52 protein-coding genes (2 of these 52 only partly in view) are annotated in these 57,671 nt (G+C 39.9%); 24 read left to right on the plus strand and 28 right to left on the minus strand.

Features of this window, described 5'->3' with window-relative positions; translation table 11 throughout:
* The 6 genes from QOL76_RS14505 to QOL76_RS14530 all read right to left on the minus strand — a co-directional run.
* Positions 1–671, minus strand: partial view of a CdaR family protein gene (locus QOL76_RS14505; RefSeq protein WP_283413690.1) — the 5' portion only. The gene continues 292 nt to the left of window position 1, outside the view; the window shows 671 of its 963 coding nt (coding positions 1–671); its start codon is at positions 669–671; its stop codon lies off the left edge, out of view.
* 8 nt (positions 672–679) lie between these two features.
* A complete protein-coding gene (gene yajC, locus QOL76_RS14510) occupies positions 680–997 on the minus strand; it encodes a preprotein translocase subunit YajC (protein ID WP_283413691.1) in 318 nt (105 codons plus the stop codon).
* A 2-nt stretch (positions 998–999) separates the two neighbouring features.
* Positions 1,000–1,542, minus strand: a complete 543-nt coding sequence (locus QOL76_RS14515) for a DUF1573 domain-containing protein (RefSeq protein WP_283413692.1) — start codon at positions 1,540–1,542, stop codon at positions 1,000–1,002.
* A 93-nt stretch (positions 1,543–1,635) separates the two neighbouring features.
* Positions 1,636–1,938 carry a YtxH domain-containing protein gene (locus tag QOL76_RS14520; RefSeq protein WP_283413693.1) on the minus strand — a complete coding sequence of 101 codons (303 nt, stop codon included), beginning with the start codon at positions 1,936–1,938 and terminating at the stop codon, positions 1,636–1,638.
* 7 nt (positions 1,939–1,945) lie between these two features.
* Entirely contained in the window at positions 1,946–3,130 is a 1,185-nt protein-coding gene (gene nusB / locus QOL76_RS14525) for a transcription antitermination factor NusB (protein WP_283413694.1), read from the minus strand.
* Positions 3,131–3,245: 115 nt separating this feature from the next.
* Positions 3,246–4,346, minus strand: coding sequence for a Glu/Leu/Phe/Val dehydrogenase dimerization domain-containing protein (locus QOL76_RS14530; RefSeq protein WP_283413695.1), 1,101 nt, complete (start codon positions 4,344–4,346; stop codon positions 3,246–3,248).
* Positions 4,347–4,491: 145 nt separating this feature from the next.
* On the opposite strand from QOL76_RS14530, the gene QOL76_RS14535 reads away from it, so the two are divergent.
* Both QOL76_RS14535 and QOL76_RS14540 read left to right on the plus strand, forming a co-directional pair.
* Positions 4,492–6,282 (plus strand): ABC transporter ATP-binding protein, encoded by a 1,791-nt coding sequence (locus QOL76_RS14535; protein WP_283413696.1) that lies wholly within the window; start codon positions 4,492–4,494, stop codon positions 6,280–6,282.
* A 91-nt stretch (positions 6,283–6,373) separates the two neighbouring features.
* Entirely contained in the window at positions 6,374–6,691 is a 318-nt protein-coding gene (locus QOL76_RS14540) for a hypothetical protein (RefSeq protein ID WP_283413697.1), read from the plus strand.
* A gap of 61 nt (positions 6,692–6,752) precedes the next feature.
* Here the strand turns inward: QOL76_RS14540 and QOL76_RS14545 are convergent, their stop codons facing one another.
* The 7 genes from QOL76_RS14545 to hemW all read right to left on the minus strand — a co-directional run bounded on the left by QOL76_RS14545 (position 6,753) and on the right by hemW (position 14,658).
* Positions 6,753–8,120: a peptidylprolyl isomerase gene (locus QOL76_RS14545; RefSeq protein WP_283413698.1), complete on the minus strand. Its 1,368-nt coding sequence runs from the start codon at positions 8,118–8,120 to the stop codon at positions 6,753–6,755.
* A 52-nt stretch (positions 8,121–8,172) separates the two neighbouring features.
* On the minus strand, positions 8,173–10,173 hold the full coding sequence (locus QOL76_RS14550; protein ID WP_283413699.1) for a peptidylprolyl isomerase: 2,001 nt from the start codon (positions 10,171–10,173) through the stop codon (positions 8,173–8,175).
* Positions 10,174–10,260: 87 nt separating this feature from the next.
* The gene (locus tag QOL76_RS14555) at positions 10,261–10,662 is read right to left on the minus strand and encodes an ATP-binding protein (protein ID WP_283413700.1); all 402 of its coding nucleotides are present in this window, start codon (positions 10,660–10,662) and stop codon (positions 10,261–10,263) included.
* 13 nt (positions 10,663–10,675) lie between these two features.
* The gene (locus QOL76_RS14560; RefSeq protein WP_283413701.1) at positions 10,676–11,008 is read right to left on the minus strand and encodes an STAS domain-containing protein; all 333 of its coding nucleotides are present in this window, start codon (positions 11,006–11,008) and stop codon (positions 10,676–10,678) included.
* A 3-nt stretch (positions 11,009–11,011) separates the two neighbouring features.
* Entirely contained in the window at positions 11,012–13,090 is a 2,079-nt protein-coding gene (locus QOL76_RS14565) for a SpoIIE family protein phosphatase (RefSeq protein ID WP_283413702.1), read from the minus strand.
* Between the two features lie 122 nt (positions 13,091–13,212).
* Complete coding sequence (locus tag QOL76_RS14570; protein WP_283413703.1) at positions 13,213–13,524, minus strand: DciA family protein; 312 nt, start codon at positions 13,522–13,524, stop codon at positions 13,213–13,215.
* A 12-nt stretch (positions 13,525–13,536) separates the two neighbouring features.
* Positions 13,537–14,658 carry a radical SAM family heme chaperone HemW gene (gene hemW / locus QOL76_RS14575; RefSeq protein ID WP_283413704.1) on the minus strand — a complete coding sequence of 374 codons (1,122 nt, stop codon included), beginning with the start codon at positions 14,656–14,658 and terminating at the stop codon, positions 13,537–13,539.
* Between the two features lie 61 nt (positions 14,659–14,719).
* Between hemW and QOL76_RS14580 the strand changes: the two genes are divergently transcribed.
* From QOL76_RS14580 to porN, 8 genes are all read left to right on the plus strand, one after another.
* The gene (locus QOL76_RS14580; protein ID WP_283413705.1) at positions 14,720–16,408 is read left to right on the plus strand and encodes a BamA/TamA family outer membrane protein; all 1,689 of its coding nucleotides are present in this window, start codon (positions 14,720–14,722) and stop codon (positions 16,406–16,408) included.
* Between the two features lie 2 nt (positions 16,409–16,410).
* Entirely contained in the window at positions 16,411–17,532 is a 1,122-nt protein-coding gene (locus tag QOL76_RS14585) for a DUF4271 domain-containing protein (protein WP_283413706.1), read from the plus strand.
* A 34-nt stretch (positions 17,533–17,566) separates the two neighbouring features.
* Complete coding sequence (locus tag QOL76_RS14590) at positions 17,567–18,340, plus strand: uroporphyrinogen-III synthase (RefSeq protein ID WP_283413707.1); 774 nt, start codon at positions 17,567–17,569, stop codon at positions 18,338–18,340.
* A gap of 76 nt (positions 18,341–18,416) precedes the next feature.
* Positions 18,417–19,397, plus strand: coding sequence for a PorP/SprF family type IX secretion system membrane protein (locus QOL76_RS14595; RefSeq protein ID WP_283413708.1), 981 nt, complete (start codon positions 18,417–18,419; stop codon positions 19,395–19,397).
* Positions 19,398–19,564: 167 nt separating this feature from the next.
* Positions 19,565–20,659, plus strand: a complete 1,095-nt coding sequence (gene porK, locus QOL76_RS14600) for a T9SS ring complex lipoprotein PorK/GldK (RefSeq protein WP_283413709.1) — start codon at positions 19,565–19,567, stop codon at positions 20,657–20,659.
* Between the two features lie 52 nt (positions 20,660–20,711).
* Positions 20,712–21,518: a type IX secretion system motor protein PorL/GldL gene (gene porL, locus QOL76_RS14605; protein WP_283413710.1), complete on the plus strand. Its 807-nt coding sequence runs from the start codon at positions 20,712–20,714 to the stop codon at positions 21,516–21,518.
* A 40-nt stretch (positions 21,519–21,558) separates the two neighbouring features.
* On the plus strand, positions 21,559–23,172 hold the full coding sequence (porM, locus tag QOL76_RS14610; RefSeq protein WP_283413711.1) for a type IX secretion system motor protein PorM/GldM: 1,614 nt from the start codon (positions 21,559–21,561) through the stop codon (positions 23,170–23,172).
* A gap of 32 nt (positions 23,173–23,204) precedes the next feature.
* A complete protein-coding gene (gene porN / locus QOL76_RS14615; protein ID WP_283413712.1) occupies positions 23,205–24,023 on the plus strand; it encodes a type IX secretion system ring subunit PorN/GldN in 819 nt (272 codons plus the stop codon).
* 18 nt (positions 24,024–24,041) lie between these two features.
* Here porN and uvrC read toward each other — a convergent pair whose 3' ends face one another.
* The 3 genes from uvrC to porW form a co-directional block, all read right to left on the minus strand.
* Positions 24,042–25,847 (minus strand): excinuclease ABC subunit UvrC, encoded by a 1,806-nt coding sequence (uvrC, locus tag QOL76_RS14620; protein WP_283413713.1) that lies wholly within the window; start codon positions 25,845–25,847, stop codon positions 24,042–24,044.
* A gap of 64 nt (positions 25,848–25,911) precedes the next feature.
* Entirely contained in the window at positions 25,912–28,218 is a 2,307-nt protein-coding gene (locus QOL76_RS14625) for a penicillin-binding protein 1A (RefSeq protein WP_283413714.1), read from the minus strand.
* 3 nt (positions 28,219–28,221) lie between these two features.
* Positions 28,222–30,843, minus strand: a complete 2,622-nt coding sequence (gene porW, locus QOL76_RS14630; RefSeq protein WP_283413715.1) for a type IX secretion system periplasmic lipoprotein PorW/SprE — start codon at positions 30,841–30,843, stop codon at positions 28,222–28,224.
* A gap of 146 nt (positions 30,844–30,989) precedes the next feature.
* Between porW and QOL76_RS14635 the strand changes: the two genes are divergently transcribed.
* The 9 genes from QOL76_RS14635 to QOL76_RS14675 all read left to right on the plus strand — a co-directional run bounded on the left by QOL76_RS14635 (position 30,990) and on the right by QOL76_RS14675 (position 38,484).
* A complete protein-coding gene (locus tag QOL76_RS14635) occupies positions 30,990–31,217 on the plus strand; it encodes an AtpZ/AtpI family protein (RefSeq protein ID WP_283413716.1) in 228 nt (75 codons plus the stop codon).
* A 46-nt stretch (positions 31,218–31,263) separates the two neighbouring features.
* Complete coding sequence (locus QOL76_RS14640; RefSeq protein ID WP_283413717.1) at positions 31,264–31,647, plus strand: hypothetical protein; 384 nt, start codon at positions 31,264–31,266, stop codon at positions 31,645–31,647.
* An 18-nt stretch (positions 31,648–31,665) separates the two neighbouring features.
* A complete protein-coding gene (gene atpB, locus QOL76_RS14645; protein ID WP_283413718.1) occupies positions 31,666–32,709 on the plus strand; it encodes a F0F1 ATP synthase subunit A in 1,044 nt (347 codons plus the stop codon).
* Between the two features lie 38 nt (positions 32,710–32,747).
* Entirely contained in the window at positions 32,748–33,008 is a 261-nt protein-coding gene (atpE, locus tag QOL76_RS14650) for an ATP synthase F0 subunit C (protein ID WP_091695803.1), read from the plus strand.
* 72 nt (positions 33,009–33,080) lie between these two features.
* On the plus strand, positions 33,081–33,575 hold the full coding sequence (locus QOL76_RS14655; RefSeq protein WP_283413719.1) for a F0F1 ATP synthase subunit B: 495 nt from the start codon (positions 33,081–33,083) through the stop codon (positions 33,573–33,575).
* A gap of 9 nt (positions 33,576–33,584) precedes the next feature.
* Entirely contained in the window at positions 33,585–34,145 is a 561-nt protein-coding gene (atpH, locus tag QOL76_RS14660; protein WP_283413720.1) for an ATP synthase F1 subunit delta, read from the plus strand.
* 23 nt (positions 34,146–34,168) lie between these two features.
* Complete coding sequence (gene atpA / locus QOL76_RS14665) at positions 34,169–35,746, plus strand: F0F1 ATP synthase subunit alpha (protein WP_283413721.1); 1,578 nt, start codon at positions 34,169–34,171, stop codon at positions 35,744–35,746.
* A 64-nt stretch (positions 35,747–35,810) separates the two neighbouring features.
* A complete protein-coding gene (atpG, locus tag QOL76_RS14670) occupies positions 35,811–36,683 on the plus strand; it encodes an ATP synthase F1 subunit gamma (protein ID WP_283413722.1) in 873 nt (290 codons plus the stop codon).
* Positions 36,684–36,915: 232 nt separating this feature from the next.
* Complete coding sequence (locus tag QOL76_RS14675) at positions 36,916–38,484, plus strand: sulfatase family protein (RefSeq protein ID WP_283413723.1); 1,569 nt, start codon at positions 36,916–36,918, stop codon at positions 38,482–38,484.
* A 25-nt stretch (positions 38,485–38,509) separates the two neighbouring features.
* Here the strand turns inward: QOL76_RS14675 and QOL76_RS14680 are convergent, their stop codons facing one another.
* Complete coding sequence (locus QOL76_RS14680; RefSeq protein ID WP_283413724.1) at positions 38,510–39,097, minus strand: hypothetical protein; 588 nt, start codon at positions 39,095–39,097, stop codon at positions 38,510–38,512.
* A gap of 502 nt (positions 39,098–39,599) precedes the next feature.
* On the opposite strand from QOL76_RS14680, the gene QOL76_RS14685 reads away from it, so the two are divergent.
* A complete protein-coding gene (locus tag QOL76_RS14685) occupies positions 39,600–40,070 on the plus strand; it encodes a hypothetical protein (protein WP_283413725.1) in 471 nt (156 codons plus the stop codon).
* Positions 40,071–40,771: 701 nt separating this feature from the next.
* Here QOL76_RS14685 and QOL76_RS14690 read toward each other — a convergent pair.
* Positions 40,772–42,091 (minus strand): YopA family protein, encoded by a 1,320-nt coding sequence (locus tag QOL76_RS14690; RefSeq protein ID WP_283413726.1) that lies wholly within the window; start codon positions 42,089–42,091, stop codon positions 40,772–40,774.
* 220 nt (positions 42,092–42,311) lie between these two features.
* Complete coding sequence (locus tag QOL76_RS14695; RefSeq protein ID WP_283413727.1) at positions 42,312–42,950, minus strand: GDSL-type esterase/lipase family protein; 639 nt, start codon at positions 42,948–42,950, stop codon at positions 42,312–42,314.
* Positions 42,951–43,067: 117 nt separating this feature from the next.
* Between QOL76_RS14695 and QOL76_RS14700 the strand changes: the two genes are divergently transcribed.
* The gene (locus QOL76_RS14700; protein ID WP_283413728.1) at positions 43,068–43,907 is read left to right on the plus strand and encodes a hypothetical protein; all 840 of its coding nucleotides are present in this window, start codon (positions 43,068–43,070) and stop codon (positions 43,905–43,907) included.
* Here the strand turns inward: QOL76_RS14700 and QOL76_RS14705 are convergent.
* On the minus strand, positions 43,904–45,262 hold the full coding sequence (locus tag QOL76_RS14705) for an acyl-CoA dehydrogenase family protein (RefSeq protein WP_283413729.1): 1,359 nt from the start codon (positions 45,260–45,262) through the stop codon (positions 43,904–43,906). The genes QOL76_RS14700 and QOL76_RS14705 overlap by 4 nt on opposite strands.
* A 40-nt stretch (positions 45,263–45,302) precedes the next feature.
* Here QOL76_RS14705 and QOL76_RS14710 point away from each other — a divergent pair, with 40 nt between their 5' ends.
* A complete protein-coding gene (locus QOL76_RS14710; RefSeq protein ID WP_283413730.1) occupies positions 45,303–45,899 on the plus strand; it encodes a class I SAM-dependent methyltransferase in 597 nt (198 codons plus the stop codon).
* Here QOL76_RS14710 and QOL76_RS14715 read toward each other — a convergent pair.
* The 7 genes from QOL76_RS14715 to QOL76_RS14745 form a co-directional block, all read right to left on the minus strand.
* A complete protein-coding gene (locus QOL76_RS14715) occupies positions 45,894–46,784 on the minus strand; it encodes an AraC family transcriptional regulator (protein WP_283413731.1) in 891 nt (296 codons plus the stop codon). The two genes, QOL76_RS14710 and QOL76_RS14715, sit on opposite strands and share 6 nt — an antisense overlap.
* Positions 46,785–46,846: 62 nt before the next feature.
* Positions 46,847–47,233, minus strand: coding sequence for a DUF983 domain-containing protein (locus tag QOL76_RS14720; RefSeq protein ID WP_283413732.1), 387 nt, complete (start codon positions 47,231–47,233; stop codon positions 46,847–46,849).
* 83 nt (positions 47,234–47,316) lie between these two features.
* A complete protein-coding gene (locus QOL76_RS14725; protein ID WP_283413733.1) occupies positions 47,317–48,672 on the minus strand; it encodes a neutral/alkaline non-lysosomal ceramidase N-terminal domain-containing protein in 1,356 nt (451 codons plus the stop codon).
* 177 nt (positions 48,673–48,849) lie between these two features.
* Entirely contained in the window at positions 48,850–50,013 is a 1,164-nt protein-coding gene (locus tag QOL76_RS14730; protein WP_283413734.1) for an AIR synthase related protein, read from the minus strand.
* Between the two features lie 291 nt (positions 50,014–50,304).
* The gene (gene hemH / locus QOL76_RS14735; protein ID WP_283413735.1) at positions 50,305–51,333 is read right to left on the minus strand and encodes a ferrochelatase; all 1,029 of its coding nucleotides are present in this window, start codon (positions 51,331–51,333) and stop codon (positions 50,305–50,307) included.
* 101 nt (positions 51,334–51,434) lie between these two features.
* Positions 51,435–52,670, minus strand: a complete 1,236-nt coding sequence (locus QOL76_RS14740; protein WP_283413736.1) for a cation:proton antiporter — start codon at positions 52,668–52,670, stop codon at positions 51,435–51,437.
* Between the two features lie 6 nt (positions 52,671–52,676).
* Positions 52,677–53,507, minus strand: coding sequence for a universal stress protein (locus QOL76_RS14745; protein WP_283413737.1), 831 nt, complete (start codon positions 53,505–53,507; stop codon positions 52,677–52,679).
* 210 nt (positions 53,508–53,717) lie between these two features.
* Here QOL76_RS14745 and QOL76_RS14750 point away from each other — a divergent pair, with 210 nt between their 5' ends.
* Both QOL76_RS14750 and QOL76_RS14755 read left to right on the plus strand, forming a co-directional pair.
* Positions 53,718–55,325 (plus strand): M14 family metallopeptidase, encoded by a 1,608-nt coding sequence (locus tag QOL76_RS14750; protein WP_283413738.1) that lies wholly within the window; start codon positions 53,718–53,720, stop codon positions 55,323–55,325.
* Positions 55,326–55,337: 12 nt separating this feature from the next.
* Positions 55,338–57,065 carry a M14 family metallopeptidase gene (locus QOL76_RS14755; RefSeq protein ID WP_283413739.1) on the plus strand — a complete coding sequence of 576 codons (1,728 nt, stop codon included), beginning with the start codon at positions 55,338–55,340 and terminating at the stop codon, positions 57,063–57,065.
* A gap of 605 nt (positions 57,066–57,670) precedes the next feature.
* Here QOL76_RS14755 and QOL76_RS14760 read toward each other — a convergent pair.
* On the minus strand, position 57,671 holds a 1-nt sliver of the coding sequence (locus tag QOL76_RS14760) for a T9SS type A sorting domain-containing protein (RefSeq protein ID WP_283413740.1). 566 nt of this gene lie beyond the right edge of the window; only 1 of the gene's 567 nt is visible here; the start codon falls outside the window, past its right edge — the gene reads right to left on this strand; only part of the stop codon is in view: it crosses the right edge, with 1 base visible at position 57,671.

Raw genomic sequence — 57,671 nt, forward strand, 5'->3', positions numbered from 1 at the left:
TGGATATTTTCGACTTCAAGCGTCACATGATTTCCAAGATTTTCAGGGATAGTAAGCGCTATTTCTTTATCAATTGACTTGTTAATACGGTTTTCCTCCAGATTAACTGGAAAACTTTTTAAACTGTCTAAAAGTGAGCTAGGCCCTTTGAGTGTAATGGTGCTTGGATTAAAAGTAACTGGTCCGATTGCTCTATAGTTTTTACTCATAGAAAAACCTGCCGAATCCAAGACAGGATTGAGTTTGACTGTTTTGATTTTATCAATTTTAAATGTCAATGAATCCTGAAGGACAGAATTAAGCTGAGTTGGAGAAAGGAACTCCCCTAGAGACCTTTTAAGGTCGGCGGTAAGTATGTAATTCTTTGAGGCTGGATTTGATAGCTCTACAGGATAAGAGTCGCTGTTAAAGTTGAAATATTTCCTTAGTAGGTCCCAGCCGTTTCCGGATATTTCTATTTCCAAAGTTTTAGGGAGACTGGCGACAGCTACATACTGATCTTTGTCGTAAACTAATTCAATGGGAAAATCGACAATAGTATTATAATCGTCCTTATTGAGGGCGTTTAAAATCCAAAAAGTGGTAGCTGCTGCGATGCAGAGGACTACCACTTTCAGATTAGAGAGTTTTTTTGGAGAAATCCTTTTTGAGGATTTTTTAGTTTCCGGCAAAATTCAATTTATTTTTTTGTTTCAGTCTTCTTTGAGAAATCTAGAGAAATAGCAGATTTTTCAACTTTGACCTTCATGCCTCTGTCAAGTTCAAGGATAACTGTGTCGCCTTCAACTGAGCTTACTTTTCCGTGAAGTCCGCCGATTGTTACTACTTCGTCGCCCTTTTTGATTTCTTCAATGAATTTTTTGCTTTCCTTTTGTTTTTTTTGCTGTGGTCTGATCATGAAGAAATACATAATCAGGATAATAGAACCGAAAAGGAAAACTTGTCCTAAAATTCCGCTACCACCTGCGGCAGCCTGGGCTAGTACTGTAGAAATCATAATTATCGTTTAACTGGGCCTACTGGAGTAGCTGCGCCTGCAATTTTTGGTGTAACTGTACCTTTCAATCTTAATCTGGTTACAGCCGGGTTAGTGTTTGCTTGAATACTTACTGTAGGAGCTTGTGCGCCTGATTTAGAAGTTGAGTTGAAAACTACCTTCACAAATCCTTCATCTCCTGGCTTAACAGGTGCCTTAGACCAATCTGGGCTAGTACATCCGCATGAAGCAGTGATGTTAGAAATAACCAATGGAGCTTGTCCATTATTTGTGAATTTAAAGATATGTTCTACGACTTGACCTTCATTAATAGCGCCAAAATCATACTCCTCTTCTGGAAATGCAAAAGCACCTAGAGTAGATGGATCAGCAACAGTCGCTGCTTGCGCATTCACTGGAGTAACTGTAGGGCTACTTGTTTCTAATTGAGCGATTTTTTGTTCAAGTGCAGCAATCTTTGCGTCTTGATCGCTTTTTGGGTTACATGAAGTTCCCAAAGCAAGCATGACGGAAAATACCGCCATATTCATTACGTTGATTTTCATCTGTTTATGTTTTTTTTAGTGGTCAAATGGAATCGTGCATTTCAGTTTTATTTCTTCAATCGAAATGACCCTGTACGCTCGATTTCATTCCGATTAGTTGTTTCCTTGATTGATTTGATCTATTAATTTATTCACATCGCTAAGAAGGTTCTCAGCTTTGTTTTTCGCTTCAGATATTACTCTTTTTCCTTCGGTTTTAGCTTCGTTAAGGTGCATTTCCTTACCGTCTACCAAATCGTCGATTAATTCTTCTAACTCCTTTTTATATTTTGAGAGTTTAAAAGAAAGTCGATCACGGGTATTTGTACCAGCATCCGGTGCAAAAAGTACTCCAACTGCTGCGCCTACGCCTGCGCCTATTAGGAATGCGATGAGTGAATTACTGCTCTTGCTCATAGTTAAGTTATTTATTGTCTAAAAGTCCTCTACCGCTCTTACGGATTTCTCCGCTTTCGGTTAGCTCTTTTGCCATCACATCTAGCAAACCATTAACAAATTGCTTGCTTTTAGGTGTACTATACGTTTTTGAAATATCGATATACTCGTTTATACTTACTTTGACGGGAATACTAGGGAAGTTTTTCATTTCCGCTATTGCCATCGAAATAATTACTTTATCAGTGAAAGCAAGTCTATCAATGTCCCAGTTTTTTGTTTTTTGAGCAATGAGGGCCTTACTGTTTACATCATTTTCAATGGTGAAGTTAAAGATATTTTGAAAAAACTCCTTATCCTCGTCCCAGTTCATCGCGATCTCAGGCATTTGGCTTTCATTTTCCTCATTGAGATTAGCCGCATTTTTCAAGACCTTGGAAGCTAAGCTTCTAACAACTGATTTGTCTTCTGTCCAGTTTAGATCTTTTTCAGAGAAGAAATTTAAGATCACTTCATTTTTGAATAGTACTTTCTTCAAAAGATCGTCAACTAACTCAAAATCTTGAGTAACTGTTGGGTTTTCCAATTGCAAGTAAGTCTGATAAAATTCAGACGGCTTTATATAGTCTCTAAACCATTCTCTGATTTCAAGTTCTATATCATCCAGGTTAACATTGTTTCTTGCCACCGCAGCCTTGTAAGAATCTGATTCTCGAAGAGAGGCAAGAACGGTATTGTTCGGAAAATTCAGTTCGTTTCCAAATCCAACTGGATTGTTTGAAGCAAATTTTTTCTTCTTTTCAATTTCTTTTTCTACGTGCTTAGCAAATGCCTGTAAAAGCTCAATTGCTAATAAATAAAGCTGTGGAATTCGTTCTGCAGAAACCACCATATTTTTCAACAAAAACTGGTGATCCTTTTCGTTTGCTTCATGATACTTTTTCAAAGCATCTAAAACAACCTGTTTGACTTTTCTATTTGCCTCGCTGGATTTTAGTAGATCTTTTGAAGTGAGATTCTCTTCAAACAGCTTAATTGCTTCCTCAGCTTCTTTGTTAAGTGCAGTTTTATCCTGGACTTCCATACTGTTCAGATCCGGCATGAACGAGGCTCGGATAAAATCTTTTGACAGGTTTAGGTTAGAACCTTTGCACTGCTCGTATGCATATAGGTTTTGGAAAGCCTTTACTCTGAGTATTCTTCTGTTTAGCATGTCTTCGAAATGAGTTGCAAATATAGGTAATTTGAGGTGCCTATCATCTAGGTATATGAGACAAAAAAACCACCGGAAGCCATTTCCGGTGGTTTTGATGTTGGAGTTTGTAATCTTAGAAAGAAAGCTTTACTCTACCGATAGCTTCAATTCTGGCTTTAGCTGTCTCGATAGCTGCTTGTTGAGCTGGAATGTTTTCCTTTTCTGATTTATTCAAAATGCCTAAACAGGTATCGAATATTTTTTCAGTTTGCTTATAAACTGTATCTCTATTGTATCCGCCGAAATACTCAGCGCCAACGTTGATGACACCGCCAGCGTTGATTAGAAAATCAGGTGCGTACACAATTCCTTTTTCCATTAGAATTTTGCCGTGCTTGGCTTCATCTTTCAGCTGATTATTCGCCCCTCCTGCTATTACAGCACATTTCAAGCGGTCAATGGTTTCATCGTTGACGGTGGCTCCTAACGCACATGGAGAATAAATATCCATTTCCAAATCATAGATTACATTTGGGTCAACTACTTGAGCACCTGTTTTTTTGGCGACAGCTTGGAGCTTGTCTTCGAAAATATCCGTTACTAACACGTTGGCTCCTTCTTTCACCAAATAGTCAATCAAATATTTGCCTACCTGCCCTACACCCTGAACGCCAATTCTTTTTCCAGCCAAGGATTCTGATCCAAAAGCTTTCTTAGCTGCTGCTTTCATACCCATGTAGACACCATAGGCCGTAACCGGAGAAGGATCTCCACCGCCTCCTTTGATCTCAGGAAGACCCGTGACATGACGAGTTTCCAGGCCGATGAACTCCATGTCTGAGGTGTTCATGTTTACGTCTTCTGCGGTAACGTACCTGCCACCTAAGCTCTGAACGAATCTTCCAAAGCGTCTTAGGTAAGCTTCATTTTTCAATTTTGGATCTCCCAAAATCACAGCTTTACCGCCGCCAAGATTCAACCCGGCAAGGGCATTTTTGAAAGTCATTCCTCTTGATAGACGAAGAACATCTGTAATTGCTTCTTCTTCAGAAGCATAAGGCCACATACGGGTTCCGCCTAGTGCAGGGCCCAAAGTGGTGTTGTGAATTCCTATCAATGCCTTTAGGCCGGTAGCTTCATCATGGCAGACCACAAGTTGTTCGTGATCCATCGTAGTGATTTGGCCAAAGATTGAACCTTCACGTACTGTTTCGGTAGCTTTAATCTCTAACATGTGAACTTAGCTTTTTAGAATGTGTTATATTTGGGTACTCCTTGCGAAATTGACCGATACAAAATTAAATACTTTTATTGGCCTTCAAAGGATTAATATACCCAGTCTTCCTAATCTATTTCTTTCATTTTAAAATTTTTATTTGGTGAAACCACTTTGGCGACTCAATAAGTATTTGTATAAATACAAGGGCTTGATCCTTTTGGGGATAGTTTTTACGGTGATTTCTAACATTTTCGTAATTATACCTGCTCAGTTAGTAAGACTTGCAATAGATTATGTTGTTGAAAGTTTTTCGATTTATCAGCCTTTAGAGCAGGGTGGTTTGGGTAATCAGGCCCAAGATATTTTTCTAAAATTCGTTTTTGTGTTTGGAGTACTGATCTTAGTAATGGCTTTACTGAGAGGTATCTTCCTGTTTTTCATCCGACAGACGCTTATCATCATGTCCCGAAAGGTGGAATATGATATGAAAAATGAAATCTATGATCACTACCAAAAACTCCCACTTAGTTTTTACAGAAAAAATAGCACGGGAGATTTGATGGCAAGAATCACAGAGGATGTGAGCCGCGTGCGTATGTACCTAGGACCAGCGATTATGTATGGTTTAAACCTGCTCATTCTTTTTCCCTTGGTGATATCCTATATGATCACTGTTAATCCTTTGTTGACACTTTATGCACTCTTGCCTCTTCCTGTACTTTCGCTGAGTATTTATTATGTGAATAACATGATCAATGAGCGTTCTGAGAAGATTCAGCGCAGTTTGAGTGGGTTAAGCACGTTTGTGCAAGAAGCATTTTCAGGGATTCGGGTGCTCAAAGCTTTTGTCAGAGAGAGTGATAGTGCTAATGACTTTGCGACTGCAAGCGAAGATTATAAGGTGAAGTCTATTCGGCTGACCCGGGTAAATGCGCTTTTCTTCCCGATCATCATGGCCCTTGTTGGTGTTTCAACAATTATCACTGTATATGTAGGTGGATTACAGGTGATCAGTGGAGAGATAGGGTATGGGGTCATTGCGGAATTTATTTTGTACGTGAATATGCTCACTTGGCCAGTGACTTCATTGGGCTGGGTGACTAGTATAGTCCAGCGAGCGGCTGCATCCCAAACTCGAATCAACGAGTTTCTTGATGAAAAGAATGATATTCTTAACACCAATGATATAGAGGCCAATATTACCGGAACGGTAGAAATGGACAATGTTTCTTTCATCTATCCTGATTCAGGTATCACTGCGCTGAAAAATGTAAGCTTTAAAATCCAAGAAGGTCAAACACTTGGGATTATCGGTACAACTGGATCAGGTAAATCTACGATCGCGAATCTGTTAATGCGGATGTACGATCCTAACTCAGGTGTGATCAAAGTGGATGGTAAGCCAATTGATTCGCTTTCTGTTTCAGATCTAAGAAGGCAAATAGGGTATGTGCCTCAGGACGTATTCTTGTTTTCGGATAGTATTGGGAATAACATTGCCTTTGGACTGAATGAGTCGGATCCGAAAATCATTGAACAAGCTGCTAAAGATGCTGATGTCTATCAGAACATTGTGGAATTTCCAAAGGGTTTTGAAACTATGCTTGGTGAGCGAGGAATTACCCTTTCAGGAGGGCAGAAGCAGCGAGTTTCTATTGCTCGAGCTATTGCGAAGGAACCTAAAATCCTCATTTTGGATGACTGCCTCTCTGCAGTGGATACCAAAACTGAGAATGTGATTTTGACAGCTCTAAAAAATATTATGCAAAATCGCACATCCATTATTATTTCCCACCGCGTATCATCAGCCAAACTAGCGGATCAAATTATAGTTTTGGACGATGGCAAAGTTATCGAAACGGGAAATCATAAGACACTGATGGAGCAGAAGGGAGTCTATGCTGAGCTATACGAAAAGCAGACTCAGTCAGGAGAATCTGTTGATAATTAGGGATTTCTATCTATATTATTACTCAGTAAAGGGACGTCTTGAAAAAAGTAATTACCTTCAAGGGTATCAGTTTACCTTAAAATTTTTAGTTATGACAGATAAGAAATCAACCACCCAAGAAATAGAAAAAGTACTTAAGGAGATTGGGGATAAAATTGAAGAACTAGTAAAAAAAGGAGCTGATGCTGGTTCTGATGCAAAGGAAGAAATAGATAAGAAAATTCAGGATTTAAAGGAGAATAAAACAACTCTTGAAGCTGAATTTAAGAAAGGTAAGGAGATTTTAGAACGGGAATTTAAAGAGCGTACTGTCGATTTTAAGCCTAAATTGGAAGAATCTAAGGGGTTTCTGAAAGAAGGCTTGAAGCAAATAGGTTTAGCATTTAAGACTCTCTTAGCCAAGAAGTAAAGTTAAATTCCCAATTCTATCTAATTAAAAAAGGCCCGAGATTAATCTCGGGCCTTTTTCGTCACTTCGCAGCGAGGGCATTACATCGGTCATAGGCTGGGTCAAGATCTATGAATATATCTTCCTTGGCGGTGATAAACCATTTGCTGAGCAAATCATCTTCTTTTTTGCGAAGTGCTGCTGCTTTTAGCTTTTCGTAGTCATCATTCATATTAGCTCTATGTGCAGGATATTTTGCTTTGTAATAGATAATACGAACCTTTTTGCCTTCTCTCGGATCATCAAACTGCATCGGTGGCGTAATGTCACCTACCTCCATGGAATCTATCATAAAATACAGACTAGGATCTTCGAGAGTTCTTAAAGAGAGGCGATTGGAACTATTGGATGGATCGGTGAAAAAGCCGCCATTATCTGATGTGCTTCTGTCATCAGAATAGTCTTTAGCAGCTTTTGCAAATTCCATTCTACCTGCTTCAATCTCCGTTTTAAGGCTATCTAGAAATCTCTCAGATTTTTCAATATCTGCCGTTGTGGCTTTCGGTGACATCAGAATGTGCCTTGTATTATAGGTATTGTCTTTCTTCTCCAATAACTGAATAATATGGAATCCATAGGCAGTTTCTACTGGGTCAGAAATTTCACCTTGCCTCAGTAATAATGCAGCTCCTTCGTATTCAGGGACCATTTGGCCTCTTGAGGAAAACCCTAAATTACCACCGTTGGCAGCTGAACCAGGATCTTCTGAGTAACGTCTCGCCAAATCAGCAAAATCCGCTCTACCCTCGGCAATATCTTTCTTGAACTGAACCATTCGGTCATAAAGGTCCTGCTTTGTTTGGGGATTTACTTCGGGTTTGACTACGATTTGTCCTACTGTAGCTTCTGAAGTAAATAGAGGTAATGAGTCTGTAGGTATGCTATTGAAAAACTGTCTAACGTCATTTGGAGAAACAGTCACACCTTCTGTGATCTGACTTCTCATCCGTTGTACAATTAATTGCTCTCTAATCACATCTTCAATTTCAGTTTTGAGTTGATCTGAAGTTTTTCCGTAAGCTTCTACCAGTGTATTTTCATCTCCGCCAAACTGCTGAAGCACCATGTTGAATCGCTGTTCGGTTTGAAGCATTACCTCAGCATCGGTAACGATTACAGAATCCACTTCTGCTTTGGCTACCATCAGTTTATTGATCATCAAAGACTCAAATACTTGACATCTGCTGGGGGCTTCTTGTCCGGGTTGATTTTGGGAAATAGCTTCCAAATACGCTTTTTGAACGTCTGATTCCAATAAAATATAATTGTCCACTTTAGCCACGATTTTATCAAGTACCTGACCTGTGGTAGGTGTTGTTTCTTGAGCAAATGATGCGGTAATCAGCAAGCTAGCTATTAAAGTGAAAGTTAGTCGGTTTAGCAATTTCATGGGATTTTTTCCGTCCTTACGTTCTAATATGACGGTTTTCTTTTGTAAAATATTATTGATTTAAAGCTATGAAAGTTTCTTCTTTCGCTTTGGGATTTATCTTGATCGGGTATTTTTTTCGTAATGATTCAACTAGACTTCTGTCTAAGTATTCTTGGTAATCTCGAATTACCACCCCTCGGGTTTCCTCGAATTTTTTCGGCCCTGCACTGGTTTTTTCTCCTAAAATAACAATGTGCAAATGTCCGTTGGTTTCTATTTCTTGATAGGTTAAATCAATATTTGCTTTGGATAAGACAGGATGTTCAGCGTATTCGATGGTGCCGGTTTCAGTTTGATATGCTAAAGAATTAGTGCCTTCATAACTTGCATCAAAAGTCGAGATTAGCTCCTCTGAAAGTGGTTTTCCCTGAAGTAATTGTCTAGCAGCATCCAACTGAGTCATATCAAGTACTTTCACGATGTAGGCGTTTACTCTTTCTTTCCACTGGTAATTTTGGATATTATTTCGATAATAGGCCTTTTGGGCAACAGAATCCATCAGGCCTTTCTGCCAGACTTCCTCATTCATCAGTGAGAATAACAAAATGCCATTTCTATATTCCTTCAAGAGCATGCGATATTCCTTATTGTTAGCTTCTAAGTCAGCTTCTTCAGCTTCATTTAGAATGGTTGCTGCAAATCTTTCGTACCAAGCATCGAAAACCCCATCGTTAGTGGGAATCTTGATTTCCTGCTCATTCATATAGTCCACAAGATCTTGTGTGATGTAACTTTTTCCCTGAAGAGAGAAAATTTGATTTTTAGCTAAATCCTTGTCTGCCACTACCTGAGCAAAATCATTCTTGGAAGTCGAGCTTAATTCAGTTCTTAATTTTGCGACATTTTCTTCGTTTTCATCAAAGTTGTAGCGGGATTTCTGAATCGCCATCACCTGTGACTGTATCATCGTAGAACGAGAATCTCTTAGTATTTTAGACCGAATACTTTCTTCCATTGATTCAAAAGTATCAAGCGGCTTTTTACCCTCCAATCTCAGAATATGGTACCCATATTTGGTACGAATAGGAGGAGATACTTCGCCTATTTCTGTCAGCGAAAATGCAGCCATTTCAAATTCCGGAATCATAGACCCAACGCTAAACCAGGGTAGAATACCTCCTTTTTGACTACTTGAAGGATCCTCAGAATAGTTTTTTACGATATCTTCCCAGATTGTATTTTCCTTTTGTATTTCGGTATAAATGTCAGCTACTTTTCTTTTAGCAAGGTCTTCGCCATTCGTATCATTATCATCGATCCTGACTAGGATGTGCGAAACTCTTACCTGTCCCGGATTCGGCTGACGGTCTTTCACATTTATTATATGGTAACCAAAATTGGTTAACACTGGGTCAGAAACTTGACCTGGCTGAAGAGAAAATGCTGCGTCTTCAAATGCCTGAACCATCTGAAGGGCGGTGAAATATCCTAGGTCTCCTTTGTTTACCTGAGCCGAAGGATCATCAGAATATTTCACTGCTAATTCGTTGATGCTGCCACCATTTTTTATTTCGTCTTCAATTTTCAAAGCCATCCGTAAGACAATTAAACTATCTTCTTTGGTTGCGTTTTGAGGGAATTGAAGTAGGATGTGACTCGCACGAATTATCTCCTGCATTCTTGAATAGGCTTTCCTTAATTCACCTTCTTCCAATGAGTTTCGAATGAGAAAGGGAGCTTTTAGGTTTTCTCTGAACGATTCAAATTCTCTATTGAATTCCTCTGTCTGATCGAGTCCCTGTGCTTCGGCCTCTCTTACTTTTAACTTGTAATTGATAAAAAGGTCAAGGTTCTCTTCGTATTCTTCTCTTGACATTCCTGGAGTACCGGGTTCAGACTTATTTCCTTTAGTTAATAAGTAAATCAACTCGTCTTTATCTACAGCTTTACCTCCTAAAGTCAATAAAGGGTCACCCTGATTTGGGGCCTGTATAAATGCCATCGCAGATACTGTGGGTCCAAATACTATAAGGAATGTGATTATATATGCCGAAATGGTTCGGTTTGTCATGTGGTGAATGCAAGATTTGGATTGCAATTTTACAAATTTATTAGGATTTAAAGTCAAAAGTCCCGAATACTAAGGTTTTAACAAGAATTAGGACTGAAACCATTTGATCAGCCGACAGGTATTGGTGCCTCTGGTAGAATCAAACTCAATTTCATCCATGATCTTCTTGACCAAAATTATGCCTAAACCTCCTTTTCGCTTATCACCTTTGACTTTATTTAGGTCGGGTACTTCATAATCGAGCATATTGAATGCTTTACCTTCATCGGTAATTTCAAAAATTAATTTCCCTGGATTTTGTTTGATGTCTAGTTGAATATAATCAAGTGCATTACACTTATGCGAATGAATTATCAGATTAGCACATACCTCTTCCACTGCCAAAATAAGCTGGAGCTGGTCGACATCAGACAGGCGTAACTCTCCCAAGGTCTTTTTTAAAAAGACTCGCAGTTCTGAGAGTGCTGCTGTTTGACAAGATATTTTCATCTGATGTTTCATATCAGCTTTCTAACGCAGTTTTTTTATTTGGGTAAATGTGCATCAACTGATCTAGTCCCAAAATTTTAAATACTTCATATACCCTTTCGGATAAAGAATAGATTTTCAGATCAATCTCTTTTTCCTGAAAATCTTCCAAATAGGACATAAATACGCCCAAGCCTGCAGAAGAAATATACTCTAGGCCCGCACCATCAACTAATATAGAACTACTTCCGTCTGCAACGACCTTAGTGATTGCTTCATCTAGTATTACTGAGTTGCTGGCATCTACCTCGCCAGTGAGTCGCAAAATAGTGTGACCGTTCTCTTCCTGAGTTTCTATTGTTAGCATCGTTTAGCTTGCTTTATTTTGTTTGGTAAATTTCACCACCATCATGGAATAATCATCGTCAATCAGTCTGTCTCCTCCTACAAAATCATGTAGTGAATCAATGATTTTCGTCTGGATTTCTTGTGGATTAAGCTCGTTGTAAACTTCCAATAAGGTTCTTACACGCTCGTAGCCAAATTGATTGGAATTGTTGTTTTTTGCCTCTACTATTCCGTCTGTGAATAAAACCAATACATCTCCAGGTTGATAAGTGAATGTCCTTTCCACTACGTGATTTTCATATTGCTTGTTTCTTAAAATTCCCAAACCTAGTCCATCAATCTCCAAATACTCTGATTTGTTTAATTTTTTCTTATGAATTAGCGTAGGTACATGACCTGCACGGGAGTGACAGATAGTTTGTTTTGCAGTATTGATAATAAATATGGAGGCGGTGATAAAGTGATTACGTTCCAGACATTTACTTAGTGCTGCATTGGCCTTGATCATAAATTCCGATGGACTGAGATTCAACTGTATGAGACTTTGAAAAATTCCTTTCATCTGTGACATGTGAAAAGCCGCAGAGGTTCCTTTTCCAGAAACGTCTCCAATGATCAATACAAACCGATTTTCATCTAATTTGTATGTGTCGTAATAGTCCCCGCCTACTTCATCGGCTGCATTTGAAAAAGCGCAGATGTCAAAATACTCGTTATGATCTAGTTGGGTAGGAAGTAAAGATTTTTGAACGCGCTGAGCAATTTTCAATTCTTCTTGGTAGCGTTCATTGAGGATGGCCTGATTGAGCAAACGATGATTTTCTACGGCAATACATGCTTGTCTTCCAAATGTGCTGATGATGTTCAACATTTCCTTATTGAAGCCGTCTCGAACTTCCTTGCACAACACTATTTTACCAATGACCGATTTGTTGATCACCAGAGGGACCAAAAGAATTGATTCATATTTTGAGTGAGCAATTCTAAGGTTAATAGGACTTAAATTATCCGGCCGTTTTTCAGATTCCCAATCTCGAATAGTCTTTTGAGGTTCGATCAGTGCTGATATTTCTTCTCTTGTCTTTCGATCTATGAATCTCTCCTGAAAAAAGCCTTCTGGGAATTCCTCACTTTTCATCGCTAACCACGCCGCATCTGCATAGGCGGCACTCATACAGGAGTCCATTAAAATATCCAGCACTTGCTCCTCATTTTCTTCTGGCTGTATGGATTGGCTTAGTCGCTGGAAATTTATAGCCTCAGTTAGTTTTTGCTCGAAAACGGAGGAAGTCGGAAGGTTAAATAACGTTACTAAAAAGCTGAGAACAGCATAAACCAGTATGAACCAAAACAGAGAAATTACGAATAGATTACCCATCAAGTTTGCTAGGTAATCGTATTCCATATCCACTGAAACAGTGTACCACAGCATATAGCTAATAGCTAAAATAATTATGGCAAGGAACAGTAGAGATTTCCATTTCTCCTTAAAAGTCAGATATGGAATCCATTTTAAATTAGTAGAAAGGATGACTGCCAAGATTCCAAGTAGAACCATGCCAAAATAAAAGCTGTACTCATAAGCTTCTCTATCAAAAAACACTAAAAACATTGCTACAAGCAAAGCGATTTCATACGCCTGCCATTGTTTTACAACTCGCTTAGTTTTTTGGTAAAGAATAAGGTGCTGCCATAATAGAGAAGTGGATATCAAAAAAACAGTCATGAGCCCAAACCGGACATGATAAAAGAAAGTTTTGAGAAATGGATCTCCAGCAAGCTTACTTTCACCAAGGGAGGTGTAAAAAAAACCAATGATTAAATAAACAGTAACTGCGAATATTCCGGTCGATGCACCGCGCCAGATGAGATTCAGAAAGTCGCTTTGGGTACTTTTATTGATCGAGTATTTATAAAAGCTGTAGACCGTGATGAAATATAGGATTTGTAGAATCCAAGTGAATTCGATGGCAATTCCAGAGTCCATCTCATTGAGTACCCCAACCAGCCTCACCAGATTCACAAATAGCAAACCCAGCCATACAAGGATGGCGAGCAGCAAGCTTAGCTTTCCGATATGGATTTGCGGTAGTTTGATCATGAATGCGCTGCCACAATAATACTCATTCGGATTGGAAAATAATGAACGTAGATAAGTTACTAAGAAGAGTCAGGTGTTAAAAAGTGTAAATTGAGGAGGCTTGGAACCTGAATCAGACAAGATTACATACAGACTAAGTCTTCGATCACACCAGTACCGTATTTCTCTTCGATAAGACTGAGTACTTTACTCTTATTCATCAGTAATTCTTTCTTGATTGGCCCTGAACTTAGTTTCACAAAGAGTTTTTTGTCTCTTATAAAAACCGATGTAGTCCGATCCGCGATGGTTTTTCCTACGATTTCAGGCCAATCATGGACCAAGGACTTTTCTTTGAATTTACCTTCTAACCGGTATGCTTTGAGTAGATCGTTGAAAGCTGACTCGAGTGGTGCAACTTCTTTTTTTCTGCTATAATATCCGTCTCTCCCCATAATTGTCATTTCTTAAACGAAAAGTGCTTCTGCTATACTGTCCGCAAGTAGTTTTCCGCTTTTGCTCAAAGATAGGTTTTTATCCTTCCAAATAAGCCAGCCTTCAGAATCCATCTTAGATAAAATAACTTTTTTAGACGTCAAGAGATCTATGCCGAAAACGTTGTTTATTTCTTCGAGATCTATTCCCCACAAGGTCCTTAGTCCTGTGAGGATGGATTCGTTTAATCTATCATCAGCAGAAAGATTATCTACTACGAATGGGATAGCTCCGCTTTCCATACTTTTCAGGTAAAGGGAATTATTTGAGGGATTTGCCCCTCTGTTTTGACCATCAAAAGAATGCGCGCTGGGGCCAACGCCTAAATAGGGAACGCCTTTCCAGTAATTGGTATTATGCAGGGCAAATTGGTCAGGCATACCAAAGTTAGATACCTCATATTGGATATATCCGGCTTTTTCAGTTTGTTCTTGTAAGATTTCGAATTGGTCGGCGACAAAATCCTCCTCAGCTGGCTTGAAGGTGCCTTTGTTTACCCAGTTGCCAAGTGCAGTTTTTGACTCCACTGTGAGTGCATAGCTAGAAATATGTCCGGGGTTTTGCTTAATTGCTTCTGATAAATCTCGCTTCCAAAGCTCATGGTCAGGTTGTGGAAAGCCATATATCAAGTCTAGGCTGAATTTCTCAAAACCAATTTTTCTAGCTTTTGCAATAGCGGATTTAGACTCCTTTGCAGTATGTGCACGATTATAGAATTTCAATACCTGCTCATCAAAACTCTGGATTCCCAGACTTAGTCGATCAATGCCGAGACTCTTCCAAGCGCGAAGATTGTTTTCGTTCAAATCATCAGGATTTGCCTCTAGGGTGACCTCTTTCCAATCAGAATTGAAAGTAAGAGCAATTTGATTTAGAATCTTATCAATTGAAGTTGGGGATAACAGTGAAGGAGTTCCTCCTCCAAAATAGACTGTTTCCAGAGTCTTGTCCGGAAGGTAATTAGCTCTTATTTCAATTTCTTGGCAGATCATATTAGCCATCTGCTCCATTCGGTCAAGATTTGTGCTGAAGTGGAAATCGCAATAATGGCATGCCTGCCTGCAAAAAGGAATGTGGATGTATATGCCGGCCAATGTGAATTCTATTATTTTGCGAATATAATCATTCCCAAAGATCCCTTTGAAAACCTTCCTTTTGGCGTCACTTCTTTTTTTTATTGCCGGAGGACAGCTATGCAAAGCTCAAGGTGCTTATTGGCTAAAATGGACAACTGATCCGCCCCTACAATCTGCTGATTGGACTACATTTATTAACAAGATAGAAGCGGAAAGGTATCTCGATTCCCTTGAGCACTCCCTTCAACATCTTGGATATCTTTCTCTTTTCTCGCAAGAAGAGGATGTTTCAAGCGATTCTTTGAGCGTAACTATAATCCTTGGAGAAAACTACACTTGGCAGGAGATTTCTTTGGGAAATGTTCCTGAAGAATTTTCTAATAATATTGATCCAATTACAGCGGAATACAATTCTGCCTCAAGGTGGATGCATGAGGTAGTTTCGATGGCAGAGAACAAGGGGTTTCCTTTTGCGCAAGTCAAACTTGACAGTATTCAGCGGCATGGAAACTTGCTTTCAGCTGTTTTCAACTATGACTCAGGTCCTTTGATTCTATGGGATAGTGTGAAAGTAGCCGGCGATACCAAGACCCAGGAAAGGTATTTGCAAAATGTCACGGGAATCCAGCCTGGGACGCCTTTTTCTCAAAAACAACTCAATGAAGCAAATCAAGTGCTCTCCCGATCACCCTATTTTGTGCAGACGCAATTTCCGCAGGTCGATTTTCAAGTACAAAAAGCACAACCAACTTTTACTTTGAGGGACAGAAATACGAATGTTCTGGATGGAATAATAGGGTTGCTTCCCAATCAGAATGAACCAGGTAAGATGCTGATCACTGGACAATTGGATTTGGAATTATACCATCTTGGGGGGAAAGGAAGAGATCTGGCTCTTCATTGGAAGCGACTGAATATTGCGACCCAATCGCTGGAAATATCCGCAAAAGAGTCTTTTGTTTTTAATTCTCCTTTGGACGTAAGCTTAGGTTTCAGCTTGCTAAAGCAAGATTCTACCTTTTTGAATAGGTATTTAAGTTTAGATTTTGGGTACCATATGAGTCAAACTAGTTATCTAAGGTTTTTTACTAAGAGGCAATCCAGCGATTTGCTAGACACAGAAGCCTTTGATGAGGTGACCGAATTACCTGAGGTAGCAGACTATCGCTGGAACCAATATGGGATTGGCTGGGCTTTGGATAGGAGAGATTCACCATTTTTTACAAGAAGAGGCTTTCTGATTACCAGTGAATTTGCCTTGGGCAATAAGAGGATTTTAGAAAACACAGGGTTTCCACCTGAGGTATATGATAATCTTGATTTGAATAGTCCACAGTACCTGGGTAAGCTGGAGGTGGAAAAGCATATTTACCTAAGGCCAACATGGGGGATGTGGTTGAAAGGCAGTGGGGCTTTTACACAAAATGAAAACCTTCTGCTTAATGACCTTTTCCGTTTGGGAGGTTTGAAAAGTATACGTGGATTTAATGAGAACTACTTTTTTGCTAAATCATACGGGTACATAAATATGGAGCAGAGACTTTTTTTTGGGGAAAACTCATTTCTCATGGTTTTTGCTGACTTTGGGATTGTGGAAAACCCGTACTTTGCAACTTCCATTGATAAACCGATTTCATTTGGTGCTGGGATCAATCTTGATACAGGATCAGGTATCTTTCGATTTATCTATGGAGTTGGAAAATCGAATCTTCAACCCTTACAATTCTCCTATTCTAGGATACATTTTGGCTACCTAGCCAGATTTTGAGTATGAAAAAATTGATCAGCAAGTCAATAGTATTAATTACCCTTCTTTTGGCTCTTAGCCAAGTTGCGTTTTCTCAGATTTTGGAAGATTACAATCCAAAATGGCAAGAAGGTGAGCGAGAGACTTGGTTTAGTTCAAATGACAGATTGATTTTGGAATTGGATCTGGAAACATTTCCATTGGCCTACTTTTCATTTGAGATTCCAGACCATTCTGTAGTTTTTGTTGGGGAAAAATTATGGTTTTTTACAGATAAGGACACTGCTTTTAACGAGCAAGTGAATGAATTACAAAGGGAATTTTCGAAGTCAAAAGTAAGTTTGACAGTTTTTAAAAACGGGATTTCTTCAGACCAGGCAAGTGTAATGAAGGTTTTGAAGTCTGAGCTGTTAGGGACCATTTCTACTGGCGAAGGTTTTTTGTTTAATAAAAGAGAATTTAATCGGCAAGTTATCCGTGATTTCTTCATAGTAGGGATGATATCCTGCTTATTATTAATTACTCTATATAAACTGGCATATCCTTTCATTTTTGCCATGATGATCAAGCCTATTTCCTTACTTAATGCAGAAGATTTCTCCGAAAGTGGGAGTTTACAGAAATTTTTTTCCGGAGATATTTTATTGTATGTGTTTATCGTAAATATGCTTCTTTCATTAGCCATGGTGACTGCGATGGTTATTTTTCGTCATGAGTGGCTAGAAGCGAGGATGGAATTGAATTTCAATTCGCTGATAGTATTATGGCTATTAGGATCACTTTTTCTTTTAGTGTTGACTATACTAAAGTTTACAGCGATCAGAATTTTATCTTATCTTTTTGATTTGGGAAAATTAGAATTTGCCCACTTTTTTTATTTACTCCGCCTTGTAGTGATTACCACCATAGGTTTGATTTTAGGATGTGCGTTTTTCTTGTTTAATGAATTCTCAGCAGTTAAAATGGCATTGGAGGCATTATTTACTGGGTTTTTCTGGATTTATATTTTTGGCATTTTAGGATTATTCCTCATTATGGTGAATAGATTGGGCTTTAAGAAATATCATTTATTTACTTACCTTTGCATCGCAGAATTAGTGCCCTTTTTAATCTTGGCCAAATTGGTGCTTGATTTGGGTTATTAATTTCGAAAATCACCAAAAGGAATAATAAAGAAGCATGAGCACAGTTACCAAAGACAGGTTTAGACCAGTAAAAAGTATCCTAGTATCTCAACCGGCACCAGCGGGCGCAAATTCTCCCTACGTACAATTGGCAGAAAAGTATAACCTGAAGATTGATTTCCGTCAATTCATTAAGGTGGAGCCTGTAGTGCCAAAGGAATTCCGCAAGCAGAAGATTGATATTTTGAAGCATACTGCCGTGATTTTCACTAGCCGTAATGCAATTGATCATTTCTTTGCGATCTGCAAGGATTTCAAAATCGAAATGCCTGCTGACATGAAGTATTTTTGTATTTCAGATCAAACTGCTCATTACCTTCAAAAGTATATTGTAATCCGAAAGCGTAAATTATTCGTAGGTCAGAAGACTGCGCAGGATTTATTCGATTACTTTAAAAAACATAAATCTGAAAAGTATTTATTTCCTTGTTCTGATATTCGTAAAGACGATATTCCTGAATACATGGAAAAAAATGGGATAGCATTTACTGAAGCTATTATTTATCATACGTTAGAAGCCGATTTGTCTGATTTGGCTGATGTTAAATATGATATATTAGCTTTTTTCAGTCCATCAGGTATTAAATCGTTGAAAATCAACTTCCCGGATTTCGAACAAGGCGCCACGCGCATAGCTGCTTTTGGCCCTACTACAGCCCAGGCAGTTAGGGATCTGGATTTGTTTTTGGACATTGAGGCACCTATGCCAAATGCTCCAAGTATGACTGGGGCATTAGAGCTTTATATTAAAAAGGCAAATAATTTGTAAAACATAAAACCTAAGTCTGTGGTTTTTCAGTTTAAATTCTTACACTAGTTATTATATTAGACGAAACCACTATAAAATGTTTAAAAGAGGCCACTGTATTAATTTTTTGAGATACGCATTTCTCTTGTTTTTCTGTTTTGAGGTTTCTTCGCTGATGGCCCAGCAAGACCCTCAATTCACCCAGTATATGTACAATGGGATGTATTACAATCCCGCATTTGCTGGCAAAGATGGTGGATTTAGGTTTTCTGCACTGCATCGATCTCAATGGTTAAATTATACAACCACCACTGGTCAGGGTGGAGCGCCTGTGACTCAATTGGTGACTGGTCAAGGTAGGATAGAAGGGAAAAATATAGGATATGGTCTTACTATTGTAAATGATCGAATAGGCGCGACTAGTAATTTGGAGATTAATCTACAAGGGGCCTATCATAAAAAGCTTAACAGATCAACTTTAAGCGTTGGTGCGTATGTTGGAATGTTTTCCAGTGCGCTAGATTATGGTGATTTAATCGTTGTTAATCCTGAGCCTAATCTTCCGGTGGCAGGGAAAGAAAGTCAATTGAATTTCAATTTTGGAGCAGGCTTACTACTGGATGCTCGAAATTATTATATAGGTCTCAGTAGTAGACATATAAATGAGCCTAATTTTGATTTTGGGGATGGTTCTTATTCGAATCAATTGAAAAATCATTCGTATTTGCTCTTGGGATATAGATTTAGACCGGTAGGTCAATTAGTAATTGAACCTAGTTTCCTATTAAAATCAGTGTCATTTAATAATTTTTCTTATGAGGCTAGCGTTATTGCTACTCATCAGAATAAAATAAGTGGGGGGATAGGATTTAGAGGGGAAGAATCAGTTTCATTAATCTTAGGCTATTCCCTATTAAAAGATAATTCATTGAAATTGGGCTATGCTTTCGATTTGGTATTTAGCGGTGTAGAAGCTAAATCTCCGACAAGTCACGAACTTATGCTTCGCTACACTTTATCTAATGTAAGTAGAGAAATACAACGAGTGATACAAAGAACACCGAGGTTTAGGTTTTAAATTAGCTGAAATTCAATAGGAACAATAGTTGTAATGGATGAGCAACAGAATATCAATTCCTATATTTTGGCAGGTTATTTGCATTATTGTGCCAAATTCAGCTAAATTTCGAATCTTGAAAATACTTTACACATCGTAATTATTTGATGAACGAAAAAACGTCATTTATGTATAAAAAAATGAATGTTCGCTTATTGCCTCTTACTTTAGGGTTGGCACTAGTGACACTTTTACCTAGTTGCGGTCTTTTTAGTAAAAAAGGTTCGGCTAGTGAAAAGATGAATAGAAGAGGAGAGGTAACAGGTGTTCCTAAGCGTGAAAACTGGCAACAAAATCTTCCTTATGACATGGTTCCGGTAAAAGCTGGAACATTCTGGATGGGGCAAGCCGATGAAGATATTGCATTCTCGCAATCTGCATTGAACAAGCAAATAACCATTTCAGAATTTTTCATGGACAAATATGAAGTGTCTAATAATAAGTACCGTCAATTTTTAGAAGCTGTAAAAAGCGGGACATATGAAACAGGTACTCCAACTACTTTAAAAGATCCTCCTCAATTAAATTATGACGAGCTTAAACCAGATACCACTGTTTGGTCTACAAGCTTTGCATACCATTATGGAGACCCATTGATGGAATTTTATTTTGATCATCCGGCATTTGACAACTATCCAGTGGTAGGGGTAACTTGGGATCAGGCTAAAAAATACTGTGAATGGAAAACTTACCACATGAGGGCAAATGACGAGGTTGATTTTGATGGGCCTGCATTTGAACTTCCTTCTGAGGCTGAGTGGGAATACGCTGCTAAAGGAGGTAAGGATGTAGCTAAGTATCCTTGGGGTGGTCCGTACTTGAAGAACAAGAGAGGTTGCTTGATGGCTAACTTCAAACCTGGTCGTGGTAATTACATCGATGATGGCTTTGCATATACAGCGCCTGTTGATGTTTTTGCTCCAAATGGTTATGGATTATATAATATGTCAGGTAATGTGGCGGAGTGGGTGCTAGACGCCTATGCTACTACATCTAGTTCAATCACCTGGGATTTGAATCCAGTTTACACAGACCCGAACGAACCAAGAAAAGTTGTAAGAGGTGGTAGCTGGAAAGATATCGCTCATTACTTAGAGACAAGTACCCGAACTTATGAATATGAAGATGTTGCGCAAGCGCATATTGGATTCAGAACTAAGATGACGTTTATTGGCCGTTCAGGATCAATGGATGTAAAAAATTCAACTAGAAGAAGAAGATAATTAATTTAATTTAGCAAAAACAACTACCTAACACCTTATTATATCATTTCACATGGCTAGTAAAAGCAACTCATTTTCAGCAACATTTTATACCAGCATAATGCCAAAAATTTATGGTATTGGTGCTGCAGTCGTTATTCTTGGTGCGATGTTTAAAATCCTAGATTTACCATTCGCCAACTGGATGATTGGTATTGGACTAAGTACTGAGGCATTTATATTTTTCCTTTCAGCTTTTGAGCCACAGCATAAAGAGGTGGATTGGTCTAAAGTATATCCAGAGCTTGCTGGTGATACACCTGCAGCTCCAAGAGCGCAAAGAGTAGTAGCAGGAGGAGGCGATCAAGTTTCGCAAAAGCTTGACGAAATGCTAGCGAATGCTAAAGTTGGCCCTGAATTAATTGAGAGCCTTGGTAAAGGAATGCAAAATCTAGCAACCTCAGCTCAGAAGATGGGTAATCTTTCTGATGCAGCAGTAGCTACTAACGAATATGCAACGAATGTTAAATCTGCTGCTAAGACTTTGGTAGATATGAATGCTTCATATAGCAAAACTGCAGCTGCTTTGACTGAAATGTCTTCTGCTTCTCAGGACGCCAAAGCATATCATACTCAAGTAGTAACTGTAACGAAAAATCTTTCTGCACTTAATTCTGTCTATGAGATGGAGCTTCAGGATGCCAATAGCCATGTTAAAACATTGAATAAGTTCTATGCTAACATGACGGCGGCTATGGAAGGTCTTACTGAAGCAGGTAAAGAAACTCAAGCATTTAAAACAGAATTATCAAAATTGAATCAGAACGTAAGTTCATTGAATAAAATCTATGGTGGAATGCTATCCGCTATGAAAGGTTAATTTCTCTTCAATTCATTTTAAAATCCATTAAAACTTAAAAATGGCAGGAGCTAAAGAGACACCTAGACAGCGGATGATTGGTATGATGTACCTGGTTTTGACGGCCCTTTTGGCCCTACAGGTAAGCAACCAAATCCTCCAAAAATTTGTATTGATTAACGATGGAATGGAAAGGACTTCCCGAAATTTCATCAATAAAAACCAGAAAACGGTTGAATCGATAGAGTACACGGTAGATCAACAAGGAAACAAAGAAGTGGATGTGCCAAAAGTTGCTGCTGCAAACCAGATTCGAGAAGCTACAAAAGAAACCTTTGATTATTTGGAGCAGCTTAAGCAGGATTTGATTACGCAGTCCAATGCAAAAAATGACGAAGGCAACTACGTAAACGCGCAACTTAAAAATACAGAGATTACGGGTAATCTATTTGCCAATAATGGTAAAGGAGAAGAGATGAAGCAAAAATTAAATGCTTATCCTGCCAAGATATCCGAAATTTTAAGCTCAGTAGGACTTTCTGATCTCAAATTTGATGACATCGCTAAGGATGCATCTGAGATCGAGCTTTTCGCAAATGACAGAGAAGCAAGAAATAAGGACTTTGTTGCATTGAATTTCGTTAAATCTCCAGTTGGTGCTGTAATTGCTTTGATTTCACAATACCAAAACGAAGTTTTGAATATTGAAAGTGAGTCACTAACTGCGGTACAGAATACAATTGGTTCATTCTTTTTCAAAGCTGACGTTACTGAAGCAAGAATTGCTGCATTATCTAATGTTGTAGCAGCTGGTACAAAATTCGAAGCTGATATGTTTATCGCTTCAAGTTCAACAGCTTCAGTGCCGACTATGACTATTGATGGTCGTGCGGTGCCTGTAGATGCTACTGGGTTTGGTAAAATTGAATTTAATGTAACTCCAGCTTCTGAGTATGATGATAGAGGATTAGCTAGAAGAGTAATCAACGGTGAGATTATCACCAATGTAGGTGGAGAAGATAAAGTGCTACCAGTTGAATATGAGTACTTCGTAGCTCAGCCCGTAATTAAAGTTTCCTCAGAAGTTGTACAACAGCTTTATGCGGATTGTGCAAATGAGCTTTTGATTGAGGTTCCCGCTCTAGGAAACACTTATTCACCAGAATTCGCAGTAAGTAATGGGCAAGCTATTAAAGGAAATAAACCTGGTCAATTAACTGTAATTCCAGGTGCATCTGGAAAGGTAAATATTGGAGTTAGTAGTGGAGGAAATAAAATCGGTACAGTGGATTATGATATTAAGCCAGTTCCTTTGCCTAGCTTAGTACCAGCTTCATCTAATGGTACTGAAATTGACCTAAGTCAAGCACAAGCAATCAGTTCTCTAATGGGACTTAAAATGCTAGCTAAGGCAGAACCAACTTTTGCTAGAACAATGGCAAAGGATGCTACCTTCGAGGTAACTGGTGGTGAAATGAGACTGTTGAGAAATGAAGTACCTAGACAAACTACGCCTATATCTAATGGCAATAGTTTAGCGATGCGTTCGTTATTGGAAAGCGCTAGAGCTGGAGATGTTGTGGTGTTTGAAATTAGACAAGTAACTAGGACAAATTTCAGAGGAAATAAAATTCCTTCAGAATTAAGACAAGTTGTCACTATTCGAGTTAAGTAATTCGAGTTTTGGATTAACATAAACGAATAATTATGAAAAAGTATCTTCCAAAATTAATCCTATCCTTGCTTATAGCCGGGGGATTTTCGCCTCTTGTGAGTCAGGCGCAAATTCCTGCTACAAGCGTTAGTCCATCTGGGTATGGGGATCGTCAGTTTGACATGGATACCATCTACTCTGCTAAAAGAATCAGAGAAGATGATAAAATGTATCAAATAGGTGTTTGGAGAAGGATTGATCTCCGTGAAAAGTATAATATGCCTCTTTATGGCTCTGGAGATACCAAAAGTAATGGTATTGTTAATCAGATTTATGATGCTATCGTAGAGGAGAATGCTTTAGAAGTTTTCGCTGATGAGGATTTCACTCAGCCATTGTCAATAGCTGAATTTCAAGAGAATTTCTGGTTGAATGCAACTGGAGATAGTATCTTCTCAAAACAATTGTACTATTTGGATTTTAAGGAAGATTTTGTTTTTGATAAACATCATTCAGACATGGTATTTGATATCAAATACCTTGAATTAGTCATGCCGTCAGAGACAAATTCCAATGCAGGTCAGAAGACAATTGCTTTCATTCGTTACAAAGACTTCTACAATCATTTCAAAGATCATCCTGATGCTAGATGGATTAATTTTCAAAATCAGGCGAGGAGCTTAACTTATGATCAGGCATTTGAGACTAGGTTGTTTAGATCTGTGGTAAGAAAATTTACAAACTCTGAAGAAGCTTTGATTGCCGATTTAGTAGCTGTTGATCATCCTAATCCAGAGATGCAGGCTTATGTGGATGCGCTCAATTTTGAATACAAATTGCTAGAATATGAAAACTCCCTTTGGGAGTGGTAATAAATACAAAGGGGCTTTTTAAGCCCCTTTATTTTTTTCTTTCCATTCTATTAGTGCTTTTGCGCGACTAGCTCCTATTACTGCGGCTATTTCTTTCTCGCTTGCCTCATTGATCTTTTTTACTGATTTAAAATGACTCAATAAGTTATCAGCTGTGCTTTTACCTATGCCAGGGATAGCTGTCAGCTGTGTTCCAAAAGCATTTTTACTTCGGATGTTTCTATGAAAGGTAATAGCAAAGCGGTGAGCTTCGTCCCGGATTCTTTGCAATAGCCTCAAACTCTCTGATTTCTTATCGATATGAATAGGATAGGAATCTCCAGGGAAATAGATTTCTTCCAGTCTTTTGGCAATCCCAATAATAGGCATCTGCCCATATACACCCAATTCCTTGAGCGCCTCGACTGCCGATGATAATTGCCCTTTACCACCGTCTATTACCACAAGCTTTGGCATAGGCTTACCTTCGTCTAATAGACGCTTATACCTACGCCCTACAACTTCTTTCATACTTGCAAAGTCATCTGGACCAACGACAGTTTTAATGTGATAATGTCGATATTCTTTAACAGCAGGTTTACCATTTAAAAAACAAACCATACTAGCTACAGGATTAGTGCCTTGAATATTGGAGTTGTCAAAGCATTCTATGTGATCTGGTATTTCCGGCAAACTTAAATCTTGTTGCAGTTGGCGGATTACTCGGTCTTTTTTATCCTGATTTAAGCCTACTAATAAAGCTTTTTCTTTTTTGTAATAAAGAGCATTTTTCAAGGATAACTCGATAAGCTTCTTCTTATCTCCAATTTTCGGATGGAATACATTCAATCCCTCTATCTGTTCTGTCAACTCGATATTTAGTAAGACCTCTTCGGCATCACTTTGGAATTGATCTTGAAGTCTAATTAATGCTGTGAGGAGCAATTGTTCGTCAGATTCATCCAGTCTCTTTTTTAGCTCCACGTTCTTTGATGTTATCAGCGCGCCATTTTTTACCCGCATGAAGTTTACATAGGCATGCTTCTCATCAGACACAATTGTACACACGTCTAGATTGTTAATTGACGGGCTTGCTATTAGCGACTTGGCCTGGTACTTTTCAAGCAACTCCAATTTTTCCTTGAGTTTGTGAGCTTTTTCAAATTCCAGGTTTTCTGCATGTAGCTGCATTTCTTGTTTGAAATAAGCTTTTGCCACAGCAAGATTACCCTTTAGGATATGCTTTGCCTGCTCCAAATCTTTATTGTAATCAACCTCATTTTGTAATCCTACACAAGGCCCCTGGCAATTACCTATGTGGTATTCTAGGCATACTTTATATTTTCCCTCAGCTATTTTATATGGGGATAAATCAAGTTTGCAAGTTCTTATAGTGAATAACTCTCGAATCAAGTCCAGTACATTATTCATAGCCTTCACACTGGCAAAAGGCCCAAAGTAAGTTCCTCTCCTAGGAATCATTTTTCTCGTAGGGAAGATTTGCGGGAAATTTTCTTTTGTTAAAAGCAGATAAGGATACGTCTTATCGTCTCGAAGTAAGATGTTATACTTCGGCTGTGACTTTTTTATCAAGTTATTCTCCAAAAGGAGAGCGTCAAATTCGCTGTCAACTAAAGTGATTTCAATTCTTCGTATTTCTTTGACCATCTTTCTGGTCTTGAGATTTACGCCTGTATTTTTGTTGAAATAACTACCAACCCGCTTTTTTAAGCTTTTTGCCTTACCAACATATATTAATTCATTCTCCTCATTGAAATATTTGTATACCCCCGGTTGATCTGGAAGCGTGAGGTGATCAGTTGGTAAAAAGGAAGAGGATTGCATAGGCTAAAATTAAAAAAAAACAGCCTTGGTGTAAGGCTGTTTTGGAAAGAGGATTTATATTTTTTTAAAAATCGTTCTTCTTTGCATCATAATCAAAGTCAGCAAAACGCTGACTTTCTTTTTCATAGACATCGCAATCTATTTCTATACTAAGAGGACGCTCAGGTCTTGGAAATGCACCCTTAGTATATCCTAAACTCTTGTCAGCATAAACTTTTTTCATGTAGTTCTGCCAAATAGGTCGGGCAGTCCTACCTCCTTGACCTTCATACCAACTTCTAAAGTGAATAGCGCGATCATCTCCACCTACCCATACTCCACTTACTAAGTCTTTACTTATTCCCATATACCAACCATCGGAAGCATTTTGGGTTGTTCCAGTTTTGCCTCCTAGCTCATTGTCTTGCCTCAATTCCCAATCCACACCCTGACTTGTTCCGCCGCTTTCTTCAAAACCACCTCGGAGCATATAAGTCATTAAATAAGCATGTTCTTCGCTCATTGCCGGTCTCTTTTTAGCTGTGAATTGCTGAATTACGTTCCCGTTTTTATCCTCAATGCGGTCAATATAGAATGGGGTTGTATGCTCACCTTTATTGACAAAAGTCCCAAAGGCCCCCACCATTTCGAAAATAGAAACATCATTTACTCCTAGCGCCAAAGCTGGAACTTCTTCCAAATCACTTGTTACTCCTAATCTTCTTGCGGTCTCTACCACAATCTTAGGGCTTAACTTTTTCATCATATAGGCAGTAATAGAATTTACAGATTCTGCCATCGCATGTCTGATAGTCATTTTCTTATAGGAGAATGTTCCGTCTGCATTGGAAGGACTCCATGCAGGTTGCCCTGGAATGTAAACTTCCACAGGCTGATCGATCACACTATAGCATGGACTGTAGCCATTTTCAATGGCTGCGGCATATACGAATGGCTTGAAGGTAGAACCAGGCTGTCTCTTAGCTCTAAGTACGTGGTCGTACTTAAAATACTTATGGTCCAAACCACCCACCCAAGCTTTGATTTGTCCCGTATGTGCATCCATACTCATAAAGCCAGTCTGAAGGAATTTCTTATAATACCGCATGGAATCCATTGAGCTCATTAGGGTATCTATTTCTCCTTTTTCCCATGAGAATACCTTCATCTTCTTTTTCTCATTCAGCTTGAGATTGATAGAATCTGTGTCGTTTCCGTAGCGTACTTTGAGTAAGCGGTAAGCTTCAGTTCTTCTTACGGCATCTTCGATGAAATTCGGGATAACACGACGGTGTTCATCTATCCATGGGTCATTCTTACCCATTTCCTTATAGAATTTAGCTTGCAAGGTTGCCATATGATCTGCCACTGCATCTTCTGCGTATTGCTGCATGCGGCTATCAATAGTAGCATAAATTCTAAGACCATCTCCGTAAAGATCATATGCACTTCCATCGGATTTTAAGTTTTCCTTCGTCCATTTTATCAAATCTGCTTTGACGATTTCCCTGAAATATGTAGCTAATCCTTTATTTTGATTTGCTACACTATAGTTTAATTCAATGGGTAATTTGGACAGAGAATCATATTCAGAATCAGTTAATGCATCGTTCTTTCGCATTTGTGATAATACAGTATTACGTCTACGAAGTGAGTTCTCTGGATTGTAAACAGGGCTATAGTAGGTCGGAGCTTTGAATAGGCCAACCAGAACAGCTGATTCTTGAACGGCAAGATCTGAGGGAGTTTTATTAAAAAAAGTCTTGGCGGCAGTTTTTATCCCAAATGCGTTAGATCCAAAATCGGAAGTGTTTAAATACAATGTTAGGATCTCATTTTTAGTGTAAGCTTTCTCCAATTGAGTAGCAACAATCCATTCTTTGGTCTTAATGATTAACATCCGCAGGCCAGGGATCGAGCTTAGCAAACCATTGCTGGCATCTGTTCTAGTTTTGAAAAGGTTTTTTGCGGTCTGCTGGCTAAGTGTAGATCCTCCACCAGCATTCTGGCCAAGTAAAATTGATTTGACAAAAACCCGCATCATTGCTTGCATGTCGATTCCGGAGTGGTTCTCAAAACGTACATCCTCAGTCGAAATCAATGCATTAACTAGATTTGGTGACAGGTCTTCATACTTGACAGGGCTTCTATTTTCACGGAAATACTGTCCTAGGAGCACCCCGTCCGTAGAATATAATTCCGATGCAATTTCAGAATCTGGATTTTCTAAAGCTTTAAAGTCTGGTAGCGTTCCAAATAATCCTAGAAAGTTGATACTAATCATCCAAACAAAAAGGATGAAACCAAAAAATCCTGCTATAAAGGCAATCCAAAGAAATTTTACAGTCTTGGTCACCCATGGGGAAGTTTGGGGTTTTGCTTTGTTACTCATAGTTTACTTATAAGCGGACTTAAAGAAAGCCCTATATTCTTCTAAATTTTTGCTTTTACTCAGTAATTGAAAGTTTTCTATCGATATCACAAATGAATTTGACTTTACCTCATCAGGTAACCCTTCTGATTTGAATTCTTTTAGAAACTTACTGTAATATTCTTTTGCTTTTTCGCCATTCGAAAAAGGGCTAATAATCAAAATCGTGTTCTCTCTGTTGAAATTAAAATCTCCTGTTCTCAATCTTTCCTTAGAGAAATTCGACGCATGAAAATTCTCTATATCTGGTAAAAGACTTTTTGCAGTTTCAGGAAGAGTTGGATCCATCACAAGTGCAAAGATGTGCGTTGCCGCCTCATTGTATTTGAAAGGTGAAGAAGATACTCCTTCATTTTTTACTTTATCTTCCGAAGCCGTGTTCTCAATCTGTGTGGAATCTCCTTCTGCTAGTTCTTTTGGGTTGAGTTCTGCCAGCTCTTCTTGAGACAGCATAGGTTTTAGCATATTCCTTGCCAATTCTACCAAACTTTTGTCTTCAGTATTTTCAATGTAATTTTCTAAGCGTTCTCGGTACTTAGCTTTACTTTCAGTTTTGCCCGTCACCATAATGTCCAGAAGCAGTAATCGTTCCGTATTTCGAGTGAGAGGATATTCTTCGAGTGCTGATTTGATTATCGCTTTGCTGGCTTGATATTCCCCAGAATAGTAAGAATTATACGCCTGCTCGTATCTTTTGGAAGATTCTACATAGGCCAAATTTCCCGAGGCAGCATCTGGGTTGTTCACTGAAAAAGTGTATTGTGATTCTGGAAACTCTCGATTCAAACGGCTTACATATTGTTGGGAATTTCCTCCCAAATCTTTTTGTGCTAAATACAATAAATAATACGCTTCTGGCTTTCTTGATGAAGCAGGGTAAACTCGAACTAAAGTTTCAAGGTTCTCAACACTTTGATCGGTTTCTTTTAGCTCAAAGTATAAGAGTTTACCTAACTCGAAGTATGATGCTTCTAATTCTAGGTTTAGCGAAGCAATCTGTTCGGCTGTATTTGGGATTTCCGCCAACAAATTGTCTATGGTTGGCAATTGGCTTAGAAGACTTTCGTTTTCTGTGGCTATGGAGTCTCCTTCAGCAGGTTCAGGTATGGTCGGGGCAGAACTTTGGAAACTCATGGCACTTCTCCTCCAGTTATCCTGCAAAGGACGATTACCCCAGGTTCTTCTAAAGTCAATAGCGCCCTGTTGCATGGCGACGCTATTGTCAAAGTAAAAGGATGAGCCAGTCCCCCTGTCATTGAAGGCTAAAAGATTGTCGAAAATACTTGTGCTTTTCGGTTTCTGAAGTTCCGCGGCCTCCCGCATGAGGCGTTCTTCTTCTGATTTAATGTAGTTTTCAGCGACTAGTTTCTGCTCTTCAGGAGTTAATTCCGCTAAATTCAGGAGACTGTCATTGTCTTGGATTCTCTCAAAATGAAAAACATATTGATCAAGAGACTCTTTTTGACTTGTGATTTGTATCGCTATTGGATCACTTTCATTAATGTAGGAAAGCGCAGAATCCAGGTAGTATTTGGTGGCTCTGTAATCTTTGAATTCAGATAAATTGATATCTGCGAGCTTTTGATAAATATATCCTTTCACACGGGGGTTACTTCCGGGTTCTTTAGCTGCCTGATGAAGTAAATCAAGAGTAAGCTCTGTGTCCCCTTGTTTTTCTTCAAAAAGCGCCTTTTCATAAATGACTACATCTTTTAGGTCCTTGTTTTTAGGATCTTCGTATAGGTCATCGTAGTATCTGCGTACTTTTCTAAGATCCTTTGATGCATTTAGTTCAGCCACTTGTTGTGCATACAATTGTGCATAAAAACTACGCTCATAAGGAGGGTTTCCAGCTAGTGATTTTTCGTAATATTCATGGGCCAAGGCATCAAAACCTTCCCGCTGGTAGCGTTGGGCTAGTATAAAGTTGATTCGAGAGGCCTCTTTTTTGTCCTTCGAATATTCTATTGCTTTATCTAATGCACCGATTACGCCACTCTTATCGCCTCTTTTCTCATAGTAATAGGCCAAGGTTCGATAAAGCTCATATCTGTTTTCTTCTGAAATATCAGTTTCCTTGGAGAGGTAATCAATAGTGAAATTCGCATTTTCAACTTCCCCTTGATCTACATACAGCCGTAGCAAAGTGATTAGAGTCTGATGGCGCAAATCATCACTTTTTGAATTTACATTGATGTACTTGAACGTGTTCTGTGCATCGTCAAAATGCGATTGATAATAGTCAAGCTTGCCAAGAATGTAATAGCTATCATCTACCCAATTGCTGATTTTATGCCATTCTATGGCTTTTGATGCGAGTTCTCTGGATGATTGAAGCTTCTCGGCATTTGCTTGAATAGTTGCTGAATCAAGAGGAATAAAGACAGGGAGAATCTGGGTATAGTCTTCTTTATAATTTTTAAAAACTTCAGATTCTACCTCTTTCAGCCTAACATCAGCTAGGTAATAAGCATTAAAATGAGCAGTGACATTATGAAATGTCCTGTTTGTAAAGGTGTTGCGCTCGGATGAGCATGCCCCACTAAAAAGTAAAATGATTAATGCTAGCTTGGAAAATCTCCTCATGAGTTGTTTTGCCCAATTAAAGTAGCAAAATAGGTCTTTTGATTTACTTAGTGAACGAAATCGCTGTTCTATTATTTTTGGATTTTATATTGGCAGGCTATTCGCATCAATTTTTTAATAGTTTTAAGGAATAAATCAGATAATAGATGAGTGAACAGTCTAAAAAGAATGAAGGAAATAATACACCAGTTTATGTTAAGTATATTGGTCTTTCATTTCAGCTTTTTGGAGTTATCGGTGGCGGAACTTGGCTGGGTTGGTGGCTTCAGCAGAAGAGTGATATGAAATTTCCCTTATGGTTACTGCTTTTTTGTTTTGCCTCGATTGGGATAGCTTTTTATCAGTTGTGGAATTCGATTCGATCGGATAAGTAGTCAGACAAAAGAAAATTTGGGATAAATTTGTAAGAAATTAATACCCATGCTGTTGAAATCTAACTATCATCTGAAATTTTTCCTGCTCACTGGAATAATAAGTCTGCTGATCCTTTTACTGGGATGGTTGCTTCCTTCCACCATACATGCGGACATCTGGAAAATTCTGTCTTTTCTGGCAATATCGTCCTATTTGGTGGGTGTAATGAGTCTTTGGCTGCTAAAAGGTTCTTCAGAAAACCTACTTCAAATAAAAATGTTGGGAATGATACTCAGGATAATTGCCTCCTTATCCTTCATCGGAATCATGGTTTTTATGGGGACAGAGAATATTCTTTTATTTGTGGTGGATTTCTTTATTCTGTTTTTGTTCTATCTGGTTTTTGATATCTACACGTTTCTGGCTAACTTGCGCCCGATTTCGAAGTAGCCCTCAAAAAAAGAGTAGATGACGCGCAAATTTCTTTCCCTAAGTATTTTATTGTCAGCGTTTTTGCTGAGTTTCTCCAGTGTGTCTTTTGCTTCTGGAGCAGATTCTGAAGATGGAGGTGAAGATCCTACGGGCTTCATCATGCATCACATCAAGGACTCGCACGAGTGGCATTTTTTCAATGTAGGCCATACCCACGTAACGCTTTCTCTGCCTGTAATCGTGTATTCTGGAGATAGAGGTTTAGAGATTTTTAGCTCTAAGGACTTTCAGGATCATGAAACACACGCCTTTGGTGAGGAGTATGCACATGAAGGATATTATATAGATTCTCATGACCATATGGGGAGAGTGGATGGTGCTAGTTTCACTGATTTGTCCATTACTAAAAATGTTGTGATGATGTTTCTGGTGATTGCAGTTGTCTTGATTCTATCTCTTTCTGCTGCTGGTCACTATAAGAAGCATGGTGCTATTGCGCCAAAGGGAGCTGCGGCAATCGTAGAGCCTATAGTTATATTTGTTAGAGACGAGATTGCTCATAAAGCGATCGGTCCTAAGTATAAGAAGTTCGTACCTTACTTACTTACACTTTTCTTTTTCATCTGGATTGGTAACCTGATCGGTTTGCTTCCAGGTGCGGCTAACCTGACTGGTAACATCGCTGTTACTGCCACTTTAGCGGTATTGACATTTATCATTGTAAATGTCAATGGCAATAAGGATTACTGGAAACACGTCTTCATGACCCCCGGTGTTCCTATTCCATTGCTATTGGTAATTGTTCCGGTAGAGATTATCGGCTTGTTTACTAAGCCTTTTGCATTGATGGTTCGTCTTTTTGTAGCCATCACAGCAGGTCACATTGTAATCTTGGCTTTCATAGCTTTGGTCTTCATATTTGAGTCATACACCATTGGAGTGGTTAGTACGCTGATGGTGACATTTATCAATATGATCGAGCTATTGGTGGCGACGATTCAGGCTTATGTATTTACCCTGTTCACGGCGATGTACATCGGTTCTGCAGTAGCGGAGCATGCACACGACGAGGCACATTAATTAGGAATTTCTTTGTTCAATTTATTAAATAAAAACGTATGTTAACTTCAATCTTATTAACAGCTGGAATGGCACTTATGGGTGCTGGTATCGGTGCAGGTATTGTTGCGATTGGCGCAGGACTTGGTATCGGTAGAATTGGTGGACAAGCTATGGAATCTATTGCTCGTCAGCCTGAGGCTGCTGGTAAAATCCAAACTGCTATGTTGATCATTGCAGCTTTGATCGAGGTGGTTTCCCTGTTTGCAGTAGTAGTTTGTCTACTTATTGCTTTGAATGCAGGCGGTATCGCTTTCTAAGAACAAATGAATCGGGATTGGTCGTTAGGGCCAATCCCTCTTTTTGAACAATAACGAAATTATATATATCTAATGGATCTGATTTTACCTAGTTCCGGACTGATCTTCTGGCAGTTGTTTGGCTTTTTAGCACTCTTGTTTATTCTAATCAAGTTTGCCTGGAAGCCTATGCTTGCGGCAATTGAAGAGAGAGAAACCAGTATCAACAATGCATTGAAAGCTGCTGAGACTGCCAGAAATGAAATGGCAAACCTAAAGGCGGAGAATGAAAAACTTCTTGCTGAAGCCAGACTGGAAAGAGATACTATTCTTAAAAAAGCTCAAGATGCTTCTGTTAAAATGATCGATGATGCTAAGGCTGAAGCTGTAAAAGCTGGCGCTTTGATGATCGAGAATGCTAAGGCGGTGATTGAAACTGAGAAAAAAGCTGCTTTGGCAGATGTGAAGTCTCAGGTTGCTTCACTTTCTTTGGACATAACAGAGAAATTATTGAGAGCAAATCTTTCTGATGACAAGTCTCAAAAGGATTTGGTAGAAGGATTCATCAAAGAACTTAAGCTTAACTAATACACCTCCATGTCAAACCAGAGAGTAGCATCCCGCTATGCCAAGTCAATCATGGAACTTTCTTTGGAAAAAGGAAGACTAGAGGAGGTGCATACAGATTTTCTTAGGCTGACTGCTTTGGCAGAAAGCAATCATGAATTGAATTTGGTGTTGAAAAACCCAATAGTAGGTTCTGATAAGAAATTGAATGTGCTAAAAGCACTGTTTGCCAAAAGTGTTGATCCGCTTACTATGACATTCTTTGAGATTATTTCTCGAAAGAATAGAGAAGAAATTCTTCTTGACGTAGCAAAGGAATTTGAAAACCAGTACAATCTTCATATGTCAATTCAGGTGGCTGAAGTGACTACTACTTTTCCTCTCGATGATACACTTCGCAAGGAGTTTGCTGAGGTTGTGAAAGAAGTATCTGGAAAGAAATCAGTACAATTGGTTGAGAAAATAAATCCAGACCTAATCGGTGGATATATTTTGAAAGTAAATGACCGCCAGATAGACGAGTCATTGAGTAGCAAACTGAGACAATTGAAGACTCAGTTTATCACAAATCATTACGAAAGTAAAATCTAACAAAAAGCATTAATCTATATATCATGGCAGAAGTAAGACCTGATGAAGTTTCGGCAATTTTAAGAGAACAACTCTCTGGTGCAAGAACCGAAGCTGAACTCGAAGAAGTGGGTACAGTCCTTCAAGTGGGGGATGGTGTAGCTCGTATCTATGGACTTTCTAAGGCACAGTCCGGTGAATTGCTAGAATTCGACAATGGTCTGAAAGCAATGGTACTGAACCTGGAAGAAGACAACGTCGGAGCAGTACTTTTCGGTGACTCCAAATCTGTAAAAGAAGGAGATACCGTAAAAAGAACTAAAAGAATTGCTTCTATCCAAGTAGGTGAAGGAATGCTAGGCCGGGTTGTGGATACTTTAGGTAATCCAATTGACGGTAAAGGACCTATTACTGGAGACTTGTACGAAATGCCTTTGGAACGTAAAGCTCCAGGTGTAATCTACCGTCAGCCAGTTACTGAGCCGCTTCAGACAGGTATCAAATCTATCGATGCGATGATTCCAATCGGTAGAGGTCAAAGAGAATTAGTTATTGGTGACCGTCAGACTGGTAAGACAGCGGTAGTTATCGATGCGATCTTGAACCAAAAAGAATTTTACGATAAAGGAGAGCCAGTTTTCTGTATCTACGTTGCAATAGGTCAGAAAGCTTCTACCGTTGCTGGTGTAGTTGCGGCCCTTGAAAAAGGTGGTGCTCTTCCATATACAGTTGTAGTAGCAGCTCCTGCTTCTGATCCAGCTCCAATGCAGTTCTTTGCTCCATTTACTGGTGCATCGATCGGTGAGTTCTTCAGAGATACAGGTCGTCCTGCTTTGGTTGTCTATGATGATCTTTCTAAACAAGCCGTAGCTTACCGTGAAGTTTCTCTTCTATTGAGAAGACCTCCGGGACGTGAAGCATATCCAGGTGACGTATTCTACCTTCACTCAAGATTGCTTGAGAGAGCTGCGAAAATCAACAAATCTGATAAAATCGCTCAGGAAATGAACGATTTGCCGGATTCTATCAAGCACTTGGTAAAAGGTGGCGGGTCATTGACTGCACTTCCGATTATCGAAACTCAAGCTGGTGACGTTTCTGCCTATATCCCGACTAACGTAATCTCTATTACAGATGGTCAGATCTTCTTGGAGACTAACCTTTTCAACTCTGGTATCCGTCCTGCGATTAACGTAGGTATCTCCGTATCCCGAGTAGGTGGTAACGCGCAGATCAAATCAATGAAGAAAATCGCCGGTACCTTGAAATTGGATCAGGCAGCTTTCCGTGAATTGGAAGCATTCTCTAAGTTTGGTTCTGATCTAGATGCGACTACTAAGCGTACGATCGAAAGAGGTAGAAGAAACCAGGAAATCTTGAAGCAAGCGCAGTACTCTCCAGTTTCTGTAGCGCATCAGGTAGCTATTATCTATGCTTCTACTAAAGGCTTGATGGATACAGTTCCAGTAGAAAACGCCAGAGCATTTGAGAAAGAATTCTATACACTATTGGATACGTCTTATCCAGAAGCACTTGACTTCATCCTAAAAGGAAAAGTTGATGAGGCTGGAAAAGTTCTTTCTAAGGCAGCAGCAGAATTAGCTCCTAAATATTCAAAATAATTGATTTGAACACCGGAAGGCGAGAGTCTTCCGGTTATCTATACCCTAGCACAACGCAACCAAGATGGCTAATCTTAAGGAAGTAAAGGAACGGATAACCTCAGTAGTCTCTACCCAGCAGATTACTAAGGCCATGAAAATGGTTTCCGCCGCTAAACTTAGAAGAGCGCAGGACAAAATCACTCAGATGCGTCCGTACTCTCAGAAGTTGACTCAAATCCTGAATAACGTATCAGCTGCTTCTGAAGGAGCTGCAGATATTATTTTTGCTGAAAAGCGTGAAGTAAAAAATGTACTGATCATTCCTGTTACTTCAGACAAAGGACTTTGTGGTGCTTTCAATACAAATATCATCAAGGCGGTAAATTTGGCCATTGCAGGACAATTTGCCGGAAAGAATATAACTATTCTTCCTATTGGTAAAAAAGCTTTTGAAGCTTTCAAAAAGCGTGATTTCAATATGGTTTCTGAGTATTCTCAGTTATTTCAGGACCTCAGCTTTGAGAATGCTAGAAGCGCAGCAGAATTTGCGATGAATGCTTTTGTAGCTGGAGAATTTGACCAAGTTGCTTTGGTTTATAATGAGTTCAAGAATGTAGCTACGCAGGAAGTTCATGTAGAACAGTTTTTGCCTATGGCAAAAGATGATTCTGCTGAGGAGAAAACTGCTGATACGGATTACATCTTGGAACCATCAAGAGCTTATATTATCGAAGAGTTGGTTCCAACGTCTTTGAAAATACAGTTCTACAAAGCTGTACTAGAAAGCAATGCTTCTGAGCATGGCGCTAGAATGACTGCGATGGATAAGGCAACAGATAACGCTGGTGAATTGCTGAAAGAGCTTAGATTGATGTACAACAGAACTCGTCAGGCTGCCATTACCAATGAAATACTTGAAATTGTCTCTGGTGCCAATGCACTTGGAGGTAAATAATAAACGATAGACCTACTTTCCAAAACCACAGCTCGCAAGGGTTGTGGTTTTTTTGTTTTATTAAAACGACTTTTGCTGTAAGCATATAGCGCTTAATTAGGTATCTTTTATTAGCCTGTTTATACTCTTCTTAAAGGCTGAAAGTAGGATTTTTTGCTTAGCTGCATTATTTTACTTTTATATATGGGTCATTCGCCCTAAATTCAACCATTCTATCCTAGATTTATACAAAATGAAGCTTTATTTCCACCTACTTGCGTATACATTTATCTCTTTGACGGTATTATCCTGTGCCGAAAAGCCGAAGCAAGAATATAAAAAACCCAACATTATCGTCATTCTAGCAGATGATTTGGGCTATGGGGATATTAAAGCATTTAATCCTGAAGGAAAAATCAAAACCCCTTTCATTGACGAACTGGCTTCTGAAGGGATGATTTTTACGGATGCCCATACACCATCAGCTGTGTGTACTCCTACCCGCTATGGGTTTATGACAGGCAGGTACAATTGGAGAAGTACCCTGAAAAGCGGTGTGCTTACCGGGAATTCTACCGCTTTGATACCTGATGATAGAACAACGATTGCTTCTGTGCTCAAAGGTCAAGGCTATAATACCGCATTTATTGGCAAGTGGCACTTAGGTTGGGATTGGGCTACAGTAGATGGAGATTCCTTGAGAGCTGATGGCTGGGGTGCCAATGATTTTGATAATATAGATTTTACAAAGACTGTAACTCATACTCCAAATGATCTGGGTTTTGACTACGCTTACGGTCATAATGGGTCGCTGGATATGGCTCCTTATGTGTATGTTGAGAATGGTAAAGTGACTGCCATTCCGGATACAGTAACTGTCAATAAAGGCAAATATTCTTGGTGGAGAGAAGGACCAACTTCTCCTGATTTTGATCACGAAAAAGTTACTCCAAATTTCTTTGAGCGATCTATCGCATACATTCAAGAGCAGGCGAAGGAAGAAAAGCCATTTTTCCTTTACTTGGCACTACCTTCTCCGCATACTCCGATTTTGCCACCGGCTGAATGGCAAGGAAAAAGCGGTTTAGCTCCATTTGCGGATTTTATGATGATGATTGATGACTATGTGGGTCAGTTGAATGAAGCAATCAAAAAAGCAGGAATTGAAGAAAATACGCTGATCGTTTTTACGAGTGACAATGGAGGTTCTCCGGCAGCAGGTCTGGATGTGATGCAGGCAGCGGGACACTACTCTAGCTACATCTACCGTGGGCACAAAGCAGATATTTTCGAAGGAGGACATCGAGTTCCTTTTATTGCCAAGTGGCCAGCCAAAATCCAAAAAGGAACTTCCAGAAATGAAACAATCTGTTTGACTGATTTGATGGCAACTGGAGCAGAGCTTTCTGGCTATGCCCTCAAGGATAATGAAGGCGAGGATAGCTACAGTTTGGTGTCACTTTTTGATGCAACTAATCAAGTGGATCAATTCCGTGAAGCCACAGTAGCCCACTCCATTAATGGCAGTTTTGCAATTCGTCAAGGCGATTGGAAACTCATCATGGCTAAAGGTTCTGGTGGATGGAGTGCTCCTAAACCTAACACTAAAGCCGAGGAAGGTCTTCCGGAAGTTCAGTTATACAATCTGGCTTCCGATCCTGGTGAGACTACAAATCTTCAGGCAGAAAATCCTGAGAAAGTAGCCGCCCTAAAAAGTCTCCTGAGCAAGTATATCAAAGAGGGTAGAAGTACCCCTGGTGCTCCGCAGCAAAATGATAAAATCGAAGGGGAGTGGAAGCAGATTGGATTTGTGGAAGAGTGATAAAGAAGCTTATTCGAACAACAAGCTATCTATTGGCCGATTCGACAAGCTCGATCATGTCGGCTTGCACTGACTTACGCTCTTTAAATCTCGCGTCGATCAGTTGGAGTAGTTCAGGATTTTCATCGTAAAATTCTTTTAGTAAATCTTTAAATTTATCGAGACTTCTCATTCCGGTAGTTAGGAATGCATAAGTGCCGTCATTCTTTTCAAGCGTATAAAAGGTACCTAGCGGAGCCCCATTTTGATCGTAGGTCTGAAATTGAAACAGGCTGGATTTTTCTCCAATAACTGTTGGCTGTAAAAACCTCAGCGTATTTTCAGTAAAAATGGGTTTTGAAAAAAGGCTATAACTTTCTCCGTTATAGATAAACCCAAACCGTTTGATATCCTCGGGTTTAAATTTCTTCAAATCGTTATTGCTATCCTGTGCTTCTACTTTGAAAAGGAATTTGGAAAAGTCCACAGATCCAAAAACTGATTTTGGCATCTTGATTTGTGTAAGGACACTGTCATTGCTCAAGGAAATGTAGTAACCAGGGGCAGTTGTTTGAGCTAGTGAATACCCACCAAAAGTGAGCAACAGACAGGATAAAATTACGTGTTTCAGCATTGCGCTAAATGATTGAGTTAGCTGCTACCCTCTAATATTTTCTTAGGGTAAACATCGCGCTAGTTATTCATTTTGCAGCCATAATACAATACCTCTAAAAACTATATTTTTTTAGGAATTCAGTTGCTAAGTCACTCACCTTCAAATCCCTATTCGAGAGATTTCTGGCTTTATTAAAATTGGCACCTGAGATAGTATGAGGATAAATAAAATATATAGTTAAAAACTAGGACTTAAACTGCCTCCACTAGTCCTGCCCCGTGGTCTGTGCCTGTCTGTCCGATGGTGGGTTTTTGTGGAATTAGTTAAAAACCCTCCAGATTTTCGAAATCTACAGTGTTTAATTCTATTAGAAACCCAAGAGCTTATCTCTTTAACATTCCCTATCCTACTGATAGTCAGTGATAAGAAACTTTTAATTGAGTATTGTATTTAAAACTAGTTTGTTTAAATTCATTTATAGTTTTTAATAATTGTTATTCATTTTTAAACAACCTACACTATGGAGAATCGCATTTCCATCTCCATCCCGCCCGCTGAACTACAGCAAGTTCGGGATGCATTCGCCACCATCACCACTATCATGGGGCCTTATTTCGCAGAGCTAAGCAAGGGCAAAGCGAAGCATCTCGCCCGGATGTCTGATGGTACTTTGCCTTTTGTACAGAAGGCTACAGAGTTTGCAGAGTCCAACCCGCAGTTTAACCCGCCCTTTTTGGATGTGGTCGAGATGCGCAAGGATCTGGAAGCTTACATTCAATTGAAGCCATTTTTTGTGGCAGCAGAGCAGTTGCAAGACGAATTTACGAATACCACTACACTTGCCGGAGCAGAAGCTTACGATCAGGCTAGGATATTCTACAATTCTGTCAAGTATGCTGCGAAAATGGGAATAGCAGGCGCACAAGCACTATATGAAGAGCTTCGCAAACGCTATGAAAGTCAGGGAGATCGTAAAGGTCCTGAGAAGTGAAGTAGCTTGAAAAGTTGAGAATCAATCATCCAGACCGAGTCTTTCTGACTCGGTCTTTTTTTGTGGGTGCATAGAATTGACACACTTCAAACCCTTTCTAGCCTAACTCTCTCCACAGGGAGACAGGCTATTATATTAACCCAAGTAAGGAACTAGTAGGCTGTTCTGATTTAAAAGTTGACAGCGGTCGGGTAAAACATCACTCGAGTCAGCTTTTCAGGTCAGAATCGAATAAAAAAGGTAACTGCAGTTAGGTAAAACATGCGACGAGTCTACTTTAAGATAACTCGTGTCACCTTTTTAACCCGAAATGAGGTCAAAAAGGTAACCGTAGTCAGGTAAAATATCGGATGAGTCAGGTTAAAGGTGGGTTGGGTTAATTAGGATTGGCATGAAGAAACCTGTGAAGTGGATTTCGAGTTCGACCGCCTTCGGGGTCGTGGTTCCTTTCGTCATTTTTGTAAACCATGGGTTGCACCCATGGCTATTCATGGTTTGACCCCATTCGGGGTCTTGCTTTCAGTTTTAGATTCAAATGCACGACCACGAAGTGGTCCAACTTTCAATAACCGCGGGTGCAACCCGTGGATAAAGAGATAAGGTTAAGATTGGCAACCCTGAAGGGGTTGAACTTTTAGAATCAAGATTGAGATCCTTATCAATAGAAAAATTAAGATTTAATCTAGCTCTTAGTTAAGAATTTAAATCTCGTTTAAAGGATCCAAAATAGAAACCTGCCTTTCTCCAGGATAACCTGGTTCTAGTACTCTGGATCTGATCAATCCATTATATCTCATGACTTTTAATATAAGTAGTTCAAGATAGAAAATCCCACAATTTAAAAGTGGCCAGTGGTTACCATGTAATTTTTCAATTTTATTATGATTTTGTTCTGAATAATGAACAAACGAATTTCTAACCATAGGAAAGACATAGGCAAAATCCTCAGATTTATTTTCATCAAAAGATTCAAAGACCTTTTTATACAAAGGGGGGAAACTTGTAGGTATTCCATAATGCATAAAAACACTTCTAATTTTGTTACTCGCCCAGTTTTTCTCAATATCATTTTTTCCAATTCTTTCAACAATCCCTTGTTCAACTGCTAACCAAGAATATAAAACCTCAAATGAATTTTGTAAGAGAATTATTGAACCATTTACAAATCCTGAATTATTTAAAGCCTCTAAATACCAATGAATAATTAATTCTGTTCTTTCAAAATCTTTTTCATCTGCCGTTAACTTTAAAAACGAATCCCAAAGGTTGAATAAATTATCCTCAAATTTAAAGGGTAACCACGATTGAACATATTTGTATTGGTCTATGAAATATGGGGTCATGTCCTTAATAATTAATTCATCGCTTGTTGAATATCCTTCGAGGAATCTCGGTCCACATCTTCTCCCATTTAAAAAGGCCAAAAAAGCAGAAAGCCTTTTAGTATAGAAATTTATTTTACTTTCTTCTATTGGTGATTTGAAAACTAACCTTCCATTATGAGAAGCCAAAAAACCTCCATTTTCTGTAAGAAGTTTTTTTGTTTTATTATGCTCAAATCTATTTTGAATTGAAATATTGCATTCTTTCGAAAATAGTGTCAATTCGCCTGTTATAAAGTAGTTTGGTTTTACTTCAAAAACTTTCCCAAAATAGGGTCTGAAGTTCAACAAGATAAAGTCTACATATTTTATTTTTTCGTTTGGTTGTGATGGACTCATGATGAATAGACTTGAAACAAGAATGCCGGTAACAAGGGTTGAATCCCCTTCTTTAATGGACTGAATACGAAATTTAGCTTTTATTACATCTGAAAAAGTAACTTCAACCTCAGCATTTAACAAGTCAATGATCTTTCCTGCGAAATTCTCAATAGTAAATTTTGTTTGATCAAATGGAAGCCATTGATGATAAATTCTACCTATTGATTCTTGCCCAGAAATAGTAAGAGTACCTGCAAAGATTTCAACTTCCTCATTCGGTAAATTCATAATAATTGAGGACTGTAAAGCTTTATTCATAATTTCTTCATTTAATCTATATATCTCATTCAAAAAGGGATGGCCATCACTAGCGGTGTTAATTTGATTCTTTTTTGATCTAGATTTAATAGTGAAAATTGGTCTCAAAAAATAACATATCAATTTCCCCTATACCTTTTAAAAAAAACAAAACCCTCCTGGGTCTTAGACCCAAGGAGGGTTTGTGACACCGGGCATCGGACTTCCGACACCTAGCATCCTACAAGCGTATCGCCCTTGCGACCACCTTCGCCATAATGCCCAATCCTTCGGTATTTGGATGTACGCCATCAGGTAGTAAATCCTCATGACCCATAAATGGCGTGTAAAGATCGATTAGCTCGGAACCTGAGTCTATGGCAATATCCATGATCATCATGCGCTGCTCGTTGTTCATCACCACAGGAGTGATTCCGAAGTTCTCACGGGTTACGGGCACTGGCATGATCACATAGACTTTGCCATCTGCAGGCATGGTTTTCTTAAACTCCGCAATCATATCCAGGTAATCCTGTCTGAATTCAGAAGCATACTTCCAGTTCTGAGGCTTGGAGTCATTTGTTCCCAACATGATGATAAGAATGTCTGCTCCGAAATCCTTGACTTGCTGAAACTGTGGTTCATTCCAATAAGGGTAGTCTCCTTTGCGGAGCAATGTTCTTCCGGAAACACCAAAATTTCCAACTTCATACGCATCTCCGAGAATGGCCTGCATCTGCAGTGGCCAGCTATCTGGATTATCTCTTCCAGGACCTTGGGTGATGCTGTTGCCTACGCAGGCGATTTTGATAGGAGCTTGCGCAAAAGAAAAAGTAACGAAGGCAAGTAGGGCTACTAACAGTAAAGTGGATTTTTTCATGATTAAATAAATGATTTTAGGTTTATGGGTTTGAGAATTGATTCGTAAAATAAATAATATCCCTGAGCATCCGAGTACCAACTATGGACTTTTGCCCATTCACCCTATCTTTAAGCTGTGCATTTCCTCTTTAAATTTTATCAACGACTTACTTGGCTTTCCATCGATGTTGTGCTAGGTGCCATGGCTGGAATGCTTTTTTTTGAGCGAGCGCTGCGGGTCGAGTTGAATTGGCAGGAATATGCCTTATTAGGGATGGCGGTATGGTGTATTTATACCGCAGACCATTTGATGGATGCACGAAAATTGGCAGCAGATCGTGCAGCGGATAGGCATCATTTTCATTTAATTTACCAAAAACCATTGCTGGCAATCCTTGGATTAGTTGGCTGTATTGGTCTGTATTGTGCAATTAAATTTTTCGGGTTTTCGAAAGAATTGTTTTTCGGAGCAGGGCTTGGGGTACTGATTTTGGGGATAATGCTGGTGGTGAGAAAATTGGCAGCAAAGCAAGTTCGACTAAAGGAACTTAGTTCGGCTATCTTCTATGTGATCGGGATTTCTTGGCTTCCTTGGTATGAAGCCCCCGAAATAGATTACACTTGGACCGCTTTTGGCCTGACGATTTTATATATGGGATTGGCTTATTTAAATCTGATTATGCTTTCCAGTTTGGATAAGGAAAGCGACACGGAGTCAGGCTTTTCTTCCATAGCCACTATAATGCCTCAGGAGAAACTAAATCCTAGAATTCACCAGCTTGCAATCGGATTAATGCTAGCTGCATTGATTGGCTTGCTACTGGTAAATTCTCTTTTTAGGATCTTCCCGAGCTTAGTATTATTTATGTTGCTTGTCCACTATCTGAGCTTTTTCAAATCGGAAGCTAGTCCTGAGCAAATCAGAATGCGGATGGAAGTTGCTTTCCTGATTCCCGCGATTTTACTGTTGCTTTAGACAAATGCGCTATGCCCGGTAATGGCTCGACCTACGATCAGTGAATTGATTTCCTTGGTTCCTTCATAGCTGTAAACTGCTTCCGCATCTGCCACAAATCTTGCAATATCATGGCGTAGCAAAATTCCATTGCCTCCGAAAAGCTCACGGGAATGATCCACGATTGATCGCATGCGAAGGGTACAAAATACTTTGGCTAAGGATGCATGCTCGTCTTTCAAAATGTCATCGTCCTGCATTTCCGAAAGTCTAAAAACCATCGTCTGCATGGCCGTCAGGTCACCTAGCATAGTCACCAAAAGATCTTGAACGAGCTGGAATGAAGCGATTGGTCTGCCAAATTGCTTGCGTTCATTGGTGTATGCCAAGGCCAACTCATATGCTCCTCTAGAACAACCTACGGCTTGCCATGCTACTCCAGCTCTAGTCATGCGAAGTACTTTGGAAGTGTCGCGGAAAGAATTTGCTTCTTGCAATCTGTCTGATTCCGGCACTTCACAATTTGTCAATGTGATTAAGGCGTTCTGTACTATTCTCAGCGCCATTTTGTCTTCCAGCTTTTCTGCTTTAAAGCCTGGATTATCTTTTCGCACAATAAAGCCTTTCACCTGCTGGTCATCAAGATCTCTCGCCCAGATCACAGTCATATCTGAGAACGTAGCATTTCCTATCCATTTTTTCTGTCCATTTAGCACCCAAGCATCACCTTCTCTTTTACAAGTAGTGGTCAAGCCACCTGCTACTCCAGATCCAACCTCTGGCTCGGTCAAGCCGAATGCACCGATTTTCTCCAGTTTTTGCATGGAAGGAAGCCATTCCTGCTTTTGTTCTTCGGAACCACAGAGGTAGATTGAACCCATGGCGAGTCCACTTTGCACTCCAAAAAAAGTGGAAATTGAAGTGTCTATTCTCGCCATTTCCATAGCCACGAAGCCTTCCAGCAATGCTGAATGTCCTGGGCAGCCATAGCCCTGATATGTTAATCCAGCTATATCCAGTTCAGCCATTTTAGGGATAATCTGCATGGGGAATTCCCCGCGGTTCCAGTAATCATTGGCGATGGGCTTGATCTCCCGCTCCATAAATTCACGGACACGAAGTTGAATTTCCCTTTCGTGAGCAGGCAGACTTTTGCCTAACTCATAAAAATCTCCATTGATCGGCGGGATGGTTTTCGGACGGCTTCCGCCTTTCATCATGCCCATCATTTTGGATAGATCTTCCTCGCTCATCTGGGAGACCAGTCCTACCATTTTGGAGATATCTACTTTTTGGGAAAGCTTTGAGATTTGATCCAGATCGACAGTGGATAAAAGTTGACGGAGTCCGCCGATGGTTTTGAATAGATTCTTCATAAAAAGGGTATTTTGGGAATTAGTTCATTCCTTTAAATTAGTGAAAGACCATTACAGTTTCCTAACTCCTTTTTACAATCGCCTGACCAAACTTGTTTTTGGGGATCAATTGATGCTGGCTAAAACCTGTTTTTCGGAAAATCTAGCTGGGGAAAAAGTACTCATTATAGGTGGAGGTGACGGCCTGGATTACCAAGTATTCAAGGATCAACTGGCAGGAGAGTACTGGGAAATTTCCAGATCTATGCTTCAGAAGGCTGAGGCTAATTTAAAAGAAAGCAGGTTGAGCTTTCGTCTGGGCTATTTTCAGGCTGAAAAAGAAAAGGTTTTTGATGAAGTTTGGCTTCATTTTGTGCTGGACACCATGCTTGATGAGGAGATCATCAGTCTTTTAGGGGAGATTAGAAACAGTATTAAACCGGATGGCAGGATTTACCTCGCTGATTTTTTTGCTCCAAAAAACGCTATTCAGCGTGGATTGCATCGAAGTATGATCACTTTTTTTAGGATAGTTGTGAATCATAAGCGGGCAAGTATTCCTGATTATGAGGAAATTCTATTGAGTCAAGAATGGACGAAAAACTCGGAAAAAGAATTCCTGAAAGGTTGGGTAAAAGCGCAGATTTGGAGATTATAAGCCTGTGTTATCTAGTTGTTTTCGGAATTGCTCTGGAGTCAGGTTCGTTTTCTTTTTGAATAGGCGGCTGAAATAGGACGAATCCTCAAATGCCAGCTCGTATGCAATTTCTGATATGTTCAAATCCGAATGTGTCAAAAGTCGTTGCGCTTCCAGGATAACCCTGTCTAGAATAAGTTGAGAGCTGGTTTTTGAAACGGTGTTTTTACACAGTGAATTGAGTTGTTTCATGCTGAGGCTCATTTGATCTGCGTAAAAACTCGCTTCTCTATGTTTCTTAAAGTGATTGTCAATCAGTAATTCCAGCTGCTGGAATTGATTGTGAACCAGTTTTTCTTCGGGCGAAAAAGAAGTTTTGCTGCCTTTGTATCGATACAACAAAATAAGAAGTGTATCAATATAGTTTCTCAGCAAGTCTTTGGTGGACCAGTTAGGACTTTTGGTTTCCTGATCAATATTTTTAAAAAAGAAAAGAACCTCACTTGTCTCAGGTGTGTCGATTTCCAGCTTAGGAAATTCCACAATTGAGTTGAAAAGTGAATAATCATTTAGCCTTTTTCGTGAGAAAGTGGAGGTGTAAAAATCAGTACTGAAGAACAAAATGTGTCCATCTGTATCTGGAGAAAGCTCCCAAGAATGCACCTGCCCAGGACTTAAGAAAAACACTGAGCCTTGCTCTACCCGGTAGGTTTTGAAATCTATGGTGTGGCTTCCTCTCCCTTGAGTGAAAACTACAATGATGTAGAAATCATGCTTGTGTGGTTTCTGGATAAATTGGTGTGTCGCCAAGTGACTTTTCAGTCCAGAATAATAGAAATGCGATGAATCTATCGCGTCAGGCCCGAAATCTGGAATGTGAAATATAGGAAGTGGACTGCTGGGCATAGTTGGAATATCTTCGAAACTCAAGATATTCCAAATATACTTACTTCATAGAAATCAAGTCCTCAAGATGAACTTGGGAGGTCTTCGCCTTGGTAGGAAATAAAAATCGCAATCCAGATTGATCTGCTGATTCGGTAGATGAATGGCAGAAAAACAATGGCCGCTACACCCAGCAAAGAAAGTAGAAGAGACAAAGAATAGTCTGGTTTCAATATCGTCAAAGCCACCCAGGCAGTAATAAATAAGGCAGTGTTGATCGCATAGCTAACAAACATAGCCCCGAAGTAATAGCCAGGTTCTGGTTCAAAGGACTGCCCGCAATGCGAGCAGGATTTGTTCATCACAGAAAACTTGGTTGGATTCAATAATTTACCACGCAAAAACATATCCCCTTTGTGGCAGCGAGGGCACTTGCATTGGTATATACTTTTCAGGGTGGAGAATCTCATGGCTTTTAAGTTTTGGCAAAAATAGCTCAAGGATTTTTGAGATAACTGGATAAAAGCTACCTATATGAGGACTTTTCGGACCTTTAAGGGCTTGACTTCTTGATAATAGCCATCACCATTTCATCAAAATACTTTCCGTTACCAGGGCCATACCAGTTCATCTCGCGCACCTCGTGGAAGTTTTCGTCATAGAGTTCATCAGGAGTGATGTAGCCAATGTATCCACCGTTGAAAGTCGTAATGATCAGATTCAAACCTCTGCTATGCGCCAGCTTCTCCCACTTTTCATAGAAAACTCCGGAGAGTTCTCCGCTGGAAGCAATCATAAGCATGTTACCAATCTGCGTAATGTCTAAATGAGCATTGGTCTCGCCTAGTAAATAATTGAACAGCCATGGGCGAAGGCGAAGATTGTCTGAAATACGAAGATGTGGTTCTCTCAATGAAATCGGCAGATAGCCAGTTTGGATTCGATGATTTTTGACAGTTGCGAAATAAGTCATCCTCAGATTCAGCGTAGAGTCTAATTGATGCGCATATCGCTCGACCATTTCAGGTGTGTTTCCCGGCCTCAAAGGTCTATGACTTCCTACCGTTCCTGCGGCATACATAGCAAAGTCAAAATCACCTTCTTCCAATTCTTTGGTTAGGTAATAAGGATAATCACCGGACAAGCCCATAAACTTGGTGCTCATCGTGGTAGCATGTGCCGAATAGGTGAGGAACGTAGCTTTTTTACCAGACTTTTTGGTGAAAATAAGTTGGCGAACAAAAGGGTCTGTCGGCCCATCTTTCACGAATCTATTGGCTACTAGCGCACCTGCGTCCGACTTGCGATAGGTGATAGAAACAGTGTCTTGAGTGGCGATGGCATTTTGCAAAGCAGAAAGACTACTCGACACAATCAAATCCACAATGTTTTGGTCGTATCCTCCGAAAGCCATTTCTCCCATAGGACCAGGCATGTATCCGCCCATTCCAGAATGTGTATGAGTTGCTGTGAAAATCACCTGATCAATTGGCAGGTTTGCTTCTTTTATAGCTGTTTGAATTTGGGCTGCAAGATGTGGGTGAACGATCAGCAATTCATAATTAAGCCATGCAATCTCTGTATTTCCATTAGAAAGAGCCAAAGCTTTGACAAAGCTACTATCCTGCACGAATTCATATTTTCCACGAGGTGCATAGCCAACCAGATCAGCCGGTTCAGCGGGCGTCATATTCATGCTTGACCAACCTGCGATCCATGCTTCGCCTTGGGATTTTGAAAAAGTACTTTGATTTATTCGCTCCAAAGTCTCTTTATAAAAGGCTTGGTCCTCAATCGGAGATCGATCCACTTTGGTCAAAACGATCAAGCCGATTACCACCAAAACAACAAAAGTCCAACTTAGGACTTTTGTTGTTTTTAGTAATATGCTTTTCCCTTTCAATGCCATTTAAATATGGATGTCTACGATTTTATTTAATAAAGAGCAAAGTGACTTCATAAATGGTAAACACTAGCTTTTCCGGTACTTCGGCCTGGCCGCTGTGGCGGGTCTCCCGTCATCGGTCTTCTGACCGGCTGAGCAAGGAAAATACTGGTGCTGATATGATTTCGATTAAATAATAACTTAATATTCGAAAACGCCATGTGGGCTAGTAATCGTTACTTTTTTGCCTTGATGCGGTTCTACTCTACCGATGATCTGTGCCTCTACGCCATAAGATTCTGCGATATCAATGATCTCCTCAGCATAGCGCTCGTCCAGGTAAACTTCCATTCTGTGACCCATGTTGAAAACTTTGTACATCTCTTTCCAGTCCGTACCGCTTTCTTCTTGGATGATTTGGAAAAGGGGTGGGGTTTCAAACAAATTGTCTTTGATCACATGCACGTCGTCCACGAAGTGAAGGACTTTGGTCTGCGCTCCACCGCTGCAGTGCACCAAGCCATGAATTCTTGGTCTCATGTAGTTCAACACATCCACCATGATTGGAGCGTAAGTTCTCGTAGGAGAAAGGACCAACTTACCGATGTTCACAGGTGCGCCTGGAGCTGGATCGGTTAGGTTATATTTTCCTGAGTAAACAAGATCTTCCGGGACAGATGGATCAAAACTCTCAGGATATTTTGTCTTTAGTACTTTATTGAACACATCATGACGGGCAGAGGTAAGGCCATTGCTTCCCATGCCACCGTTGTATGCTGTCTCGTATTTTGCCTGGCCAAAAGAAGCCAAACCTACGATCACATCTCCACCCTGAATCTGATCATTGGAGATCACTTCGTCGCGGCGCATTCTACAAGTGACTGTGCTATCCACGATAATTGTGCGAACTAAGTCTCCCACATCAGCAGTTTCTCCGCCAGTAAGTACAGCGTTGACGCCATTGTCACGAAGCATCTGAAGAACCTCTTCGGTTCCTTCGATGATCGCGGAGATCACTTCGCCAGGAACGAGGTTTTTGTTTCTACCAATCGTAGAGGAAACGAGGATATTGTTGATTGCACCTACGCAAAGTAAATCATCGGTGTTCATGATGATCGCGTCCTGCGCGATACCTTTCCAAACACTCACATCGCCGGTTTCTTTCCAGTAGGAATATGCCAGAGAAGATTTGGTGCCGGCACCATCAGCATGCATGATATTGCAGTATTCAGGATCGTTGCCAAGGGTGTCTTCCACGATCTTACAAAATGCCTTTGGGTAAAGCCCTTTGTCAAGTTTTGAAATGGCCTGATGCACATCTTCTTTGGAGGCGGAAACTCCGCGCTGCATGTATCGCTCGTTCATGGGGGCAAAGTTAATAGGTTATCCGCAAAATGGATGAATAAGAAGGGTAAAGTTAAGTTGCTTGTTGGGAGGATGATTTTAACCGCGGAGTACACAAAGGTTGCGCAGAGGGCACAGTTTAGGATTAAACTGCTTACTCTAGGCTCACTTATTCAATTGTTCAAAAAAAAACCAGCCCTTTAGTCAGGGCTGGGTTATTAAGGGCTTTTAGCCCTGATTGATTCAAATAGAGGACAACAGTAGTGCCCTCTGCGATATACTCCGCCCACTCGGCGGTTAAAGTCAATTAATTCAAGAATGCTCCAGCACCATTTCCTTCACACATTCTACCCAAGTGTTTTCGGAATTCAAGCTAGGAACCAAGTCCCATTCTTCTCCACCTCCTTCGAGGAATTTGTCCCGGTATTCGCCAGCTACCTCCACAGTAGTTTCAAGACAATCAGCTACAAATGCTGGGGAGAAGGCTAGTACCTTCTTCACTCCTTGCTTATTCAGCTCATCAATTACATCATCCGTGTAAGGTTTTACCCATGGATCTTTCCCTAATCTGGATTGAAAGCAATTCACTGTTTTCTCTTCTGGGATACCCAGTTTCTCGGCTATCAATCGAGTCGTTTTGAAGCATTGAGCACGATAGCAATAATGGTTTTTAGCCCCATATTTATTACAGCAAGCACCAAGCTGGCAGTAGCCATCTACAGAACCTTTGAGTATATGGCGCTCAGGGAGTCCATGGTAAGAAAAGAGGATTTTATCGTAATCTTTCCCTTCCAGCATAGCTCTGCCACGTTCAGCCCAAGCCTCTAGAAATAAAGGTTGTTCTACGAAATTACTGATAAATGAAATGTCAGGAATGATCTGCCAGGTTCTTGCTATCTCCATCACTTTGTCCTGCACAGAGCCTGTTGATGCCGAAGCATACTGAGGAAAAAGTGGAAGTACGATGATTTTGGTGACATGTGCTTTCTGCAATTCCTCTAATCCAGCTTCTATGGAAGGCGTTTGATAGCGCATTGCGATCGCTACTTTGTATTGCTTGGCGTCAAGTTTTTCAATCAATTTATCTCGAAGATCTTCTGTATGAAAGAGTAGGGGAGATCCGCGATCCGTCCATAGTTTTTTGTATTCATGAGCTGATTTTGGAGCTCGAAATGGTGCAATAATTAAATTGATTAGCATCCATCTGAAAACAACTGGAATATCTATTACACGACCATCCATCAGGAATTCGCGAAGGTATTTTCTTACGTCGCCGGTAGCGGTACTATCTGGTGTTCCCAGGTTCACCAGCAAAACGCCGATTTTTCCGGATTTATTCATGAGAGCTCTTTGTATGAGGATTTGCGATTCAGAACCCAAAAATACGTCCGATTGTTAGATTTAGCCAATTGATCCTAATAATCAACGATTGAAAAAAGCTTTTATATCTTGAGATTTCTCGCCCAGCCTATGAGCGGCCCAGCAGTCATGCTGGCAATAATCGCTAAAATCACCAGACCAATAAACAGTGGCTCAGTGACCAAGCCGTTTTCTAAAGCTATCAATCCCAGTACGATATCCATACTTCCTCTAGTGCTCATACCAAAGCCAGCGACAATGGATTCTTTGCGCGGAACCCCTGCAAGTCTTCCTCCGAAGTAAGCTCCATAATACTTTGTCACTAAGCCTACAATAATCACAACTCCGACTATTCCCGGATCAAATCCAGTGATGAAGTTTACCTTGAGTCCAATGGAAACAAAGAAGATAGGAGCAAAAATGTTATTGATAAACTGATGTAAAATCTCTTTGGCTTTTTCCGTCAAATACTCCGAATCTCCAAGTGCAACCCCAATGATAAATGCGCCAAAAATAGCGTGAATACCTATGAATTCGGTGAATGATGCTGCCAAAAAGCAGAGCGCTAGGGAAAGCGAGAGTAAGCCTCCCGGCCAGGCCAGTTTCTTATTGATCCAGGGCAATACTCTGTTGATCAATCCCTTTCCAATAGTTAGCATTACTAAAGTAAATAGTAAGGTAAGTCCAATTGTGGGCCATACTCCTAAACCATCGCTACCAGACTCAGACAGGGATAGAATCACCGAGAAGATCAGCCAGCCCAATACATCTACTATCATAGCTCCAGCTATAATAAGAAGACCAGAGGAGGTTTTGAAGAGATTCAAATCCATGAGAATCCTTGCTACAATAGCTAACCCCGTAATGGAAATAGCTAAACCAAAGAAGGTGGAAGCTACTATTCTGTCATTGATATTAACTCCTAAAAACTCCGGGAATGCGTATGCCACCACGAATCCAGCTATAATTGGAAGGATCATCGAGGCCACAGCTATGTAAAGCGCCTTTTTTCCCTGGCTCCAAACAATATGTAACTCCACCTCCAATCCTGCTATGAATAGCAAAAGTACTACTGAGATCTGCACAAAGCCATCAAAGGCTATGTTTGTCATCTCATGTGATGCGAATAAATATTCATGAGCTCCAGGAAAGAAATTTCCGAGAATGGTCGGTCCGAGGATGATCCCGGCAAAGATTTCACCTACCACGGCAGGTTGCTTGAACTTCCTTGCCAATTCAGCAAAGACTCTAGCCAATATAAGAATAGATGCGAGTTGGAGGAGTAAATTAATTACCTCCTTATGGCCTAACGTTTCCATGGAGGTTTAATTTTTTACGATTAATAAATTACAAGGCAAAGTGCTCAATAGGTCTTCCAAATCATGTGGGAAAATCCTGTCGAAAAAATTCAGTTTTTGATCATCACCCACTACCAGCAAGTCTGCTTCGATTTTTTCACAAAATCTAGCCAATTCTACTGCCCATCTTCCTCCAGTCACTTTAATATTTATCTTCAAATTCCCTTGATCTATTTGCTTTAAAATTCCCTCTACATATTCCACTTCATTCTGCACCAATTGCCGCCTGGTATTTGATGCTTCCTCTTCAGAGTCTTCACTGGCAGTGCCCATTTGGAGACCATACATTTTTATTTCATTCAAAATGTGAACTTGATCTGCCTTTACCGCCTTGGAGAAAATAATTCCACACTCGATCACATTAGCAGTGATTTCTAACTGAGTTCCGTTGAGCACTACTTTTTCAAAAACCGTAGATTGAACTTTCGGCTCAATCAAAGTCAAAACTGAGCAGGGAGATTTACGGATGATTTTTCTGCCCACTGATCCCATGTAATAGGTCAGAAATCCCTCACGCTTCAAAGCCCCAGCCACCAACAGGTCCGCATTTTCTTCCTTACAGGCCTCGATGATCATTTTGACTGGCTTTCCCTCTTTCCAGATTAGCTTGGTTTTGCTCTCATCCAAACCATTTTTTATCATGATTTCACCAAGTTTGGCCTCTAGTTCATCCGTTTTTTTACCTATATGAATTAGGATCAGTTCGGAGCCGAAAAGCTGAACAAGTCGTTTTGTTTCTGAAATCAAAGCTTCCATCCTAGGGGAAAAAGCTATGGCAAGGGCTACTTTTTGATACATATTGAAAAAGCTAATGACCTTAAATAAGCGAATTTTCCCGATCTGTACAATACTTTTAATTCAACTCCATTTATCCTGATCCCAATCCATTCAAGTGTTATTTCGGCGTTCCGAATAAGGAAAAGGCTTTTTGTCCCGAAATTTTAGTAAAATTTAGGGTTAATCTTTTTCAGGATTACAATAATCAGAGAATTAAAACCCAAACGATTTATGAAGAAAACACTACTCAGTTGGTTGTTGATGGGAGGTATGGGGCTTTCAGGTGCTGCATTTGCGCAATCGGAGTACCCCACGCTTAATCAACTCAATCAGCGTTTGCAAAACGTGGCATCCAATGCTTCCGCCACGCTCACCTCACTCACCAAAACAGAAGGTGGCAAAGATATCTGGGTGCTTAAAGTGGGCACTGGTGAACTGAATCAAAAACCGGCCATCGCTGTAGTAGGCGGAGTGGAGGGCTACGAGGTGCTGAGCGTGGAGCTGGCTACACAATTTGCTGAAAAGCTGGTTTCAGATCATGCGGAAGCGCTTGAGACTACGACTTTTTACATTTTTCCCAACATGTCTCCAGACGCTTACGAGCAGTACTTCGCTTCATTGAAATATGAAAGAAGAGGCAATGCGGTGTCGATTGATCATGATCGGGATGGAACTCCGGGAGGAAGTGGATATACTGATCTGAATGGTGATGGTCTGATCACCATGATGCGAGTAGAAGATCCTATGGGAGATTACGTTCTTTCCAAAGAAGATGAGCGTGTATTAGTGAAAGTGGATAAAGCCAAGGGAGAAGCTGGGAAATATTCACTTTATAAGGAATCAAAAGATGATGATAAGGATGGAGAGTTCGCTGAAGACCTACAAGAAGGAATTGCTTTCAATAAGTCTTTAACCTATAAATTCCCTGTTTTTGAGCCATTGGCTGGTGATATGCCAGTGACCCAAAAGGAGTCTCGCGCGCTTCTTGACTATCTATTTGAGCAATGGAATATTTTCGCCTTTGTTACTTTTTCTCCAGCTAACAACTTGTCTTCACCATTGAAGTACAATGCAGGAAATGCAAAGAAGAGGGTGGTCACTTCTATTTTGGAGAAAGATCAGGCTATAAACGCTATGATTTCTGATGTCTATAAAGAAACCGTTAAGCAGAAGGCTTACCAGCAGGATAATCAAGGCACTGATGGGGATTTCTTCCAATGGGCTTATTTCCACTTTGGAAGATTGAGTTTCAGCACACCGGGGTATTGGGTGCCTGAATTCAAAGATTCTACTGGCAAAGGCAAGTCAAATGCGGAAGCCAACTATTTAGCTTGGGCAGATTCACTAGCGATGAATGATGTTTTTGTTTCTTGGACTGAAGTTCAGCATCCGGATTTTCCAGGTAAAAAAGTTGAAGTGGGAGGCATCAAGCCTTTTGTGATGACTACTCCTTCTTATGGGAAAGTAGGTGAAATCGCAGATCAGCATACCGAATTCATTCTTAAGTTGGCGGAGATGCAGCCAAAACTTGAACTGCATAATGTAAAATCAGAGTCACTTGGTAATGGATTGACACGAGTGACTATGGACCTGTTTAATAATTCTGCTATTCCAACCCACTCAGAGATGGGAGAGCAATCACGTTGGCTAAGACAAATTAGAATTGATATGAGTGCTGATCCCGATGACATAGTTTCAGGAAATAAGATCGAACTAATGGAGTCTTTGGGCGCATTTGAGAAGGCTAGTTTTAGCTGGATTATTCGTGGTTCAGGAAATGTGACTGTAAAAGCCGGTGCTTCTCATGCCGGATTCACTTCTACTTCTGTAAAACTATAAGCCATGAAAAAGATGAAAACAACAAAAATGCTCATTGCCTTGGCTGTTGGAGTACTTAGCCTAGGAAGTTATAAAGCAGATGCGCAGGAGAAATTTTTCCGCGCAGTCGGTACTCCACACAATCCAAAAGTAGATATCGCTTTCAATCGCTATTATACTTACGAGGGTTTGGTGGATAATATGAAGAAGATCGCGGCAGCGCATCCTAACCTTGCCAAATTGGAATCAATCGGTAAATCCTACGAGGGCAGGGACATGTGGACATTGACGATTACGGATTTTTCCACCGGAAAAGATACCGATAAACCAGGAATGTGGATCGATGGGAATATTCACTCCAATGAAATCCAGGGCGGAGAATTTTCTCTTTATGGTGCTTGGTACCTGACAGAGATGTTTGCTGATAATGAATTTATCCAGCAGCTCCTGAAGGACAAGGTGTTTTACATCACACCAACCATAAATCCAGATGCAAGAAATGACTTTTTCTTGGAGCCAAATACTGCAAATTCACCACGATCCGGAATGATGATCTTAGATAATGATGGAGATGGGGTAGCTGGGGAAGATGGAATGGATGATCTGGATGGCGATGGACACATCACAATGATGATTAGAAAATCTCCGACTGGTCGCTATATCAAAGATCCACAGGATCCACGCAAACTGATTATGGTAGGTGCGGATAAAATGGGTGAGTATGAAATGTTGGGTCAGGAAGGCACGGATGGTGATGGTGATGGTCGCGTGAATGACGATGGCGTAGGCTATTATGATCCAAATAGAGACTGGGGTTGGAATTGGCAACCAGACTACATTCAGCGTGGCGCATTGAAGTATCCATTTACCTTGCCTGAAAACCGGTCGATAATGGAATTTGTAATGAAGCATCCGAATATCGCAGGAGCTCAAAGTTTCCACAATTCAGGCGGAATGATCCTCAGAGGTCCAGGTGCAGAAGAGGATGTAAGTACCTATAACAGAAACGATATTCGAATCTATGATGCGCTCGGGCAAAAGGGTGAAGAAATGATTCCAGGATATAGATATCTGACGGTATATAAAGATTTGTACTCTGTTTTCGGTGGAGAACTGGATTGGTTTTACGGAGTGAGAGGGGTTTTTACCTTTTCCAATGAGCTGATGGTGCCATATTTGTATTTCCACAAACAAGGCGGTGGTCAAAATGAAATGTTCGAAGTTGATGAATTCTTGACTATGGGCGATGCTTTTGTGATGTGGAAAGAATTTGAGCATCCACAATTTGGAACAGTGGAAATAGGAGGGTTTAAAAAGACTTTCGGGCGGGCTCATCCAGGTTTCTTGCTAGAGCAAGATGCACATAGAAATGTAGCTTTCACGATTTATCATGCCTATCACACGCCAAAGCTTTCCATCATGGATGTTAAAGAAGAAGACCTTGGTGGAGGATTAAAAGCAATTACAGCAACGATCTATAACGAGCGCTTGATGCCAACTCACGCTAGTCAGGATCTCAAATACAAAATCGAGCGGCCAGACTATGTAACCATTTCAGGTGCTAAGGTAGTGGCTGGATTTGTAGTGGAAGATGAAGACTTCAACAAATTGTCGGAGCAAAAAAATAATCCTGAGAAAATACTGGTAGATAATGTGCCTGGTATGACTGGAGTGAAAGTGAAGTGGATTGTTTCTTCAGGCTCTAATTATTCTATCACTGTTGATTCTGCCAAAGGAGGAAAGGCTAGTTGGAAGAAATAGTAAAAGTAAAGCCGCAGTGATCAGTATTCATTGATCAGTCGGTTTAATAATAAAGAAACGAATGCGGAGCAGAGATGCTTCGCATTTTTTGGTTTAACCGCAATGTACACGGAGATTAACGCAGAGTTCGCAAGTTTGTGTTCTATTGAATTCTATTGTGTAAAAATTGGATCGAAATATTTGATTTGAAGGCCTTGCGGCAGCTCAAGGAGGCTATTTTTTTCTTTTTGCACGTCCATTTAGGGAGAAACTATGGGTGGAAAGGAAAGTTGATGGTGCTATCTGCCGTGCCTTTAGGTACGGGGCTAATTTATTGTATAGATAAAATCCTGCTTCTGGAGAAGCAGGATAACATTAAATGTAGAATAACACAGAACGTCCCGCAGATCCATTGGCTTCGAAATGGTGTTAAAGGCGGTGTAATTGGACTTCGGCTGCGCTCAGTCAGAAAATGGTAAAAGTTTTATCTATTGCCCCAGCATAAATTCATTTCTAAACTGCGCTCTCCGCGTTTATCTCTGTGACCACCGCGGTTAAGTCACCTTAAACAACAAAACCCCGCTTGATTGCTCAAGCGGGGTTAGTTTATATGAAGTTGGTTTAGCT

It is taken from the genome of Algoriphagus winogradskyi, from assembly GCF_900182815.1.
In the GTDB taxonomy this organism is placed as follows: Bacteria; Bacteroidota; Bacteroidia; order Cytophagales; family Cyclobacteriaceae; genus Algoriphagus; species Algoriphagus winogradskyi.

Bases quoted from the DNA above. Each gene is read 5' to 3' on its own strand.
- yajC (WP_283413691.1), bottom strand. From the start codon at position 997: ATGATTTCTACAGTACTAGCCCAGGCTGCCGCAGGTGGTAGCGGAATT.
- QOL76_RS14515 (WP_283413692.1), bottom strand. From the start codon at position 1,542: ATGAAAATCAACGTAATGAATATGGCGGTATTTTCCGTCATGCTTGCT.
- QOL76_RS14520 (WP_283413693.1), bottom strand. From the start codon at position 1,938: ATGAGCAAGAGCAGTAATTCACTCATCGCATTCCTAATAGGCGCAGGC.
- nusB (WP_283413694.1), bottom strand. From the start codon at position 3,130: ATGCTAAACAGAAGAATACTCAGAGTAAAGGCTTTCCAAAACCTATAT.
- QOL76_RS14530 (WP_283413695.1), bottom strand. From the start codon at position 4,346: ATGTTAGAGATTAAAGCTACCGAAACAGTACGTGAAGGTTCAATCTTT.
- QOL76_RS14540 (WP_283413697.1), top strand. From the start codon at position 6,374: ATGACAGATAAGAAATCAACCACCCAAGAAATAGAAAAAGTACTTAAG.
- QOL76_RS14545 (WP_283413698.1), bottom strand. From the start codon at position 8,120: ATGAAATTGCTAAACCGACTAACTTTCACTTTAATAGCTAGCTTGCTG.
- QOL76_RS14550 (WP_283413699.1), bottom strand. From the start codon at position 10,173: ATGACAAACCGAACCATTTCGGCATATATAATCACATTCCTTATAGTA.
- QOL76_RS14555 (WP_283413700.1), bottom strand. From the start codon at position 10,662: ATGAAAATATCTTGTCAAACAGCAGCACTCTCAGAACTGCGAGTCTTT.
- QOL76_RS14560 (WP_283413701.1), bottom strand. From the start codon at position 11,008: ATGCTAACAATAGAAACTCAGGAAGAGAACGGTCACACTATTTTGCGA.
- QOL76_RS14565 (WP_283413702.1), bottom strand. From the start codon at position 13,090: ATGATCAAACTACCGCAAATCCATATCGGAAAGCTAAGCTTGCTGCTC.
- QOL76_RS14570 (WP_283413703.1), bottom strand. From the start codon at position 13,524: ATGGGGAGAGACGGATATTATAGCAGAAAAAAAGAAGTTGCACCACTC.
- QOL76_RS14585 (WP_283413706.1), top strand. From the start codon at position 16,411: ATGAAAAAATTGATCAGCAAGTCAATAGTATTAATTACCCTTCTTTTG.
- QOL76_RS14590 (WP_283413707.1), top strand. From the start codon at position 17,567: ATGAGCACAGTTACCAAAGACAGGTTTAGACCAGTAAAAAGTATCCTA.
- QOL76_RS14595 (WP_283413708.1), top strand. From the start codon at position 18,417: ATGTTTAAAAGAGGCCACTGTATTAATTTTTTGAGATACGCATTTCTC.
- porK (WP_283413709.1), top strand. From the start codon at position 19,565: ATGTATAAAAAAATGAATGTTCGCTTATTGCCTCTTACTTTAGGGTTG.
- porL (WP_283413710.1), top strand. From the start codon at position 20,712: ATGGCTAGTAAAAGCAACTCATTTTCAGCAACATTTTATACCAGCATA.
- porM (WP_283413711.1), top strand. From the start codon at position 21,559: ATGGCAGGAGCTAAAGAGACACCTAGACAGCGGATGATTGGTATGATG.
- porN (WP_283413712.1), top strand. From the start codon at position 23,205: ATGAAAAAGTATCTTCCAAAATTAATCCTATCCTTGCTTATAGCCGGG.
- uvrC (WP_283413713.1), bottom strand. From the start codon at position 25,847: ATGCAATCCTCTTCCTTTTTACCAACTGATCACCTCACGCTTCCAGAT.
- QOL76_RS14625 (WP_283413714.1), bottom strand. From the start codon at position 28,218: ATGAGTAACAAAGCAAAACCCCAAACTTCCCCATGGGTGACCAAGACT.
- porW (WP_283413715.1), bottom strand. From the start codon at position 30,843: ATGAGGAGATTTTCCAAGCTAGCATTAATCATTTTACTTTTTAGTGGG.
- QOL76_RS14635 (WP_283413716.1), top strand. From the start codon at position 30,990: ATGAGTGAACAGTCTAAAAAGAATGAAGGAAATAATACACCAGTTTAT.
- QOL76_RS14640 (WP_283413717.1), top strand. From the start codon at position 31,264: ATGCTGTTGAAATCTAACTATCATCTGAAATTTTTCCTGCTCACTGGA.
- atpB (WP_283413718.1), top strand. From the start codon at position 31,666: ATGACGCGCAAATTTCTTTCCCTAAGTATTTTATTGTCAGCGTTTTTG.
- atpE (WP_091695803.1), top strand. From the start codon at position 32,748: ATGTTAACTTCAATCTTATTAACAGCTGGAATGGCACTTATGGGTGCT.
- QOL76_RS14655 (WP_283413719.1), top strand. From the start codon at position 33,081: ATGGATCTGATTTTACCTAGTTCCGGACTGATCTTCTGGCAGTTGTTT.
- atpH (WP_283413720.1), top strand. From the start codon at position 33,585: ATGTCAAACCAGAGAGTAGCATCCCGCTATGCCAAGTCAATCATGGAA.
- atpA (WP_283413721.1), top strand. From the start codon at position 34,169: ATGGCAGAAGTAAGACCTGATGAAGTTTCGGCAATTTTAAGAGAACAA.
- atpG (WP_283413722.1), top strand. From the start codon at position 35,811: ATGGCTAATCTTAAGGAAGTAAAGGAACGGATAACCTCAGTAGTCTCT.
- QOL76_RS14675 (WP_283413723.1), top strand. From the start codon at position 36,916: ATGAAGCTTTATTTCCACCTACTTGCGTATACATTTATCTCTTTGACG.
- QOL76_RS14680 (WP_283413724.1), bottom strand. From the start codon at position 39,097: ATGCTGAAACACGTAATTTTATCCTGTCTGTTGCTCACTTTTGGTGGG.
- QOL76_RS14685 (WP_283413725.1), top strand. From the start codon at position 39,600: ATGGAGAATCGCATTTCCATCTCCATCCCGCCCGCTGAACTACAGCAA.
- QOL76_RS14690 (WP_283413726.1), bottom strand. From the start codon at position 42,091: ATGAATAAAGCTTTACAGTCCTCAATTATTATGAATTTACCGAATGAG.
- QOL76_RS14695 (WP_283413727.1), bottom strand. From the start codon at position 42,950: ATGAAAAAATCCACTTTACTGTTAGTAGCCCTACTTGCCTTCGTTACT.
- QOL76_RS14705 (WP_283413729.1), bottom strand. From the start codon at position 45,262: ATGAAGAATCTATTCAAAACCATCGGCGGACTCCGTCAACTTTTATCC.
- QOL76_RS14715 (WP_283413731.1), bottom strand. From the start codon at position 46,784: ATGCCCAGCAGTCCACTTCCTATATTTCACATTCCAGATTTCGGGCCT.
- QOL76_RS14720 (WP_283413732.1), bottom strand. From the start codon at position 47,233: ATGAGATTCTCCACCCTGAAAAGTATATACCAATGCAAGTGCCCTCGC.
- QOL76_RS14725 (WP_283413733.1), bottom strand. From the start codon at position 48,672: ATGGCATTGAAAGGGAAAAGCATATTACTAAAAACAACAAAAGTCCTA.
- QOL76_RS14730 (WP_283413734.1), bottom strand. From the start codon at position 50,013: ATGAACGAGCGATACATGCAGCGCGGAGTTTCCGCCTCCAAAGAAGAT.
- hemH (WP_283413735.1), bottom strand. From the start codon at position 51,333: ATGAATAAATCCGGAAAAATCGGCGTTTTGCTGGTGAACCTGGGAACA.
- QOL76_RS14740 (WP_283413736.1), bottom strand. From the start codon at position 52,670: ATGGAAACGTTAGGCCATAAGGAGGTAATTAATTTACTCCTCCAACTC.
- QOL76_RS14745 (WP_283413737.1), bottom strand. From the start codon at position 53,507: ATGTATCAAAAAGTAGCCCTTGCCATAGCTTTTTCCCCTAGGATGGAA.
- QOL76_RS14750 (WP_283413738.1), top strand. From the start codon at position 53,718: ATGAAGAAAACACTACTCAGTTGGTTGTTGATGGGAGGTATGGGGCTT.
- QOL76_RS14755 (WP_283413739.1), top strand. From the start codon at position 55,338: ATGAAAACAACAAAAATGCTCATTGCCTTGGCTGTTGGAGTACTTAGC.